Source organism: Pseudomonas entomophila (genome assembly GCF_018417595.1).
GTDB lineage: Bacteria > Pseudomonadota > Gammaproteobacteria > Pseudomonadales > Pseudomonadaceae > Aquipseudomonas > Aquipseudomonas entomophila_C.
Map to the genome: position 1 here is coordinate 2,981,623 of NZ_CP070982.1, position 56,641 is coordinate 3,038,263.

Sequence of the window (56,641 nt, forward strand, 5' to 3'; positions counted from 1 at the left end):
GCCGACAGCCTCTGCGGCATCGCCCTGCAATGAAAGTGCCCCTTACCTACCGTGCATTCCCATCCCGCAACGGATGAAGACTGGAGTATTCAGACAATGACGAAAGACCAATGGCTAGTCGTACGCAAGCAGATCCCCGACGGCGCGAAAGAGCCCTGGACCGTGATGCTGTGGGTCGCCGACCTGTTGTTGCTGGTGCTGGCGTGGAACTTCTGGCTGAGTGAATCCACCGCGTTGCAGGTACTGGGCCTGCTGGTCGCGGGCCTGGCCACTGTGCAGTTGTACCTGATCCTGCACGAAGCACTGCATGGCGCGACCTCGGACAATCGTCGGCTCAACGACATCATCGGCCATTTCAACGGCTGGTTGATCGCCCTGCCGTTCTTGGTCCGTCGGCGCTTCCACATGGCCCACCACACCTGGACCGCGCACCCGCTCAACGACCCGGAGAACCGCGGGATGATCGAGCGGTTCGCGGTCATGACCAAGAAACAGGAGCGCACCCTGGAGTTCATGTGGAAGCACTGGCTGCCAATGATCGCCGTCAACCATTTCCTGCTGAACTGGCGTGCGCCGTTCATTGCCCGGGCCCAGGGCGACGACTCGCCGCGCATCCTCAAGGAGATTCGTTTCGCCCGCCTGTACCTGGTGGGTTACGGGGTGGTGGCGGCTATTGCCTGGGCCTTTGGTCACCTGGCGGACTTGGCATTGTTTTACCTGATCATCTGGCTGTTCCTGGCCCTGATCGTGGAATTGGTCAACCTGCCCCACCATGCCGAGGCGCCGCTGCTGGCCAAAGATGGCGAGCGCCTGCAATTCTGGGAACAGGATCGCGTGTCGCACGATTGCAAGAGTGTGCCGGTGTGGTCGCGCTTCGTGATCCTCAACTTCAACCTGCATATCGTGCACCATGCCTTCCCCTCGGTACCTTGGTACCGGCTGCCCGAGGCACACCGGATGCTGCACGAGCAGGACGGCAGCCCGGCGGCGTCGCAGCTCAATGAGTGGGACTTTTCCAGGAAGAATCGTCGCAGGCCGCTGCTGAAACTGATGGGGCATTTTTTCGATCATCGCGCCTGATCGGCGCATCGCGGCTGAAGCCGCTCCTACACGGGTTGCAGCGCGTGTAGGAGCGGATTAATCCGCGATGCGGTGGCTTTTACGGGAAAAAACGGTTGGCCACGTAGGAAAGCTCCAGGTTCTCGCGCAGCGTTCGCCCCTCGTACTCGCGCCTGAACAACCCCAGGCGTTGCAACTCGGGAATCACCCACTCGACAAAATCATCCAGGCCGCCCGGCAGATGGGTGAAGAGCAGGTTGAACCCATCCGCGGCGCCCTCTTCGAACCAGCATGCCATCTCCTCGACGATCTGCCTGGGCGTCCCCACCAGCAAACGATGCCCACCCGCGCCGAGCTTGCGCAGCAACTGCCCCGCTGTGGGGCTTTCCCGGCGGATCAAGTCCACCACCAGTTGCTGGCGGCTCTTGTGACGCTCCGTCAATGGCACCGGATCTGGCAACACGACTGGGGCATCGGGCGGCAGTCGCGCCAGGTCGATACCGATATCCAGCAGGAACGACAGCGCCTTGAGCGCCGCTTCCGGGTCCACCAACGCCTGCAGTTGCTCGGCCTTCTCCTGCGCCTCGCTGACTGTGAGCCCCACCACCGGTGCGAGGCCGGGAAACACCTTGAGCGCTTGCGTGGGTCGACCGGCCAGGGCCAGGCGCTGGTGGATGTCCTCGTAGAAGGCCCTGCCCTCTGCCAATGTCTGCTGGGCGGTGAACACCAGTTCGGCACTGCGCGCCGCCAGCGCCCGGCCAGCCTCCGAAGAGCCCGCCTGGGCAATCACCGGCCAGCCTTGCAGAGGCCGAGGTGCATTCAGCGGGCCGCGTACGCGAAAGTACTCGCCCTGGTGGTCGAGCACACGCATGCGCGTGGGATCGAGGAAGGTGCCCGAGGCCTTGTCCAGCGGGAAGGCATCGTCCGCCCAACTGTCCCAGAGCCCGGTCACCACCTCGAAGAACTCCTCGGCGCGGGCATAGCGTTCGGCATGGGGCAGGTGCGTGGCGTAGTTGAAGTTCTCACCGCCGATCAGCGCCGTCACCAGGTTCCAGCCGGCACGGCCATTGGACAGGTGATCCAGCGAAGCGAACGTGCGGGCAATGTTGTAGGGCTCGTTGAAGCTGGTGTTGGCGGTGGCGATCAGGCCGATATGACGGGTCGTCACCGCCAGTGCCGGCAGCAGGGTCAGCGGGTCCCAGCGCAGGCTGTAGCCACTGCTGCGAAGCACACGCGGATCCAGCTCGCCGACCGCCACGTTGTCGTTGAGGAACAGGGCGTCGAAGCGCCCTCGTTCCAGGGTTTGCGCATACTGTCGATAGCGCTCGAAGTTGAGCGAGGCATCGGCGTCGGCCCGCGGGTGCCGCCAGCTACCGGCATGGGCGCCGGCGCCGGAGAGGAAGGCGCCCAGGCGTAAGCGGCCATCACGCCTCGCCATGGCTGGGCTCCTGATTGGCGGCAGCGGCAACGCGTGCGCGCAGCAACAGGGTCACCCCTGCCCAGGCCAGCAGCAGCCCGCCGGCGAGGAACACCATCACAGCCTGGTAACCCTGGAGGAATGCAGCCTGTACCCAGCCTCGCAGCACATCACCCCCCTGCCCCAGGTGCTCGGCCAGCAGTACCGCGCCCTGCTCCGGCGCCGCAGCCGCAAGCGCCAGCCAGTCGGTCTGCGCAGGCACACCACTGGCGCTGGACAGTGCTCGGGTCGCGATTTCGCGATACAGCCCGACGCCCACCGCCAGCCCCAGCCCACCGCCGACATTGTGCAAGGTCATCAGCGAGCCCATGGCCACCGAGCTCACCTGCTGCGGCACGGAGGAAATCCCCAGCACCGTCGAGGGGCCGAGTATGCAGGCCCAGCCCAACCCCATCACGGCGAAGGCGCCGAGCAGATACACCAGGGACGTGTGTTCGCCGAACGCCGCCTGCAGCGCCGCGGAAAGCACGAACAACAGCAATCCCGCCTGGACCAGCAACGCCGGCCCCTTGCGGTCCACCAGGCGGCCGACCACAGGCGAAAGCACCGCCACCCCCAGCGTCGTCGGCAATAGCAGCAGCCCGCTGGCCTGCACGCTTTCACCGCGGATCAACGCCAGGTACAGTGGCATCACGAAGAACGCCACGCAATAGAACAGCGCAAGACCGAAGCTGGCCGTCACCGCCGCGACGAAACGCCGGTTGGCGAACAGGCGCAAGTCCACGATCGGCGCCCTCACCCGCAACTCGACCACCCCGAATGCGCACAGCGCCACAAGCGCCAGGCCGAGCAGCACCAGGGTGTTTGTCGAGACCCAGCCCCAGGTCGCGCCCTGGACGATCACCAGTACCAGGCTCGGCAACCCCACCAAAAGCAGCACCGCGCCAAACCAGTCGAGCCGCGCCCCGTCCTGCTCGGCCCGCGACTCGTCCGCCGCCAGTGCGATGATCGCCAGGCTCAGCAGGACGAAGGGTACGTTCACCAGGAAGATCCATTGCCAACCCAGCGCACTGGTGATCACCCCGCCCAGCACCGGCCCCACTGCCAGCCCGATACCGTTCACCCCGAACAGCACGCCGAACGCCTTGCCCTGCTCCTCGCTGGCGAAGGTCGCCGCGACGATAGCCCCCGAAGCGGTGTAGAGCACCGCGCAGGCCAGCCCTTGTGCCACCCGCGCCGCGACCAGCGCATCGATGCTCGACGCCAGCCCCGCCGCCAGTGACGCCAGGCCGAACACCAGCAAGCCGATGTTCAGCACCCGCCTGCGGCCGTGCAGGTCAGCCAGGCGCCCCACCAGCACCATGGTGCTGGACAGCGCCAGGATGAAACCGTTGATCACCCACTGCAGGCTGCCCACCGACGCACCGAGCTCGGCCTGCACGGCCGGCAGCGCGGTGTTGACGATGGTGAAGTCCACGCACCCGAGAAAGCTGGCGATGCTTACACCAAGCAAGGCCCACCATTTGCGTTGCTGTTGCGCAAAAACGCCCATGGAAACTCCTGTCCGTCAAAACAAGTGAAGGCCGTCGTCCGTGTGGCGTGGGGCCGATGTCGAAAGTTGTGCTCAGATGGCGATGGCGCTGCCGGCCCAGGCCGGATGCACCGCGCCTGGCGTGGTGAAGGGAATCGGGATGCCGCGTTTCTTGAACTTCAGCGGCAGCCAGTGCACCCGGTCCGGGCTGTGCGGTTCGATCAACAGGCGCCGCGCCGTGGCCATGGCGTGGGTCATCTGCTGCGGGTAGATCACGTAGTCGTAGCCCTCCTGCGCCCACTGCGGGAGGATGATCGGCACTTCCTCGAGGATGTACTCGCGGCATTGCGCGGCGGCACGCTCCAGGTCGGCGTCGGGGTCACGCAATCGTAGCCGTTCGGTGAACACGCCAATGGTGGTTTCGATGGCGCCGCGCAAGTCCTCGCTTTCGCGGTACAGCTGGTTGACCTGTTGGCGCAGGTCGGCGTAACGGTCCGAAGCCAGCTCCTGGTTCCAACGGCTGATGCTCACCGGCGCCTCCAGCCCGGCCAGGTACTTGCGGTTGCGCGCCAGCCAGGCATCACCGTCGCGGATCGCCGCCGACAGTGCCTCGCCCGGTGACTTGCCATGTTTGTTGTGGCGCTGCAGGGTGTCGGCCACCACGACTTTCACCTGGCTGAAACCGGACTTGTTGATCAGGTGCACGGTGGAGCTGAGCTTCTGCTCCTCGTGGTACTCCTGGCCGACGCTGACGGCCAGCACGCAGCGTTTGCCGGTGAAGTCCAGTTCTTCGCCACCCTTGTTGAAATAGGCTTTGAGGTTGATCGCTTCCACATTGCTCATGTCGCTTAGCTCCAGTAGGCCAAAGGCTGGTCGTCGCCGAAATAACCGATGAATACGCCGAGGGTGACCCGGGTGCTGGTGGCCGAGGGGCGCACCGCGTGGATCAGCCGCGGGTTGAGGAAGATCAGGTCGCCGGGCTCTGGCTTGACCACCAGGTCCGGCGGCGGCAACAGGTGGCGCTCGATGCCGTAGGCACGCTCGCCGCGCAGGCGGTCGTACTCCGCTTCGTCGGGGTGCAGGTTCCAGATTTCCAGCTCGCCGCCGTCGTCCGGGATCTGCAGGTAGATGTTGGTGGACAGCTGGGTCAGCAAGCGCGGTTGATGGTCCTGGGGGGCGTTGCGCGCCAGGTCGTCGGTGTGGGGCGTGAGGTCGACATTGTTGCCCTGGAAGCGGGCGATGCCGACGAAGCACTTCTCGCCGTTCACATCCAGCAGCCGCGCACCCTTGGGCCAGACCTCGTCGAGCAGCAGGCGCAACTGGTCGATGGGCGATGCCAGCGGGCCGAAGGCGCCGCGGATCTTGCGGATGTTGGCGATGGCCTGGCCGTGGTACTCGGCGCGACTGGCCGCGTCCTTGATTTCGATGTAGGCCTTGCCCAGGCGCACGAACTCGGTCTGCTCACTGAAGGCGCCACGCAGTTCGTGGTGGCTCAGGCGCTCCAGCGCCAGGGCCACGGTGTCGGCCGAAGCGAAGCCTTTGATCTGGATGCCCAGGGTGCGGGCAGCAATGACATCTTGTAATTGAGCAGCGGTCAGATCCTCGACCGTGGTGATGGTCAGCATGAACACTCCCTCGCCTGTCCGTTGATGTTTTATCGAACTTTCCAATGGCATCCCTGCCGAAGTATCGGCGACTTCCAACCGTCGCCAGGCCATATTCAACAAGGCTCAAGCACTTGTGAAATATCATTTTTCTCTAACATAAAAACATTTTTCAAAATATTACCAGCCAACTTTTCGGACTATTAAATTGGTGCATGAAGATTATAAAAGTTACAACTTCACTGAGTGCAGGGCATCACTTTCACTGCCCGCCGTTCATTTCGTTGAACTGCCTGTCCACCCGTTGCTCGGCGCTGAATCCTGGGCTGATGACGCCTTCGTCCTGGTACAGCCGAGCGGTATCGGCCAGGTCCTGGACCAATCCGTCGTCCACGTCCACCCTGCGCGGTCGGGAATAGCGGTTGGAACGCAGGTGGACTTCCAGCGGCAAACCGCTCTGGCGAGCCTGGATGGCCGAGAACTGCTCGACATTGGCGTTGGCCCAGGCCCAGGCACGCCCGAGCCTTTGCAGGAAGTCGCGCAATTGCCTGGGCTTGTCGCGGATCGCCTCGGTATTGGCCACCAGCAACATGTTGCCGGCGAACAGCCCCTCGCCGCTGACCAACACCCGCGTACCGCCCTCCATCTGCGCCATGCTGGTGTACGGGTCCCAGGTCGCCCAGGCATCGGCGCCGCCGTTGGCCAGCAAGGTGCGTGACTCGCCGGGCTGCAGGAAGACGAAGGTGGTGTCACGGCCGCTGTGCCCCGTAGCACGTAGTGCCGCCAGGGCCAGGTAATGCCCGATGGACCCGCGCGTGGTGGTGATCCGGCTACCGACCAGCGCATTGGCATCGATCAGCGGCGAACCCTGCGGGACGATGATCGCCACCGCCGTGGGCGTGACCTGCAGGCGCACCACGCCGATGGCCTTGAGTTCGGCGCCGGCCGCAGTGGCGAACACGAATGGCGCGGTGCCCAGGGTGCCGATATCCACCGCGCCGGCCGCCAAGGCCTCGGCGGTGGGCGCGGCGGCGCCGAACGAGGCGAACTCGAGCGGGTATGGCACGTTGTCGAGCTCGCCGGCTGCCTGCAATAGCACTTGCAGCGAGTTCTTCTGGCTGGATACACGCAGTGTTTCTTCTGCGTGTGCCAAACCCAGCATCAGGCACAACAGCACACCACCGAGCCATGCCCCAGTGGACGCAACTGTCTTCTTGTGGCAGTTGGCCCGGCTGTGCCGGTGTTCGCCAGCTACGAGGTTGCGGTGAGGCCGCGCGGTCCCTGTAGGAGCGGGTTTACCCGCGAATTGCACACCGCGGTGGATGCCGGTGTTCGCGGGCAAACCCGCTCCCACAGGGGGCTTGCCAGACCTGCGGTAAAAAGCAGTAGCCACCTCTACCTGCATGCCCATCAGAACGCCACGCTCACGCGGCCATAGTAGTAACCGCCACCCAAGCCATAGGGCGAAAACATCCCGTACTCATAGGTGCCCGCCCACGGCACGATGCCGATCTTGTCCGGGTACTTGTCGAACAGGTTGTTGGCGCCGACCGCCACGGTGATGTTCTGCGTCAGGTCGTAGGCCACGTCGAGGTCGGTGATCCATTTGGCGCTGTAGGTGCGGTCGTTGGCCGGGATGTTCGAGCCTTCGGTGTACTCGCCGTAGCGGGTCAAGGTGAGGTTCACCGTCCAGTCGTCGACCTTGTAGTTGCTGTTGACGATCCACTTGTCCTTGGGCGTAGCCTTGGTCAGGTCGATCTGCTGCTGGCGGTCGAACAGCACATAGCCGGCCCCCAGGCCGGACAGGCTGGCCGGGGTGTCGGCGAGGTCGCGGATGGTGGTCTTGTTGTGGTTGTAGGCCAGGCTCCAGCGTACGGTGCCGTATTCGGCCAGCGGCTGGCGGTACTCGGCCACCAGGTCGACGCCTTTGGTGCGGGTATCGGCAGCGTTGGCGAAGTATTGTCCGGACAGGCTCGGCGACAACCCGTTGGCCACCAGGATGTTCGACACCGCGGGGCCGGTGAGCACGCCGGTTTGCAATATGCGGTCGTCGATGTCGATCAGGTAGAAGTCGGCGGTCAGGCGCAGGCGCTCGGTGGGCTCGGCGGTGAAGCCCAGGCTGTAGTTGCGCGAGGTTTCCGGCTCCAGGGTCTTGGCGCCGAGCGCGATGGCCTCGGGCGAGCCGGGGCGCATCTGCTTGGTGCGCGCGGTGCTGGTGGCGCCGCCGGCACCGAAGATCGTCACCGAACTGGTCGAGGAGAACACGTTCTGCGCCAGCGATGGGGCACGGAAGCCATTGCTCACCGCCGCCCGTACTGCATAGCCCGGGGCGAATTCGTAGCGGGTGGTGAACTTGCCGCTGAGGGTTTCGCCGACGTCCTGGTTGTAGCGCTCGTAGCGCAGGGCGAAGGCGCTGTACCACTGCGGCGTGATGTTCAGGCCGAAATCCACATACGCCGCGCCACTGTGGCGGATCATCTGCCCGGCATCCTCGGGCGTGGTGCCGTTGACCGAGAACAGCCCCGGGTCCGGGCGCCTGCCGGCCAGGGGGCCACTGGGGATCACGTAGTCGCCGTAGTTATAGGAATTGGGTTCGCCTTCGGTGAGTTCGTACTTCTCCCAGCGATATTCGACCCCAAACGAAGTCTCCAATGGTGCGCTCCAGCCAATGTCCAGGGCGCGGCTGAAGTCCAGGTTGGTGGTCCACTGGTCGAAGATCTCGTCGGTCAGGTGGAAGCGTCGCTGGCTCAGCAGCGGGTCGTTGGACAGGTTGAGGTTGTTGTCGGTGTACAGCTTGGCCTTGTCGCGGCCGTAGGTGGTGGACAGGTCCCAGTCCCAGTTGGCCGCCAAGCCCTTGAGGCCGGCGAGGAACTGGTAGTCGGTCTCCTCCACTTCGCGGGTGGCCTGGCCGCCCTTGGGGTACGGCGGATTGGGCAGCCAGTTGGTGGCGGTGATGTCGGTGGGGGCGCGATGGCCGAGCACCTTCTTGCCATCGCGGTAGCTGAGGGTGGAGAACGAATAGAGTTTCAGCTCGTCGCCCAGTGGCAGCTCCAGGTTGTAGGCGCCGCTGTAGGTACGGTCGCGGCCCAGGCCGTACTCCTCGCCCCAACCATGGCGTTCGGTCAGGCGCGGGTCCGGCTGGCCGTTGGCCAGGGTGGTGAAGTTGCCGCGCACAGCGCCAGCGCGGTCGTAGGGCTCCTGCAGCTTGGCGTCGAAGGATAGATTGAGAAAACCACCCTCGCCCAAGGCGAAACCGGCATTGGCGGCTTCGTGGCCGCTGGTGCCGTCGCCGCTGTAGTACTGGCCCACCGAGCTGTCGGAACTGATGCCCTCGGCGTCCTGCTTGAGAATGATGTTGATCACCCCGGCGATGGCGTCGGAGCCGTACTGGGCGGCGGCACCGTCGCGCAGCACCTCGATGCGTTCGATCGCCGCCGTGGGGATCAGGTCCAGGTCCACCGGTACTGCTGCGGTGCCCACCCGGGCGTTGTTGTTGATCATCGCCGTGTTGTGCCGGCGCTTGCCGTTGACCAGGATCAGCACTTGGTCACCGCCCAACCCGCGCATGCTGATGCCGCGCACCAGGAATGCGGTACCACCACCGTTGATGGTCGGCGCGTTGAACGAGGGCAGCAGGCGCGTGAGCATGTCCTTCAGGCCATTCTGGCCGCTGGTGCGCAACTGCTCGCCGGAGATGACGTCCACCGGCACCGGGCTGTCGGTGACGGTACGCTCCTGGCTGCCGCGCACACCGGTCACCAGCACGGTGGACAGCGCCGGGTCGGTGGCGGCGAGGGCTTCGCTGGACAGGGCCAGCGCCAGGGCGGCGCTCAGGGGCGAAAGCACGAAGTTCTTTGGCATGGGGGACTCCTGTGGAAATGGGCAATGGCTCAGCGGGCCTTGGCGGCGACCGCCTCGACCTCGATCAGCGCGCCGGGCAACACCAGCCCGGCGACCTGGACGGTGGTCCGGGTCGGCTTCAATGGCTGGCTGTCGCTACCAAAGAACTGCCGGAAGCCCCGTTGCAGGCCCTCGAAGTCCATCCGCCCCTGCAGGCGTGGGTCGCCCACCAGGTACACCCGCAGTTGCACCACATCGCCCAGGCCCAGGCCACGAGGGGCCAGGGCCGCCTCGACCTTGCGCAGTACCGCGATGGTCTGCGCCTCGGTGTCGCCACCCGCTCGTAGCTCATCCTTGGCCGCCTTGGGGTCGGCCGGGTCCGGCAGGATCCCGGAAACGAAGGTCAGCGCCGTGCCGGGTGGCAAGGTTGCCGCCTGGAGAATCGGCGAGTTGGGATAGGTCGAGGGAATGCGCTCGATCTCGGCCGCCTGGCCGACGCTGGCGAAAAGCACCCCCAACCCCAGAAGGGCATGTTTGAAAGGCATGGCGAAGCTCCGTGTTTGTTAGGCGCCAGCCTCGGAGGTCCGCTACCTGGCTATTTGGTTGTGTGTTGTTTCAGGCGGTCGCAGTGGCCTGCGCACGCTCGAAGAGGTTGCGCACCACCCGCCGCGCGGCGGCGGCGGCGGTCTCCTGCCAGATGCCCATGCCGCTGTGGGCCAGGCCATCGCTGGTCAGGTGCACGCGCCCCTGGGGCTGGTTGAGCAGGTCGTAGTCGCTGTCCGGCAGCGGCCGGCTGATCCACGGCCCCAGGCTGTAGGGAACCTGGTTCCAATCGACCACCAGCGGCTTGCGCAGGTCCTGGCCATGCCCCGGATGCAACAGTTCCACGGCCTGGCGCGACAAGGCGATCTGCTCGGCGACGGTCTTGCCGCCGAACTGCCGGGCAACCTCGCCATTGTTGTAGGCGGCCACCAGGATGCCTTCGGGCTGGTTGAAGCCGCCGCTGGGGTACCACAGCCCGGACGACGCCTGGTTGATGAATGACAGGCCGCCGTAGATCTGGTAGTCGGTCTCCCAGAACCGCCGCGACTGCCAGGCCACCTTGTTGGCGTAGCCGAACTGCACGGCGGCGATGGCCTGGCGCGCGGGGGCGCTGAAGTTGTTGTCGATCTTCGCCAGCAGCGGCAGTGGCAAGGCGATCACCGCATGGTCGCTGCTGAGGCGTCGTTGCTGGCCGTGCTGCTGGTAGCCGATCTCGACCCGGTCCTCGAAATTGCGGATCGAGCGCACCTCGGCGCCCAGCTGCAGCGCGCCTTGCAGATGACGCTGGAACGCCTGGGGAATGCGATCCATGCCGCCCACGGGTTGGAACATGGTCGGCGAGAACTCTGGATACTCGTCGATCATCAGTGCGGTGCCCAGTGCCGGGTTGAGCAAGGTGCGCAAAGGCAGCGGGTCGTTGCGCTGCGCCAGCTGGTCGCCAGCACCTGGCCAGACCTTGTAGCCGGAGCGTGCCGAACCGAGATACTCGAGTTTTTCCGAAAGATCGCCCCAGGTGCGCAGGAAACCCAGCAGGTTGCGCTGGTCGTCCAGGCTCAGTTCCTGGTCCAGGGCCTGGCGGTTGACGGCCTTGGCCAGCAGTTCGGCCAGGTGACCGCGGCTGTCGTTCACGGCCTGGCGGATCTGCATTGGTGGCTGGTCCAGGTCGGGGCGAACCAGCGCGTTGCGGCTGGTGTTGACCAGCACCTCCAACTCCACCCCAAGCTCTCGGCAGTAGCCGAGCATCAGTTGGTGATGGCTGGGCAGCCTGCCGGGGCCTGCGTTGAGGTAGAGGCCCTCGTCGAAATCGGCTATCTGCACACTACCGTCGCTGAAGGCCACGCGGTCCCCCCGGCGTATTGTCCAGTTGCGACCACCGACCCGCTCACGGGCTTCCAGCAGGTTGACCGTGAATCCCGCTTTGCGCAGCTCGTAGGCGGCGACCAGGCCGCCAATGCCGGCGCCCACCACGGTTACCGAGGCGCCCTGCCCTACGTTGGCCGGCTTCAAGGCCGCATAGGTTTCCTGGCTGGCCCGCGCCGGGCTCATTGCACCGAACAGGCCCATGGCTGCCGTGGCGGCCTGGATGCCACCGACAACGCCGATACGGGCAATGAGCTGTCGTCTGGTCAATGGCATCGCGGGCACTCTCCCTGGTCCACGGTTATTGCGTTCAGTTATGACTCGTGGCCACAAACATTGAAAACGCTCTATGTGGAGCCATCCTAAGAGAGTGGGATGGGATAAGAGAAATACATTTTGAGCATATGCAAATATTAAAATGTGTAATGTTTTTGGCTTTGCAAGCTGCATGGCGCGCATAATTATTTGGTAACACCTCCATCCCCGTAGGAGCGGCTTCAGCCGCGATCACCCGCAAAGCGGGTGCCAGGCACCGCGATCGCCGCATCGCGGCTGAAGCCGCTCCTACAGCGATCGTGCCGCCTGCGCCATCACCCGCAGCAGGTTGCCCCCCCAGATAGCGGCGAGGTCCTCCTCGCTGTAGCCAGCCGCCAGCAGCCGTGCACTGATTTCCGGCAACTGACTGACATCGCGCAAGCCCTCCACGCCGCCACCGCCATCCCAGTCCGCGCCGATACCGACATGGCGCGGGCCGACCACCTCCAGGATGTGCAGCAGGTGGCGCATGAAGTCGTCCAGGCTGGTGCTGGGCAGCGGGTGTAGGGCTTCGGCATCGCGAATCCGCCGGGCCAGGTCGGCCACCTGTTTGGGCGGCAGGCTGGCGGCCTGGCGGAACTCCCGATACAGCGGCGCCAGGGCCTTGTCCCGTTCCGGGTTTGGCGGACGGGGAACGAGATCACTGGCGAAGCTGTTGACCTGCACCAACCCGCCCTTGGCGGCCAATTGGCGCAGGCGCTCGTCATCGAGATTGCGCGGGTGCGGGCCGATGGCACGGGCGCCGGAGTGAGAGGCGATCACTGGGGCATGAGACAACGCCAGCACCTGGTCGAACACCGCATCGGAGGCATGGGATACATCGATGAGAATCCCCAGGCGGTTGGCCGCCTGCACCAGTTCACGGCCGGCCGGGCTCAGCCCATGCCATTGCGGCAGTGCGGTGGCCGAATCGGCGAAGTCGTTGTTCTGCGCATGCACCAGCCCGAGCATGCGCAAACCCAGGCGCTGATAGGTGGCCAGGCGACTGGGGTCGGCGGCCAATGGCTCGGCGTTCTCCATGCTGATCAGCACCACCCGGCGTCCGCTGGCGACGATATCGCGAACCTCCTCGGCGCGGGTGGCCAGGGCAAACGCGTCAGGCCGCGCCGCGACCATGTCGCGGATGCGGGTGATCACCGCCAGGCCATGCTCGCTGGCCTGGGTACGCCCCTCGGGCGTGCGCGGGCCCTGGGGGGTGAAGATGGCGAAGAAACCGCCGTCCAGCCCGCCTTCGAGCATGCGTGGCAGGTCGACCTGGGAAAGGTCCTCGGCGTAGCTGTGGCGCTGGCTGATGTCCCAGCCGGGGCGCGCCAGGTGCATCGGGGTGTCGAGGTGGCTGTCGAGGACCAGCAGGCGCTCGTGCAGATCGCGGACGGCGGGAGGGACTTCGGCATGAGAAAAGTCGCAGGCGAGCGTAAGCGTCAGCAAGGCACAGCGTATTGGGCGAAGCATGGGGCGAATCCTTGAGATACCGGGTCGCCTGGCAAGGGCTTCGCCCTTGTTCGCGGGTAAACCCGCTTCCACAGGATTCAAGCTGTTTGCCAAGAGATCGATGTGGTGAGCAACACAGGCCCGAAGACCTGCGCGGGCCCTTGTTCGTGGGTTTATCCCCAGCTGAAACTGCGATCCCACAGTGGTGCTACATCCAGCCGCTGGGGCAACACGCCTGCCGCGAAGAACGTATCGGCCACCTCCTGCTGCGAACGCACCGCGGCATCGTCCACCGCCTGCAACACCCTGGGCCCGCTCTGGGCCTTGTACTGGGCGATGAACACCTCGCGCGGGATGCCCAGGATCTTCTCGCAGCGCGCCGCCCAGGCCTCGGGGTTGTGCTGCACCCACTGCCAGCTGCGGTACTCGCGCTGCACATAGTCCTCGATGGCCGCGCGCTTGCCGGGGGCTTCGATCGCATGCTGGTTGGCGGCGATCACATAGTTGCCCGACAGGTAGCCCTGCCCGGTGCGCAGCACCCGCGCGCCGCTGCGCAATTCGGCCAGCTGGATGAAGTAGCCGAAGGTCACCCAGACATCCAGGTTGCCGTTCTGGAACGCGGCGAAGCCGTCCTGCGGGGTCAGTGCCAGGGGCTGGATATCGTCGAGGGTCAGGCCATGGTCCTTTAGCGCCCGCAACAGCATGTAATGGGAGGACGTGGAGCGGATATACCCCACCCGCTTGCCGGGTAACTCCGCCAGCGACTGCATCGTCGAGCCCTTGGGCACGACGAAGGCCTGGTTGTTGACATCGCCCGTCAGCACGGCGATCAGCTTGACCGGCGCCTGGTTGCGAATGCCGAAGATCGGCGGGATCTCGCTCATCGGCGCCAGGTCCAGGGTGCCGCTGATCAGCGCCTCGAAACCCAGGTTGCCGCCGTTGAACTCGGCGTATTTCACCGCATAGGGCGGGCGCGGGATGCCCGCATCCTCGAAGAAGGTTGGCGCGGCACCCTTGTAGGTGGCCACGGCCAGGGTCAGGCCCTGCCAGTCGCGGGCGAAGGCGCCCGGCACGCAGCAGGCGAGCCCGGCCAGGGCGCTGTAGTGCAGAAAGTGTCGGCGATGCATGGTGGCTCCTCAGTCGAGAAAGTCGGGTTCGTCGCGCAGCAGACGGTCCCAGTAGGGCTGGAAGCTGAACCAGCCGCCGAACTCGCTGCCCACCTGGCGTGCGGTGTGTTCAGCCACTGCCGAGGGGATCGGCCGTGGCCTGCCGGCGGCCTCGGCGAGCAGCTGGGCGTGGGCGGCGTTGTCCAGGGCGATGAAGCGCCACACCGCCGCCTCCACCGTGCGCCCCACGGTGAGCAACCCGTGGTTCTGCAGGATCAGCGCTACCTTGTCCGGGCCCAGTGTGGCGGCGATCCGCGCGCCTTCACTGGCCTCCAGCACCACCCCGCTGAAGTTGTCGAACAGCGCGTGCTTGCCATGGAAGGCACAGGCGTCCTGGGTCAGCGGGTCGAGCAGGCGCCCCAGGCTCGACCAGGCCTTGCCGTACAGCGAGTGCGCATGGGCGGCGGCGACCACGTCCGGCCGCGCCTCGTGCAAGGCGGCATGGATGGCGAAGGCGGCCAGGTTGAGTGCGCCCTGCCCTTCGACGATCTCCCCCTGCGGGCTCACCAGCAGCAGGTCGCTGACACGGATATGACCGAAGTACACCCCCACCGGGTTGACCCAGAAGTGATCCGGGTACTGCGGGTCGCGCACGGTGATGTGCCCGGCGCCGCCCATGTCGAAACCGTGGCGGGCGAACAGCCGGAACGAACCCGCCAGCCGCTGCTTGCGCAGCAGTCGTTCGGCCTCGATGGACGGTTGTTGCGGGGGATCCTGCCAGCGGAACACGGTGTGCCCGTCGCGGGGCAGCGAGTAGACGGTCGGCGGCAAGCCGGTCATGGCGTTTCTCCTTGAAGGGGCAACTGGTTTTCGAGCCGGCGTCCGTGCTGGAAGTGAGCGACGTTGCGGGCCAGCAGCGCGGCGAGGTTGTGGTACACCTGCGGTGTGTTGGCCGAGGTGTGCGGGCTTAGCCGTACCCGGGGGTGGCTGTAGAACGGGTGGCCGGCCGGCAGTGGCTCGGGGTCGGTGACATCGAGGCTGGCCAGGGCCAGCTGTCCGTCGTCGAGGGCCTGCAGCAGCGCCTGCTGGTCGATGAGGCTGCCTCGGGCGAGGTTGATCAGGTGCAGCCCCGGCTTGGCATGGGCCAACGTTCGTGCATTGATCACATGGCGCGTTGCATCGCTGGCCGGTGCCGCCAGCACCAGGTGGTCGGCGCTGGCCAACAAGGCCTGCACGTCAGCTGCACGCTGCACGCCCGGCACTTCCAAAGGCAGGGGCGAGCGCCGCAGGGCGACGACCTTGATATCCAGCGCCAGGGCCTTGCGTGCCAGGGCTTGCCCGATGCTGCCGAAGCCATACAGCCCCAACGTGCTCCCTGCCAGCGAGGCCAGCGGGCGCGGCTGCCATCGAGTCGGGGTATCGATCCACACGCTGGGCAGTTGCTTGGCGGCGGCAAAGATCGCGGCCAGGGCGAACTCGGCGAGGCTATCGGCGGTCACGCCCCGTGCGCTGGCCACCGGCAGGCTGTTCAGCAGCCAGTGCGGAAAATAGTCCACGCCGGAGCTGACCAATTGCACGAAATCAAGGCCGAACGGCCAACCCGGGGGCGGCCCACTGGCATCGCGCAGGTCGGCGTGGGGCGCGGCCAGCAGGACGTTTACCTCGCGGGGCAAATCCAGTGGCACGCCCCGGGGTAGCGGCACTACCTCCACGCCCGGCAAATATTCACACAACAGGGTGTTGAAACGGCTGTCGAGCTGGCTGGCGATCATGCCTGCCCTCCCCGACTGGGCAAGGCGAATGCCGCTCGCCCGGCCGCGCCGAGCACCGCATCGTTCTGCGGCGTGTGGATACGGCTGCACAACACATCACGGTAATGCCGCTCCAGCGGGTTGCCCCGGGCCAGCGCCGGGTTGCCGATGGCCTCCAGGCCCAGCTCCACCGCGCGGATGGCCTGGGTGGTGACCAGGTACTTGACCTGGGTCGCCTCGCTGGCGGCGATGCGCCCTTCGGCGGCGGCATCCAGCAGCACGCGGTTGGACAACAGCAAGGCATCGATCCGCCCCACCAGTTCCTGGAAACGCGGCAGGCTCGACAACGGCGCGCCGAGGTTGGCCGGCGTGCGCCCGGCCAGCCAGCCCACCAGCCAGTCGCGGGCGGCGCGGGCGACACCGTCATAGAGGCTCGACAGCAGCACGGCCAGCCACAGCACGCCGTTGTGATCCAGCTCCGACGGGCGAGGTTGATGGGCGGGGAGGATGTCCACCGCGTGCTCCTCTGGCACCAGCACGTCCTCGAAGATCACGTCATGGCTGCAAGTGGCGCGCATCCCCAGGTGATCCCAGGTTTCCTCGATGCGGATGCCGGGTGTGTCGCGGTGCACCAGCCAGGTGCCGACGCGTGGCGCGGCTTCGTCACTGCGCGCCCACACCGACAGCCAGGTCAGGCCGGGAATGCCGGTGGAGTAGATCTTGCGCCCGCTGATGCGCCAGCCCTCCGGCACCCGTCGGGCGACGGTGCCCGGCAGGCCGCCACGGGCGGGCGTGCCCAGTTCGGGCTCGACACGCAGGGCGTTGACCAGCGCGCCCTGCTCCACCGCTTCGCGGGCCAGGCGCAAGCGCAGGTGCTGCGGCCACGCCTGGTTCTGTTGTAGCCGGGTGTGCTGCAGGTACTGCATCACCAGCACCAATGCCGTGGACGGTTCGCCCCGGGCCACGGCGGCGATCACCCGCCGCGCCTGGGCCAGGCTGGCTTCGCCGCCCCCCAGGCGCCGGGGCACGGTCAGGGCCAACAATCCATGCTCGTGCAGCCGTCGGAAGTTGGCGTGGGGGAAGCTGCCCTGGCGATCGTGCTCGCCGGCGCTGGCGGCGAACTCGTCGCTCAGTTGTGCCAGCAAGTCGGTGAAGGCCGGCGAATCGAGATCCAGCGTATTGGGGGTACGGAAGGTATTCAGGTTCATCGTTGCGCTGTCCGTGCAAGGGTATGGGCATGGGGAACCACCGGTGGCTCGACGCCCAGCAGCGCGAGCAGGTGCTGACGCAGGTCCTGGAAGCCACGGCTGGCCACCTCGCGATGCCGCGGCAGGCGCACCGGGATCTGCTCGGCGATGCGCCCTGCCTCCAGCACCACCACCCGGTCGGCCAGCAGCAGTGCTTCGTCAACGTCGTGGGTGACCAGCAGCACCGAGGGTTGGTGGGTGCGCCACAGCTCGATGATCAGCTGGTGCATGCGAATGCGGGTCAACGCATCGAGGGCGGCGAACGGTTCGTCGAGCAGCAGCAACTGCGGCTCGCGTACCAGAGCCCGGGCCAGGGCCACGCGCTGGGCTTCACCACCGGACAAGGTGCCTGGCCACGCCGCAGTGCGATGGCTCAAGCCCACCTCACGCAACGCGGCCAAGGCGCGGGCCTGCGGATCACCGCCGCGCAAACCCAGGGCCACATTGCGCCAGGCGCGCTTCCAGGGCATCAGGCGTGGCTCCTGGAACACCGCGGCGCGCGCCTCGGGCACCTCCAGCACGCCAGCATCCACTGCATCCAGCCCGGCCAGGGCGCGCAACAAGGTGGTCTTGCCCGAGCCGCTGCGCCCGAGCAAGGCGACGAACTCACCGGCCGCCAGGTCCAGGTCCAGGCCATCGAGCACCGCCTGGCCGGCAAAACGACGCGTGAGCCCACGCACCCGCACCGGTGGGCGCAGGCGTTGCAGTGCGACATCCATGGTCAGTTCCTTATGAAAGTGGGCCGCCAGGCCAGCGCCAGACGTTCGAGAACGCGCACCAGGGCGTCGATGGTCAGGCCCAGCACGCTGTAAACCAGCAGGCAGATGACGATCACATCGGTGCGCATGAAATCCCGGGCGTCGTTGACCAGGTAGCCCAAGCCCGCGCTGGCGTTGATCTGCTCGACCACCACCAGCCCCAGCCAGCTGATACCGAAGGCGTAGCGCAGCCCGACGAAGAATGATGGCAGCGCGCCAGGCAGGATCACATGCCAGACCAACCCCAGCCGACCCAGACCGAACAGGCGCCCGGCTTCCACCAACTTTGGGTCGACACCGCGGATGCCGGAAAACAGGGTGAGGTAGACAGGAAAGGTGGTACCAAGGGCGATCAGGGCGATCTTCGGCGTCTCGCCTACCCCGAACCAGAGGATGAACAGCGGCACGATCGCCAGGAACGGCAAGGTACGCAGCATTTGCACCGGCGAGTCGATGGCGAGTTCACCGCGGCGCGACAACCCGGCCAGCAAGGCCAGCAGCGTACCGATGGAAACACCGATGGCCAAGCCGCTCAGTGCGCGCCTGAGCGATACCCACAGATGCCCGGCCAGCTCGCCGCTGGTGACCATCTGCCAGAGCGTGCCGCCGATGGCGCTGGGGGCGGCGATGATCCGTGGCGGCAACAGGCCGAACCGCGCCGCCAGTTCCCACAGCACGAGCAGTAACAGGGGGCTGAACAGACGCAGGCCGAGGTTCTGCCAGTCCTGCCAGCGCGGCAGTATCAGCATTGGGGTATGGCTTTGCCGGGACATTCCTTCTCCTCGCGTGGGGCCTTTCCATTGTCTTCGGGCCGCAGGCGGGAGTGTGGATCAGGCCCGCTGCTGCCTGGCTTGATCCACATGCTATCGATCTTAAAAACCGTCGTGAAATTCGATCTGCTTCTAACCTAATATGCGAATTGTTAATTCGAATGTATTTTCTATATGCATGATTTTTAATTTCTCAGGCGTTAGGCGATACGTATTTTGCGCCTGCATCGCGGATGAATCCGCTCCTACATTCCAGGCCATGGTGATTGGTGCTGCCGCCTGTAGGAGCGGATTCATCCGCGATGCGCCGCACGGGCGGCGCTCGGTCTCCCAGGCAACAACTTCCAGGAGGCGTACACCTCCCCATTCACCCCTGATTCGCCACCCGCTGCGCCACCGTCTCGCCAAACATCGCCACCGGCGCCTGCAGGTTGCCGAGAAAACGCGGATGAATCAGCCACAGGTCGATCACCGGCTTGAAATCACTCACCGGCACGACCTCCAGGCGCTCTCGATGCCGGCTGTTCTCCAGCAACGGCCGTGGCACCAGGCCAAAACCCAGGCCATTGGCAATCAACCCCAGCTGCAACTCGGTACCGAAGGTTTCCAGGTTGATCCGCAAGGACAGCCCCTCATCGTTCAGCGCCCGCTGCAGGCCGGCACGGAAACCGCAACCGTCCGGGTTGAGCACCCAGCCTCGCTGATAGCAATCGGCGAGCTTGCAACTGCGCTTGGCCACCTCGCCCCGGGCAGCCACCACCACCAGGTCCATGCGTGCCAGCGAGCGGCCGACAATGCCCTCGGGAAACACCTTGCCGGCCGGGAACAACGCGGCCACGGCGTCCAGCTCGCCGTTCTCCATCTTGCCCAGCAAGTGGCTACCCCAGCCAGTGGACACCTGGGTCTGTAGCTGCGGATACAACACCTTGAGCTGGCTAAGCGCGTCGAGCAGCACCACGTCGCCGATGGTCTGCGGCACACCCAGGCGCAGGGCGCCGCTGGGTGAGGAATCGCTCAGCACCAGCTCGCGCAACGCGTCCATCTCGCGCAGCACCGCCCGGCATTGCTCGTACACGCGCATGCCCATGGGGGTCGGTTTCAGGGGTTTGGTGTTGCGGTCCAGCAGGCTGACCCCGAGAGCCTCCTCGAAGTTCTGCACCCGGCGAGTGATGGCCGGCTGGGTCAGGCGCAGCGATTCGGCCGCCTGGCTGATGGACTGGCTGCGGATGACGGCCACGAATGCATCGATATCATCTATCTTCATTCTTAATTCGCATAATAAATATCTGGAAAAATACGCAACAAGAATAATACCTTTTCCCTCGCCACGGTAGCGCCTGGCGCTGCCCCTCTCACATGGATATCGAGGGAAGTCATGTCTCAAACGCTCAACCTAGGACGGCTACGTGATTTCATCGGCGAACTGGCCGAGTTGCTCGCCCAGCACCCGGACGAACCGCGCCTGCTCGAGCAGGGCGCCGGACTGCTGCGCACGCTGGTGAGTGTCGATGACTGGCTGCCGGACGAGTACGCCCGGCCCAGCCCTGAACGCTACCAGCAGTACCTGCTGCACGCCGACTCACGCCAGCAGTTCTCCATCGTCAGTTTTGTCTGGGGGCCAGGCCAGGAAACCCCGGTGCACGACCACCGCACCTGGGGGTTGATCGGCATGTTGCGCGGTGCCGAGACCAGCCAGGGCTATGCCCTGTCACCTGGCGCCCTGCGCGCCGAAGGGGCCGCTGAAAGGCTGGAGCCCGGCCAGGTGATCGCAGTGTCGCCACGCATCGGCGACCTGCATCAGGTACGCAACGCCTACAGCGACCGCACGTCCATCAGCATTCATGTCTACGGCGCCAATATCGGCGCGGTGCTGCGTGCGGTGTACAGCGCCGAAGGCACGCAGAAGCCGTTCATCTCCGGCTACAGCAACAGCCACCTGCCCAACCTCTGGGACCTGTCGAAAGAGAACCGTGTATGAGCCAAGTCAGTCATCGTTCCTATCACGCTATTCGCACCGCCCTCCTTGCCCGCCAGGAACTGGCCTTGCTTGATGTGCGCGAGGAGGATCCCTTCGCCCAGGCCCACCCACTGTTCGCCGCCAATGTGCCGCTGTCGCGGCTGGAGTTGGAGATTTTCGCCCGGGTGCCGCGGCGCGACACGCCTATTACTGTCTACGACGACGGCGAAGGGCTGGCTCCGATCGCCGCACAACGACTGCTCGCCCTCGGCTACACGGATGTGGCCTTGCTCGAAGGCGGTTTGGCGGGTTGGCGCGAGGCTGGCGGCGAACTGTTCAAGGATGTGAATGTGCCGAGCAAGGCTTTCGGCGAACTGGTCGAGGCCGAGCGGCACACACCGTCGCTGGCGGCCGAAGAGGTCAAGGCGCTGCTCGACGCCAACGCCGATGTGGTGGTGTTGGACGCCCGCCGCTTCGACGAATACCAGACCATGAGCATCCCCGGCGGCATCAGCGTACCCGGCGCCGAGCTGGTACTGCGCGTGGCAGAGCTGGCGCCCGAGCCGGCCACCCGGGTGATCGTCAACTGCGCCGGGCGCACCCGCAGCATCATCGGCACCCAATCGCTGGTCAATGCCGGTATTCCCAACCCGGTATCCGCCTTGCGCAACGGCACCATTGGCTGGACCTTGGCCGGACAGACGCTGGAGCAGGGCCAGGCACGCCGCTTCGGTGCGGTGTCCAACACCACCCGTGCCGCCGCTGCGGCGCGCGCGCGCGCCGTGGCCGACCGGGCCGGCGTGGCACGCATCGGCCTGGCGGGCCTGCGCCAATGGCAGGCCGAACCGTCGCGCAGCACTTACCTGTTCGATGTGCGCACGCCGGAGGAATTTGCCTTGGGCCACTTGCCCGGCGCCCGCTCCACGCCCGGAGGCCAGCTGGTCCAGGAGACCGACCACTTCGCCAGCGTGCGCGGCGCACGGCTGGTGCTGGTGGACGACGATGGCGCGCGCGCCAACATGAGCGCGTCGTGGTTGGCGCAGATGGGCTGGGAGGTGGCGGTGCTCGATGGGCTGTCCGTGTCGGACTTCAAGGAGGCTGGCGCCTGGGTCGCCCCCGTACCCATGCCGCCTCAGGTCGAAACCATCAGCCCCGCCACGCTCGCCAAGTGGCTCGAGGAGCCGGGTACGCAAGTACTGGACTTCACCACCAGCGCCAATCATGTCAGGCAGCATATCCCCGGTGCTGTGTGGGCATTGCGCAGCCAGCTGCAACAGGTGCTGGCGTCGTTGTCCGGGGTGCAGCGATATATCCTTACCTGCGGTTCGAGCCAGCTGGCGCGCTATGCCGTACCGGAAGTGGCAGCATTGAGCGGCAAGCCGGTGTTCGTGCTCGAAGGTGGCAATACAGCCTGGAGTGCTGCCGGTTTGCCCAGCGCGCAGGGTGACCAGCGCCTTGGCGCGCCGCGCATCGATCGTTATCGACGGCCCTATGAGGGAACGGACAACCCGCGAGAGGCCATGCAAGGGTACCTGGACTGGGAGTTCGGATTGGTGGCGCAGTTGGGGCGCGATGGGACCCACGGGTTCTTCGTGATCTGAAATGTTCGCCGGCACGCCGGCTGCTACGGGGAGATTTTTCAGTCTCGGCTAACCTGTAGCTGCATGCCGCTATCACAACGGCATGATCAAGGAGACCAGGATGAAAACCCCAGATCACTCACTGCATCACAGAACTCCGACGGTGGCGGTCCGCGACAACCGCGGCCTGGCCGTGCGCCAGGTCGTCTACCAGCGCCACCCGGATACCCCCGCTGACATCGATGAGCGCATCACCCGCCACCGGTTCGATGCCTTCGGCCATCCCGTCGAAAGCATCGACCCTCGCCTGCCCACTCCCAACTTCACCTATCAGTTGTCCATGGCCGGTGAAACACTGCGTACCGACAGTGTCGACGCTGGCCGCAGCATCGCACTGAACGATATCGGCGGGCGCCCGCTGATGCGCCTCGGCGCCAACAATGTCGCAAGCTATCACCACTACGAACCGGCGCCACTCGCGGGGCGGCCGTTGACAGTCACTGAAGGCCCACTCGCCGAAACACCTCGCATCGCCGAGCGCTTCGTCTGGGCCGGCACCGACCAGGCCAGCAAGAACCATAACCTGGCGGGCCTGCCTGTCCGTCATTACGATACCGCCGGCCGTCTTGGCACCGACAGCGTCGCTCTGACCGGCCTGCCGCTGGCATCGACACGCCAGTTGCTCGCCACCGACGACGAAGCCGATTGGCAAGGGGCGGACGAAACGGCATGGGAACGGCTGCTGGCACCGGAGGCCTACACCACTCAGGGCCGCTTCGACGCCAACGGCACCTTGCTCGAACAGACCGACGCCCGCGGGCACCAGCAGCGTCTGGCCTACGATATCGCCGGGCAACTGACCGGCAGTTGGCTCACCGTCAACGGTGGCACCGAGCAAGCCATTCTCGTGTCCATCGAGTACTCGGCCGCTGGCCAGAAACTGCGCGAAGAACATGGCAACGGCGTGGTCACCACGTTCACCTACGAACCCCGCACCCAGCGCCTCGTCCACATCCTGGCGGTGCGGCCAACCGATGCCAAGCGCCTGCAAGACCTGCGCTACGCCTACGACCCGGTGGGCAATGTGATCCACCTGCACAATGACGCGGAGGCGACACGCTTCTACCGCAACCAGAAAGTCGACCCCGAGCACCACTACACCTACGACACCCTGTACCAACTGGCCAGCGCCACTGGCCGCGAACTGCGCGACATTGCCAAGCAACACCAGAAAAATCGCCCGATCACCCTCCCGCCCATCTCCACCGACGGCACCCTCGTCAACTATGTGCGCCACTACCACTATGACCGTGGCGGCAACCTGACCCACCTCAAGCACAACCCACAAGACCCGCCCAACGGATATACGATCGAACTGACGGTCTCCGACCGCAGCAACCGCGCCGTGGCCAAGGAGGTGACGGAAGACCCGGCACAGGTCGATGCGTACTTCGACGCGGCGGGCAATCAATGCCAGTTGCAGGCGGCCCAGCTGCTGGAGTGGACCAGCCGGGGCGAGTTGGCGCGGGCCGTGCTGATCGCCCGTAACAGCCTGGCGGCCGATGAAGAGACCTACCGCTACGATGCCCGCAGCCAGCGAGTCGTCAAGCGTCGCACGGACCTGACCTCCGCAACCGTGCGCCACAGCCACGTGCTCTACCTGCCGGGGCTGGAACTACGCACCCAATACAGCGGCACGACCAAGGAATCGTCGCGGCACGAAATCATCGTCGGTGCCGCTGGCAGCGCCCAGGTGCGAGTGCTGCACTGGGAAACCGGCCTGCCCCCCGGCATGGGCAACGATTCGATCCGCTACAGCTATACCGACCTGATCGGCAGCGTCGGGCTGGAGCTGGACAAAGACGCAAACCTCATCAGCCAGGAGGAGTACTACCCCTACGGCGAGACGGCGGTGTGGCTGCCGCACAACACTGTGGAAGCGAAGTACAAGACCGTGCGCTATTCCGGCAAGGAGCGGGATGCGACGGGGCTGTATTACTACGGGTATCGCTATTACCAGCCTTGGTTGGGGCGCTGGCTGAGTGCGGACCCGGCAGGGACGGTGGACGGGCTGAACCTGTACCAGATGGTTAGAAGTAATCCAACATCATTAAAAGACCGGCATGGGCTTACTGGGGGCGAACTGAATAGAAATACAATGACATTGGAAGAGGCCCCCAGAAGAAGGAAGAGGGATACTCTAAAAACATCTATATCTCGCGTCTTTGACAAAGTAAAAGGCACAATCATCGAAAGGCCAGACAGAGAAAACATGATGAATTATTTCGACGCGGCAGTGGCGGCGCGTGGCGCAACAGCCGCCGCCGAGGAAGAGCTGGGGAGCTTCATAGATTCCAAGCGTCTACACATCGCGACGCGAGCGACCTTGATGGTACTCACTGAGTTGCTGGCTTCTGCCTACTCCAATCTGGCAACGCTGGCGACAGCGCCGGCCGGCGGCATAGTGTCCACTGTAGCTGGCACCGTCGCAAAAGAAGCTGTTAAAAGATCAGTCGGTGCTCCGTCCGCTCGCCCTGATACCAACATTGCGAAATACTTGACAGAGGCAGCACGCCCCGGATTTGAGAAGGCAAAAGATGAGATACGTAAACAATTGACCAATGAAAAAATAAAAGACAAGTTTACGGACAAGAGTGACAACGAGACGCTAAAGTATGCCACAGAACAAGTAGGGTACGCAGGTTATTTGCCGTCTATTCCTTTTAGCGGCCTACAAAAGAATGCGGCGGTGGTAGGCAGCGCAATATCCACTGAAAAAGACGCGCTTCTAGAAGAAGCTTTGGTCAATGTCAATAACGCAATAGAACTGGTGAGCCGTTACCAAGCCATGTTCAACGCAGCCTTCGAAAATATCTCAAGCCCCGTCAACTACGACCACAAAAGCGACGATTGGAAGATAGTGAGCGATGCCGAACACAAACATGGAGAAAGAGCAATTCCAACAACCAGATACGGATTCCCTTTCATGCTTACTCAATCGGCAGTCAACGCGGAATTTTCGATGCTATTCGCACAGTTGGACAAGATGAAAAATACAATCACTAGTCGAATGGCTCAACGTTCCCGTAACTGAAGCCGTGAATAAACGAAAACACCAACCTACCCACTGGCGTGCACGCGTCAGCAGTCGGTGAGACGAAAACAGGCAAGGCCGCACCGTGCTCTGCATCCCCAAGGGCAGCCGAGCCTGTTTTCAACTCGCTTGATCAGCATTTACCAGGCAGAGGCTCAGCTGAGCCCTCCAAATCGCCTGTGGAAACTCTCGCTCGCATCAGGCAATGGTCCATCCGCCGTTTCCAGCGCACTGGCGAGGTACTCCTCCGCCCTGCCCTGCACCAATCGATACAGGTTGCGGCACAGCTGCCGCGCCGCACGCCCTTCCCAGTCCCCTGGCAACAGTTCGTCCGGCAACTGCGGGTCGCGCAGCAACAGCCGTCGGTACTCGTGGATCAGCAGCGTACGGGCCAGGAAACAGTCCTGCGAGCTGGCGCCGTCGAGGTCCTTCATGGCCTGCCACAACGGGCGGAACAGGCGGATGAACTCGCTGTAGTGCTGACCTAGCTCCTCGATGTTCCAACTTTCCCGCACCTGGGCACGCAAGGCCTTTGATGCCAATACTTCCTGGGCATGGGTCTCGAAGACAATGCAATCGTCCTCGACCTCCAGTTCACGCAGCGTGGCGCTGAGGTCGGCACGGTCAGTACGCGGGCAACCCAACAGGTTCGCGCCCATGGCGCCGAAGCCCTGCCATTCCAGCTCTTCACGCACGGCCTTGCGCTTGCCAGCGTCGAGCTGCGACAGCAGCACCAGCGTCCAGGCGCCATTCCAGGCCGGCAAATTGGCGCTGTAGACCCGCTTGAAGGCTTTCTCGAAACGCCGTCGGCCAGTGCCGGTGAGGCTGTAGTAGCTGCGCCGGCCGACCTTCTCGGCGGTCAGCCAACCTTCCTTGGTGAGGCGGAAGATCGAGGTGCGGATCAGCCGCTCGTTGATGCCCATCGGCTCCAGCAGGCTGATCAAACTGCCCAGCCAGACTGTGCCGCCGTGGGGTTCGATGGCATCGCCGTAGAGGGTGATGATCAGCGAGCTGGCGCGGATCGGCGTCTGCTCCTGGAAACGGGTGATCAGGTGATTCAGGGGGGCAAGGCTGCTCATGGGGGGACGAGGCGCGGCTAAAGCCTCGACTATACCTGCCTGCCGCGACCGCGCAAGGCTCATGCACCGCCCTCGGCCTTGGGCCTGAAGCCCGAATCGCCCATGCGCGGGCGTTGATCTTCCACCTGGGTCAAGGGCGGGCACTCCACCAGCGCGGTCATGCAGCGCCGGGCCAGCGTGTGATATTCGGCGGTCCCACGTTGCTTCCAGGCCAGTTCCTGGTTGCTGAGCGAGCGCTTCACTTCGGCCGGCGCACCCATCACCAGGCTTTGCTCCGGGCACTGGAAACCGGCCTTGACGAAGGCGGTGGCGGCGACGATGCAGCGCGGGGCGATGTGGGCGCCGTCCATGACCACCGCGTTCATGCCGACCAGGGCGTCCTCGCCTACCCGGCAGCCGTGCAACACGGCGCCGTGGCCGATGTGGCCGTTGCGCTCGACCACGGTGTCGCCACCGGGGAAACCGTGCATCACGCAGGTGTCCTGCAGGTTGGCGCCCTGCTCGAGGACGATGCGCCCGAAGTCGCCGCGCAGCGACGCCAGGGGGCCGACATAGCAGTCCGGGCCGATGATCACGTCGCCGATCAGCACCGCGCTCGGGTGCACGTAGGCGCTGGGGTGGATCACGGGGGTCAGGCCGTCCAGGCGGTAGCAGGGCATTGGTCACCTCAATTAATGATTCAAAATAAATGAAATACTCAATCTATTGAGATCATATTGTCAATGAAGGCAATACATTTGCCTGTAGGCAACAGCCTTGCTGGCGAACGGCTATCCAGCGATTTATGGTGTTGATGCCGGTTCGCCAGCAAGGCTGACTTCTACAGATCGAATTGCATGCAATGATACCATATTAATTTTATCTGTTGATTTTATGTATCGTATTAGGCCTATACTCCCTCACCAAGGCATGGCCCGGCTTCCACCGCGCCATCGCATACAACACCAAGAAAAGCCGGCCACCCCCGTGCCGAGCGTGCAGCCTGAGGTATCACCATGCCGCGCAACCTCGTTGTGCAGGCACCAGCGGACGGCGTCCGCCTGGTCACCCTGCAACGCCCGCAAGCCCTCAACGCCCTGAACACCGAGCTATTGGCCGAACTCGCCAGCGAACTGGAGGCGGCCGAGCACGATCCGCAAATCCGCGCCGTGGTCATCACCGGCAGCCGCAAGGCCTTCGCCGCCGGCGCCGATATCAACGAGATGGCCGAGCGCGACCTGATCGGCATCCTCAACGATCCACGGGTGGCCTGCTGGCAACGCATCGCCGCCTTTTCCAAACCCCTGATCGCCGCCGTCAACGGCTTCGCCCTGGGCGGCGGCTGCGAGCTGGTGATGTGCGCCGATATCGTTGTCGCCGGCAGCGACGCGCGCTTCGGTCAGCCGGAAATCAATCTCGGCATTCTCCCCGGCGCCGGTGGCACCCAACGCCTGCTACGCGCCGTGGGCAAGCCTCTGGCCATGCAGATGGTCCTCACCGGCGAAGCCATCGATGCCCGCCACGCCTTGCAAGCCGGGCTGGTCAGCGAAATCACCCAGCCGGAGCTGACCGTCGAGCGCGCCCTGCAGGTGGCCATCGCCATCGCCGCCAAGGCGCCGCTGGCGGTGCGCCTGGCCAAGGAAGCGCTGCTCAAGGCCCAGGACATGGACCTTGCCAGCGGCCTGCGCTTCGAGCGCCACGCCTTCACCCTGCTGGCCGGCACCGCCGACCGCGACGAAGGCATTCGCGCCTTCCAGGAAAAACGCCCGGCCCGATTCCAAGGGCTGTAACTGACGGAGCACACCTGTCATGCCTTACCAGCACATCCTGTTTTCCATCGACGACGACGGTGTCGCCGCCCTTTCATTGAACCGGCCCGAACAGCTCAACAGCTTCAACACCGCCATGCACCTGGAAGTGCGCGAGGCGTTGAAGCAAGTGCGTCAGAGCGAACGCGCCCGCGTGCTGCTGCTGACCGCCGAAGGCCGTGGCTTCTGCGCCGGCCAGGACCTGTCTGACCGCAATGTGGCGCCGGGCGCGGACATGCCGGACCTGGGCCAGTCCATCGAGCAGTTCTACAACCCGCTGGTGCGCAGCCTGCGCGACCTGCCGCTGCCGGTGGTCTGCGCGGTCAACGGCGTGGCCGCCGGGGCCGGCGCCAACCTGCCGCTGGCTTGCGACCTGGTGTTGGCCGCGCGCTCGGCGAGCTTCATTCAGGCGTTCTGCAAGATCGGCCTGGTGCCCGATTCCGGCGGCACCTGGCTGCTGCCCCGCCTGGTCGGCATGACCCGGGCCAAGGCGCTAACCATGCTGGGTGAACGGCTGAGCGCGGAGCAGGCCGAGCAATGGGGGCTAATCCACCGCGTGGTGGACGATGGCGCGCTGCGTGACGAGGCGCTCAAGCTGGCCCGCCAACTGGCGACCCAGCCCACTTATGGCCTGGCCCTGGTCAAGCGCGCCCTGAACCAGAGCTTTGACAACCGTTTCGACGAGCAGCTGGAGCTGGAGCGCGACCTGCAGCGCCTGGCCGGACGCAGCGAGGATTATCGCGAAGGGGTCAGCGCCTTCATGAACAAGCGCACGCCCGTGTTCAAGGGGTGCTGACCATGACTGCTCTGGATTGCAATGCGCACGTCGCGGTAATCGGCGCCGGTGCCATGGGCGCCGGAATCGCCCAGGTGGCGGCACAGGCGGGGCACTCCGTCCACCTCTATGACAATCGCCCCGGCGCCGCCGCCGAAGCGGTGCGCGGTATTGATCGCCAGCTCGGCCGACTGGTGGAAAAAGGCAAGCTGGACGCGCAGGCTCGCGAAGCCATCGTGGCCCGCTTGAGGCCGGCGGAAACCCTAGATGCACTGGCCGACGCCCGCTTGGTGATCGAGGCTGTCGTCGAGAACCTGGCCGTCAAGCAGGGCCTGCTGCGACAACTCGAGGCGCTGTGTTGCGACGACTGCATCCTGGCGAGCAACACGTCCTCCCTGTCGATCACCAGCCTGGCTGCCGGCTTGCGCTTGCCACAGCGAGTGGTCGGCATGCACTTCTTCAACCCGGCGCCTTTGATGGCGCTGGTGGAGGTCGTGTCCGGGTTGGCCACATCCCCCGACGTGGCTGCCAGGGTCCACGCCACCGCGCAGGCCTGGGGCAAGGAGCCGGTCCATGCGCGCTCGACGCCGGGCTTCATCGTCAATCGCGTGGCCCGGCCGTTCTACGCCGAAAGCCTGCGCCTGCTGCAGGAAGGTGCGGCCGACTGCGCCACCCTAGACGCACTGCTGCGTGACGCAGGCGGCTTTCGCATGGGGGCCTTCGAGCTCACCGACCTGATCGGCCACGACGTCAACTACGCCGTGACCTGTTCGGTGTTCGAGGCCTTCTATGGAGATTTCCGTTTCCAGCCCTCACTGGTGCAGAAAGCACTGGTGGATGCCGGGCAGCTGGGTCGCAAGAGCGGCAAGGGCTTCTATGACTACAACAAGGGGGCCGAACGCCCACAAGCGAACGAGCTGCACAGCGACAGCGCAGTCGAGCACTGCGCCGTGGAAGGTGACCTGGGCATCCTGCGACCGCTGACCGAGCGCCTGCGCAATGTCGGTATCCGCGTGACCGAACGTGCCGGCACCGGCCTGCTGAGGGTTGGCGACGCGACCCTGGCCCTGTCCGACGGTCGCCTGGCCAGCCAGCGCGCCCGTGAGGATGGCTTGCGCAACCTGGTGCTGCTGGACCTGGCGCTCGACTATCAGCAGGCCGCGCGCATCGCCATCAGCCATAGCGCCGATTGCACCCCTGAAGCCCTCGATCAGGCCGTGGCCCTGCTGCGTCATGTCGGGCTCAAGGCCAGCGCCGTCGCCGACCTGCCGGGCCTGGTGGTGCTGCGCACCGTGGCGATGCTCGCCAACGAAGCCGCCGACGCCGTGCTGCAAGGCGTCGCGTCGCCCGCCGACATCGACCTGGCCATGCGCGCCGGGGTCAACTACCCGCGCGGCCCGCTGGCCTGGGCCGATGCCCTGGGTGTCGGCTACACCCTGCGCGTGCTGGAAAACCTGCAACGCAGCTACGGGGAGGAACGCTACCGCCCTTCCCTGTTGCTGCGCCGTATTTATACCGAAGGAGGACGCCTGCATGCCTGACCACTCCCCCGCGACCTTGGCCCGCGCCTGCGCTGAGTCGATGTTCGGCCGCGACGCGGCCAGCCAGGGGCTGGGCATCGAATTGCTCGAGGCCGGCCCCGGCAGCGCCCGCCTGGGCATGAGCGTGCGCGCCGACATGATCCAGGGCCACGGCACCTGCCACGGCGGCTACCTGTTCGCCCTGGCCGACTCGGCCTTCGCTTTCGCCTGCAACAGCTACGATGAAGCAGCCGTGGCCCTGGGTTGCAGCATCGACTACGTGGCGCCGGCGCGGTTGGGCGACCAGCTGACTGCAACCGCCAGCGAGCAGAGCCGCAAGGGCCGCACCGGCAACTACGACGTGCGCATCGAGAACCAGCAGGGCGAACTGATCGCCCTGTTCCACGGCAAATCCTACAAAGTGCGCGGCAGCGTGCTGACACCGGAGACGTCCCATGACTGAAGCCACCCTGCCCCACGCCCTGATCATCGACGCCGTGCGCACGCCCATCGGCCGCTATGGCGGCGCCCTGTCGAGCGTGCGCGCCGACGACCTGGCCGCCCTGCCGATCAAGGCGCTGATGGCGCGCCACCCTGAACTGGACTGGAACGCCATCGACGATGTGATCCTCGGTTGCGCCAACCAGGCCGGCGAAGACAACCGCAACGTCGCGCGCATGGCCAGCCTGCTGGCCGGGCTGCCGGTCTGCGTACCAGGCACCACGATCAACCGCCTCTGTGGCTCGGGCCTGGATGCCATCGGCAATGCTGCTCGTGCCCTGCGCTGCGGCGAGGCCGGGCTGATGCTGGCCGGTGGCGTCGAGTCGATGTCCAGGGCGCCGTTCGTGATGGGCAAGTCGGAGCAGGCCTTTGGCCGCAGCGCCGAACTGTTCGACACCACCATCGGCTGGCGCTTCGTCAACCCGCTGATGCAAGCCCAGTACGGCATCGACTCGATGCCCGAAACCGCCGAGAACGTCGCCGAGCAGTTCGGCATCTCCCGCGAGGACCAGGACGCCTTCGCCCTGCGCAGCCAGCTCAAGGCCGCCGCCGCCCAGGCCAGCGGGCGCCTGGCACGGGAGATCGTGCCGGTCGAGATTACCCAGCGCAAAGGCCCGCCCCAATGCATCGAACACGATGAGCACCCGCGTGGCGACACCACGCTGGAGCAACTGGCCCGCCTGGGCACGCCGTTCCGGGCTGACGGCAGCGTCACCGCTGGCAACGCCTCCGGGGTAAACGACGGCGCTTGCGCCCTGCTGCTGGCCAGTCCGGAGGCCGCGCGCCGCCATGGGTTGAAAGCCCGAGGCCGGGTGCTGGGGCTGGCCACGGCCGGCGTCGAACCGCGCATCATGGGTATCGGCCCGGTGCCGGCCACCCGCAAGGTGCTGGCTCTGACCGGGCTGTCGCTCGCCGACATGGACGTGATCGAGCTCAACGAAGCCTTCGCCGCCCAAGGCCTGGCCGTGCTGCGCGAGCTGGGCCTGGCTGACGACGACCGACGGGTCAACCCCAACGGCGGTGCCATCGCCCTGGGCCACCCGCTGGGCATGAGCGGCGCCAGGCTGGTCACCACAGCCCTGCACCAGCTGGAGGCGACAGCAGGCCGCTACGCCCTGTGCACCATGTGCATCGGCGTCGGCCAGGGCATCGCTCTGGTGATCGAGCGCCTCTGATCCACCCGGCAAGACTCAAGACGACACGGGCAGTATGCTGCCTGCCATGACACTCAGGGCCACGGCCCACGACAAGAACAACTCGAGTGAAACCATGAACCTCTACCACGATGCCGAACGCGCCTTGCTCGACCCGATGGAAACCGCCAGTGTCGACGCGCTGCGCCAGCACCAGCTGGAGCGCCTGCGCTGGAGCCTGAACCACGCCTACGCCAACGTGCCGTTGTACCGCCAGCGTTTCGACGCCTGCGGCGCCCACCCCGACGACCTGAAGTCGCTGGATGACCTGGCCAAGTTCCCCTTCACCGGCAAGAACGACCTGCGCGACAACTACCCCTACGGCATGTTCGCCGTGCCCCAGGACCAGGTGGTGCGCCTGCATGCCTCCAGTGGCACCACCGGCAAGCCGACGGTGGTCGGCTACACCCAGAACGACATCGACACCTGGGCCAACGTGGTTGCCCGCTCGATCCGCGCCGCGGGCGGGCGCAAGGGCGACAAGGTGCATGTCTCCTACGGCTACGGTCTGTTCACCGGTGGCCTTGGTGCCCACTATGGCGCCGAGCGCCTGGGCTGCACGGTGATCCCCATGTCCGGCGGCCAGACCGAGAAGCAGGTGCAACTGATCCGCGACTTCCAGCCCGACATCATCATGGTCACGCCGTCGTACATGCTCAACCTGGCCGACGAAATCGAGCGCCAGGGCATCGCCCCGGACGACCTCAAGCTGCGCCTGGGCATCTTCGGCGCCGAACCCTGGACCGACGAGCTGCGCCGCGCCATCGAGCAGCGCCTGGGAATCAACGCGCTCGATATCTACGGGCTCTCGGAAATCATGGGGCCAGGCGTGGCCATGGAGTGCATCGAGACCAAGGATGGCCCGACCATCTGGGAGGATCACTTCTACCCCGAGATCATCGACCCGGTCAGTGGCCAGGTGCTGCCGGACGGGCAACTGGGCGAGCTGGTGTTCACCTCGCTGAGCAAGGAGGCACTGCCCATGGTGCGCTACCGCACCCGCGACCTCACCCGCTTGCTGCCTGGCACGGCGCGGCCGATGCGGCGCATCGGCAAGATCACCGGGCGCAGCGACGACATGCTGATCATTCGCGGGGTCAACGTGTTCCCGACGCAGATCGAGGAACAGGTGCTAAAAATAAAACAGCTTTCAGAGCTTTATGAGATTCATCTGTATCGCAATGGAAACCTCGACAGCGTGGAGGTGCATGTGGAGCTGCGCAGCGACAGCCAGTACCTCGACGAGGGCCAGCGCAAACAGGTGGTGGGCGAACTGGCGCGGCAGATCAAGACCTATATCGGTATCAGCACACAGATTCATTTGCAGCCGTGCGGCACGCTGAAGCGCTCGGAGGGCAAGGCCTGCCACGTGTATGACAAGCGGCTGGCCAGCTGACAGGCAACGTTATGCGAAAGCCCAGGCATCGTCCTGGGCTTTTTGTTGCCTGCCTTGGCACAAGGCTTGAGGCCAGTGGGGTTTCTGTAGGAGCGGATTCATCCGCGATGCGCCGCGCGGGCGGCGCTCGGTCTGGAACACACCCCGACTCCCCCGTCGAGCACCTCGAAAGCGATACGCAAATCTTATCTGATACATCAAATACTGTTTGATGTTGTGTTTTGTATCGCTTATAAATAGTCCACGCCCCACGCAGCCCACAACCGGGAGCCCGACCATGTACGCACAGCTCGTAGAAACCGGCGTCAAGCGCCTCAAATCGCTGGAAGAGATGTCGCCCGAAGAGCGCGCCTTCCAGGAAAAGATCGACGCCGAGATCAAGATCGAAGCCAAGAACTGGATGCCCGACGCCTACCGCCAGACCCTCATCCGCCAGATCTCCCAGCATGCCCATTCGGAAATCGTCGGCATGCTGCCCGAAGGCAACTGGGTCACCCGCGCCCCCTCGCTCAAACGCAAGCTGCAACTGATGGCCAAGATCCAGGACGAGGCCGGCCATGGCCTGTACCTGTACAGCGCCATGGAAACCCTCGGCGCCGACCGCGACGAAGAAGTCGCCAAGCTGCACAGTGGCAAGGCCAAGTACTCGAGCATCTTCAACTACCCCACCCTCAGCTGGGCCGACATGGGCGCGGTGGGCTGGCTGGTGGACGGCGCGGCGATCGTCAACCAAGTGGTGCTGCAGCGCACCTCCTACGGCCCCTACGCCCGCGCCATGATCCGCATCTGCAAGGAAGAGAGCTTCCACCAGCGCCAGGGCTACGAGCTGCTGCTGACCTTGATGCGCCACGGCACCCAGGCCCAGAAGGACATGGTCCAGGACGCCATCAACCGCCTGTGGTGGCCGGCATTGATGATGTTCGGCCCCAGCGACGAACACTCGCCCAACAGTGCCCAGTCCATGGCCTGGAAGATCAAGCGCCAGACCAACGACGAGCTGCGCCAGCGCTTCATCGACCAGACCGTGCCGCAACTGGAACTGCTCGGCTGCACCGCGCCGGACCCTGCGCTGAAGTGGAACGAAGCCCGCGGCCACTACGACTTCGGCGAGATCCAGTGGGACGAGTTCTACGAAGTCATCAAGGGTAATGGCCCCTGCAACCAGGAGCGCGTCGCCACCCGGCGCAAGGCCATCGAGGATGGCGCCTGGGTGCGCGAGGCCGCCGTCGCCTATGCACGCAAGCAACAGAACAAGAACGCCGCCTGAAGCGGCGAATGATGCGGAGAACCCCCATGTCTGTCTGGACCCTCTTTGAAGTCTTCGTGCGCAGCAAGCACGGCCTCAACCACAAGCACGTGGGCAGCGTACACGCCGCCGACGCCGCCATGGCCATCGAGAACGCCCGCGAGCTGTACACCCGCCGCAGCGAGGGCGTGAGCCTGTGGGTGGTGCCCTCGGCGCTGATCACAGCCTCCTCGCCCGACGAGAAAGAACCACTGTTCGCCCCGGCGGACGACAAGGTCTACCGCCACGCCAGCTTCTACGAGCTGCCGGCCGAAGTCGGACACATGTGAGGCGCGCCATGCACAAGCAAGCTTTGATTCAATACCTGCTGCTGCTCGGTGACAGCGCCCTGGTCCAGGGCCAGCGCCTGTGCGAGTGGTGCGGCAAGGCACCGGCGCTGGAGGAAGAGCTGGCGCTGATGAACGTCGGCCTCGACCTGGTCGGCCAGGCGCGCAACTGGCTGGAGTATGCCGCCGAGCTGAGCGCTGACGGCGCCGATGCCGACGCGCTCGCGTTCCGCCGTGACGAGCGCGCCTACCGCAACCTGCTGCTGGTCGAGCAACCCAACGGCGACTACGCCGTGACCCTGCTCAAGCACTTCCTCTACGACGCCTGGCACCAGGCCGTGCTCGACGGTTTGAGCACATCGACCGATGAGCGTGTCGCTGGTATCGCCGCCAAGGCCCTGAAGGAAGTGACCTACCACCTGCGCCGCTCCGGCGAATGGGTGCAGCGCCTGGGTGGCGGCACCGAGGAAAGCCGCCGTCGCATGCTCGACGCCATTGCGACGCTGTGGCGCTTCACCGTCGAGCTGACGGCCGCCAGCGACAGCGAAGTGCAACTGGCCCAGGCCGGCATCGCCGCCGACCCGGCGCAGGTCGCCCGCCGCTGGCAGGCCACGGTCGAGGCGATCTTCGCCTCGGTAGAGCTACCGCTGCCAAAGGCCGCCAGCCACTTCTACCTGGATGGGCGCCAGGGCCTGCACACCGAACACCTGGGCCTGCTGCTGGCCGAGATGCAGTTTCTGCCGCGAGCCTACCCCGATGCGACCTGGTGAGCTGATCGCGGGCGAGCGCGGCGCCCGGCCCCTGCGCGACGGCGACTTGGCCCGGGCCTGGGCAGTGCTGGCCGAAGTGATGGACCCGGAGGTGCCGGTGGTGAGCGTGGTCGACTTAGGGATCGTCCGCGACCTCGACTGGCGCGCCGGCCACCTGCACCTGGTGGTCACCCCGACCTACTCCGGCTGCCCGGCCACCGAGGTGATCGAGGGCGATATCCGCCAGGCTTTGGAACAGGCCGGTTTCGCCGAGCCCGCCCTGGAGCGCCGGCTGACTCCAGCCTGGAGCACCGACTGGATCAGCGACCAGGGCCGCGAGCGCCTGCGCGCCTACGGCATCGCACCGCCTGCCGGCAGCGCCAGCCTGCGCGGCGCATCGCCCACCGTGTGCTGCCCGCAATGCGGTAGCAGCCACACCGAGCTGCTCAGCCAGTTCGGCTCGACCGCCTGCAAGGCCTTGTACCGCTGCCGTGCGTGCCTGGAGCCGTTCGACTATTTCAAATGCCTTTGAGCCGTGGAGAACGCCATGAGCCAGTTTCACAGCCTGACCGTCCGGCAAGTGCGCCAGGAAACCCGCGACGCGGTGTCCATCGCCTTCGACGTGCCCGCGCACCTGCGCGATGCGTTTCGCTTCACCCAGGGCCAGTACCTGGTCATGCGCACCCGCCTGGATGACCAGGAAGTGCGCCGCTCCTACTCGATCTGCAGCGCAGTGCAGGACGACGAGCTGCGCGTGGCAGTCAAGCGCGTGCCAGGCGGGCGCTTCTCGGCCTTCGCCAACGATGCGCTCAAGGCCGGGCAGCAACTCGAGGTGATGCCGCCGTCAGGCAGCTTCTTCGTGCCGCTGGACCCGGCACGCCAGGGCAACTACCTCGGCGTGGCCGCCGGCAGCGGCATCACCCCGATCCTGTCGCTGATCGCCACCACCCTGGCCAGCGAGCCTCACAGCCGCTTCACCCTGCTGTACGGCAACCGCGCGAGCAACAGCGCGCTGTTTCGCGACCGCCTCGAAGACTTGAAGAACCAGTACCTGGACCGCCTCAACCTGATCTTCGTGTTCAGCCGCGAGCAGCAGGATGTCGACCTGTACAACGGCCGTATCGACGCCGACAAGTGCGGCCAGCTGTTCTCCCGCTGGCTCGACGTGAAGTCGCTCGACGCAGCGTTCATCTGCGGCCCGCAAGCGATGACCGAAACCGTGCGCGACAGCTTGCAAGCCAACGGCCTGGAGAAGGCGCGCATCCATTTCGAGCTGTTCGCCGCCGCCGGTGGCGAGGCACGTCGCGAAGACCGCGAGGCGGCGCGCCAGGTGGATTCGGCGGTCAGCCACGTCACCGTGATCAGCGATGGCCGCGCCCTGGCCTTCGACCTGCCGCGCAATACCCGCAGCGTGCTCGACGCCGGCAACGCCATCGGTGCCGAGCTGCCCTGGTCGTGCAAGGCCGGGGTGTGCTCGACCTGCAAGTGCAAGGTGATCGAGGGCGAGGTGGAGATGGACAGCAACCATGCCCTGGAGGACTACGAAGTGGCGGCCGGGTATGTGCTGTCGTGCCAGACCTACCCGCTGAGCGACAAGGTGGTGCTCGATTTCGATCAACTGTGAATGCATCTCTGTAGGAGCGGCCTTGAGCCGCGAAAGGGCTGCGCAGCAGCCCCGGCAATCGCTGAAGTGTTGCAGATCCCGGGACCGCTTTGCGGCCCTTTCGCGGCTCAAGGCCGCTCCTGCAGGGACGGTGCAAACAGCAACACCCGCGTGACCTGAAAAACAATTACAACAGCCAGAGAGAACGCTCCCATGACACCCGAACACCTCGAATCCATCAGCAACCACCCCGCCTTCCAGCAACTGATCAGGCGCAAGCGCCGCCTCAACGGCTCGCTGACCCTGACCATGCTTGTCGCCTACTACGGCTTCGTCCTGCTGGTGGCCTTCGCCCCTGGCGTGCTCGGCCAGTCCCTCAACGGCGGCGTGACCAGTGTCGGCATGCTGGTCGGGGTGCTGATGGTGCTGCTGTCCTTCGCCCTCACCGGCCTCTACATGCACCGCGCTAACCGCGTCATCGACCCCCTGAACGACGTGGTCAAGCAGGAGTGCGCGCGATGAACTGGACGGCCATCTCGATGTTCCTGGTGTTCGTTGGCTTCACCCTGCTGGTGACCCGCTGGGCCGCCTTGCGCACCCGCTCGGCCAGCGACTTCTACACCGCCGGCGGCGGCTTGACCGGTATGCAGAACGGCCTGGCGATCGCCGGCGACATGATCAGCGCCGCGTCGTTCCTGGGCATCTCGGCGATGATGTTCATGAACGGCTACGACGGCCTGCTCTACGCCCTGGGCGTGCTGGCCGGCTGGCCGATCATCCTGTTCCTGATCGCCGAGCGCCTGCGCAACCTGGGCAAGTACACCTTCGCCGACGTGGTCTCCTACCGCCTGGCCCAGGCTCCGGTGCGCCTCACCTCGGCGTTCGGCACCCTGGCCGTGGCGCTGATGTACCTGGTGGCGCAAATGGTCGGTGCCGGCAAGCTGATCGAACTGCTGTTCGGTATCAGCTACCTGTACGCAGTAATGCTGGTGGGTGTGCTGATGGTGCTGTACGTCACCTTCGGCGGCATGCTCGCCACCACCTGGGTGCAGATCATCAAGGCGGTGATGCTGCTGTCGGGCACCACCTTCATGGCCTTCATGGTGCTCAGGCATTTCGGTTTCAGCACCGAGGCGATGTTCGCCAGCGCCGTGGCCGTGCACGCCAAGGGCCAGGCGATCATGGCGCCAGGGGCGCTGCTATCGAACCCGGTGGACGCCATCTCGCTCGGCTTGGGGATGATGTTCGGCACTGCGGGCCTGCCGCATATCCTCATGCGTTTCTTCACCGTCAGCGATGCCAAGGAAGCGCGCAAGAGCGTGTTCTACGCCACCGGTTTCATCGGTTACTTCTACCTGTTGCTGATCGTCATCGGCTTCGGCGCCATCGTCATGGTCGGCACCGAGCCCAGCTACCGCGATGCCACCGGCGCAATCATCGGCGGCGGCAACATGGTCGCGGTGCACCTGGCCCAGGCGGTGGGTGGCAACCTGTTCCTCGGCTTCATCTCGGCGGTGGCCTTCGCCACCATCCTCGCCGTGGTGGCGGGCCTGGCGCTGTCCGGCGCCTCGGCGGTGTCCCACGACCTGTACGCCTGCGTGGTGCGCAAGGGCCAGGCCAGCGAGCAGGAGGAGATGCGCGTGTCGCGCCTGGCCACCCTGGGGATCGGCTTGTTCGCGGTGCTGCTGGGGCTGCTGTTCGAGGCGCAGAACATCGCCTTTCTCTCTGGCCTGGTGCTGGCGGTGGCCGCCTCGGTCAACTTCCCGGTGCTGCTGCTCTCGATGTTCTGGAAAGGCCTGACCACCCGCGGCGCGGTGTGCGGCAGCCTGGCCGGGCTGGTCTCGGCCATCGCGCTGGTAGTGCTGGGGCCGGCGGTGTGGGTCAACGTGCTGCACAACGAGCGGGCGCTGTTCCCCTACAGCAACCCGGCGCTGTTCTCCATGTCGCTGGCCTTCCTCGCAGCCTGGGCCTTCTCGGTCACCGACGGCTCGGAGCGGGCGCGCGAAGAACGAGGGCGCTACCTGGCCCAGTTCATCCGCTCGATGACCGGTATCGGCGCCGCCGGCGCCAGCAAGCACTGACTTCAAGAACAATAACAATGTCGGGTACAACAACAATGAACCGCACGCATCTCAAGTCAGCCGCCTGGCTGGCCACCCTCGCCCTGCCCTTGCCGGCCATGGCGGACTTCATCGCTGACAGCCACGCACGCCTCGAACTGCGCAACCACTACATCAACCGCGATTTCCGCCAGAGCAAAGCGCCTCAGAGCAAGGCCGAGGAATGGGGCCAGGGCTTCACCGCCCGCTTCGAATCGGGTTTCACCGAGGGGCCGGTCGGTGTCGGGGTAGACGCCATGGGTCAACTCGGTATCAAGCTCGACTCCAGCCGCGACCGGCGCAACACCGGCCTGCTACCTTACGGACCGCGCAGCCTGGAGCCGGTGGACGATTACAGCGAACTGGGCCTGACCGGCAAGCTGCGGGTATCGAAGAGCACCCTGCGCCTGGGCACGTTACAGCCGATCCTGCCGGTGGTGGTGTACAACGACACCCGCCTGCTCGCCTCAACCTTCCAGGGCGGCCTGCTGACCAGCCAGGAGTTGGACGGCCTGACCTTCAACGGCGGTCGCCTGACCAAGGCCAACCTGCGCGACTCCTCCGGGCGCGACGACATCGGCTACGGCGCCGCCAGCAGCGACCACTTCGACTTCGGCGGCGGCAGCTACGCCATCACCCCGCAGGCCAGCGTAAGCTACTACTACGCCAAGCTCGAAGACATCTACCGCCAGCAATATGTCGGTTTGCTGCACACCCAGCCCCTGGCCGAAGGCGTCAGCCTGCGCAGCGACCTGCGCTACTTCGACAGCCGCAGCGATGGCGCCGAGCGTGCCGGGCGCATCGACAACCGCAACTTCAACGCCCTGTTCACCCTCGGTGTGAAGGCCCACAAGTTCTCCGCCACCTGGCAGCAGATGTCCGGCGACAGCGCCTTCCCGTTCCTCAACGGCGGCGACCCGTACACCGTCAACCTGGTCACCTACAACACCTTCACCCGCGCCGGGCTCGATTCCTGGCAACTGCGCTACGACTACGACTTCGTCGCCCTGGGCATCCCCGGCCTGAGCTTCATGACCCGCTACACCGATGGCCGTCACGCCGAAACCGCCACGGTCAGCAACGGCCGCGAGCGCGAGCGCGACACCGACATCACCTACGTCATCCAGAGCGGCCCGTTCAAGGACGTCAGCCTGCGCTGGCGCAACGTCACCTTCCGTTCCGGCAACGGCCTGACCAATGCCGTGGACGAGAACCGTCTGATCATCGGCTACACCCTGGCGCTCTGGTAACCGCGCCCCTTCACAGGAGAACAGCATGTCCGCCGCCCCTACCCTGCAAAGTTTCATCGCCGGCCGCTGGCTCGGCCAGCACGGCGCCCAGGCCCTGCGCAGCGCCCTTGACGGCCATGTCCTGGCCTACAGCCACGAAGAACGCCCGGACTTCGCCGAGGCCGTTGACTTCGCCCGGGCCCAAGGCCTACGGCAATTGCTGGCGATGGACTTCCAGCAACGCGCCGCCAGGCTCAAGGCCCTGGCGCTGTACCTGGCCGAGCGCAAGGAACAGCTCTACGCCCTGTCCCACCACAGCGGCGCCACCCGCGCCGACAGCTGGATCGATATCGAGGGCGGCAATGCCACGTTGTTCGCCTATGCGAGCATGGGCCGGCGCGAACTGCCGTCCGGCAACCTGGTGCATGAAGGCCCGGCGATCCCGCTGGGCAAGAACGGGCACTTCGCCGGCAGCCACATCCTGGTGCCGCGCGCCGGTGTGGCCGTGCATATCAACGCCTTCAACTTCCCGATCTGGGGCATGCTGGAGAAGTTCGCCCCGACTTTCCTTGCCGGCATGCCGTGCATCGTCAAGCCTGCCACCTCGACCAGCTACCTCACCGAAGCCGTGGTGCGCCTGATGAATGAATCGGGCCTGCTGCCGGCTGGCAGCTTGCAACTGGTGATCGGCAGCGCCGGCGACCTGCTCGACCGCCTGCAAGGCCAGGACGTGGTGACCTTCACCGGCTCCGCCGACACGGCCGCGAAATTGCGCGTCACCCCGAACCTGGTGCGCCACTCGGTACCATTCACCGCCGAGGCCGACTCGCTCAACTGCGCCATCCTCGGCCCGGACGTCAGCCCCGACAGCGAGGAGTTCGAGCTGTACATCAAGGAGGTGGCGCGGGAGATGACCACCAAGGCCGGGCAGAAATGCACGGCGATCCGCCGCGCCATTGTCCCGGCCAGGCACATCGATGCGGTGGCCACACGCCTGCGCGAACGCCTGCGCAAGGTGGTGGTCGGCGACCCGTCGGTGGAAGGCGTGCGCATGGGCGCGTTGGCGTCCCACGACCAGCAGCGCGATGTCGCCGAGCGGGTGCGAATGCTGCTGGAAAGTTGCGATCAACTGCTGGGCGCCAGTGACGGTTTCAACCCGGTCGGCGATGGCGTGGCCGAAGGCGCCTTCTTCGCCCCGACCCTGCTGCTGGCCCGCGACCCGCACGCCGAGGGTGGCGCCCACGACATCGAGGCGTTCGGCCCGGTGAGCACGTTGATGGCCTATGACGACCTCGACGAGGCGCTGGCCCTGGCCGCCCGGGGCAAGGGCAGCCTGGTGGCGTCGCTGGTCACCGCCGACCGCGCCGTGGCGGCCAAGGCCATCCCGGTGGCGGCGGCCTGGCATGGGCGGCTGCTGGTGCTCGACAGCGAGGCGGCCAAGGAGTCCACCGGGCATGGCTCGCCGTTACCACAACTCAAGCACGGCGGGCCCGGCCGCGCAGGCGGCGGCGAGGAGCTGGGCGGTTTGCGCGCGGTCAAGCATTACCTGCAGCGCGCTGCAGTCCAGGGCTCGCCGAGCATGCTGATGGCGGTAACCGGCGAATACGTGCGTGGCGCCGAAGTGATAGAGACCGAAGTGCACCCGTTCCGCCGTTACTTCGACGACCTGCGCATTGGCGAGTCGCTACTCACCCACCGGCGCACTGTGACCGAAGCCGACCTGGTCAACTTCGGTTGCCTGTCGGGTGATCATTTCTATATGCACTTCGACGAGATCGCGGCGAAGCAGTCGCAGTTCGGCAAGCGCATTGCCCACGGCTACTTCGTGTTGTCGGCGGCGGCCGGGTTGTTCGTCTCTCCGGGCGAAGGGCCGGTGCTGGCCAACTACGGGCTCGACACCCTGCGCTTCATTACGCCGGTCGGGATCGGCGACACGATTCAGGCACGGCTGACCTGCAAGCGCCGCATCGACCAGGGCAAGACCAGCCCGCAGGGGCAGCCGCAAGGGGTGGTGGCGTGGGATGTGGAGGTGACCAACCAGCTGGGTGAGCTGGTGGCCAGCTATGACATTCTGACGTTGGTGCTCAAGCGGCCCGAGTAAGGATTTCTCGTTTGGCACAGTCCCTGTAGGCACGTACCGCGAAAGGGCTGCGCAGCGGCCCCAGGATTTCAGCCTTCAGCAAAGATCGCAGGGGGCCGCTTTGCGGCCCGTTCGCGGCACAAGGCCGCCCCTACAGAGGAGTGCGCGCCGCCAGTCGCGCCAGCTGCCGGTCCTGCTCGGCACAGCGTTCACGTTCCGCCTCCAGTTGCCGGCGTATCTCCTCGCTCGCTCCCTGGGCCTGGCCAAGGATGGCGCGCAAGCCTTGCACCTGGGCATCGCGTTGCTCCAGTTGTTCACCCATCATCTTGCGCTCCGACTGCGCCTGGCGTTGCTCGGCCTGCAATCGCTCATTGTCGCGGTGCAGCCGAGTCAATTCTTCCTGGCGCGCGCTCATGCCCAATTGAACGGTCTGCAACTGCCCCTGCAACTGGCGAACCTGAGTCTCATGGCGGCGCTGGTCCTGTTCGCGTTGCTCTCGGTTGCTGGCACGCAAATGCTCGATGTCTTCATGGGCCTGGCGGTGCTTCTCTTCCAATGAGCGGACTTGTTGTTCCTTGTCCGTCAGGCGCACCTGCAGTTCACTCAAGGCCTGCCGGGCCAGCTGCAGTTGCGACTGCAGCGCCCGGCGCTGGTTGTCCACCTCGGCCTGGGCGGCATCGATGCGTGCCTGCCCCTCCTCTTGCAATTGTGTCGCCAGTTGTTCCACCAACTTGGCCAACGGTTCGCTGAGGCTGGCCATGCCGTTGAAGCTTACGGGTTCCAGCTCTTTCAGATAACGATGAATCGTGGTTTTCGAGCCGGTATTGCCCAATTCGATACGTACTGCATCGATACTCGGATGCACGCCCCGGGCAATCAACAATTGCCGCGCACGCTGCACTGCTGCCTTGTCGATTCCGGTCCTGGCCATGTTCGCTCCCGAAGTTTCGTACCGTGGTACGTACCATGTAATTACGCGAATTCTGCACCTGTAACGACGGGATTTCAAGGCGCCGCAGGCGTGCCCCTCACCTCGCCGCGTTGCAGGCTACCCACGGTGTTGCCCATGGCATCCCGTGCGTCCAGGTCTGCGCCGCGCGCCTGCAGGGCCTGCAGCACTTCGGTGCGCTGGAACAGCGCGGCGTACATCGCCGCCGTCTGCCCGGAGGCGTTGTGCTGGTCTGGGCTGCAGGGGGCGTCGATCAGGCGCCGGGCGATACGCACCTCGCCCTTGAAGATCGCTCCCATCAGGGCCGTGTTGCCGCGCAGATCCTGCACGCAAGGGTCGGCACCGGCCGCCAGCAGTTGCTCGACGGTTTCGCCCTGGCCGTGATAGGCCGCCAGGATCAGGCCGGTGTAGCCCTTCGCATCACGCACGTTCAGGTCGAACCCGGCCTCGATGAATGTCCGCAGCATGGCCTGATCGCCGCGTCGCGACGCATCGAAAAAGTAGTCGCGCAAGCGCTGCTCGACGGCCAAGCCCTGCGCATCAGCCTGAGCAGTCATCGTCGTCAGCCCGACCAGAGCCGCAAGAAACCATGCCCGCATGGTGGTCTCCTCCAATGGAACAGAACATAACTGATTGATTTGGCGCGGCCTTTGTAGGAGCGGCTTCAGTCGCGATCATCCGCGAAGCGGGTATCAGACACCGCGTCGCCTGCATCGCGGGTGAAGCCGCTCCTACGTCATCAGTCCTGCAGCTTCGCCGCCAACTGCTGGACCCGTTTCAGGTCGGCTTTGGCCACCTTGGCCAGGCCCGTGCCGTAATCGCTGTCGGCCTTGTAGAAGAACGACAGCATGATGTAGCGGCTCTCCTCGTCCGCAGTCGCCAGTGCCGCGCCCAGGCTGTTGATCAGGTCGGCCTGGTCCTTCTTGCCGTACGAACGGAACAGTTCGCCGGTCTGCTTGAAGTTCTGCTCGCGCTGGATCTTCGCCTGCTGGGTACTGCCGCTGAGCGGGGTCGCGACGTAGCGGGCGCTGGCCTGCTCATCCCGCGGCTGGCGGCGGCTCGGTTGATAGTTCACGCCACTGTCGGTGCGGCCGGCGTTCATCGCGCCATCCTGGTTGATGCTGTTCACCTCGGCGCGCGGACGGTTGACCGGCAGGCTCAGGCCATTGGCGCCGATCCGGTACATCTGGGTGTCGGCGTAGGCGAACAGACGGCCTTGCAGCAGGCGGTCCTCGGACGGCTCGATGCCCGGCACCAGGTTCGACGGCGCCATGGCGACCTGTTCGGTCTCCTGGAAGAAGTTGTCGACGTTGCGGTCGAGCACCATCTGGCCGATCTTGCGCTCGGGCACGCCGGGCCAGATCTTGGTGGCGTCCAGCGGGTCGAAGTCAAACTTTGCCAGTTCTTCAGGCTTGAGCACCTGGATATACAGGTCCCATTTCGGGAAGTTGCCCTTGCCGATCGCGCTGACCAGGTCGTGGGTCATGTGGCTGTAGTCGCGGCCCTGAACTTGCTCGACCTGTTTCGGGTCGAGGTTCTTCTGCCCTTGCAGGCTCTTCCAGTGGAATTTCACGTAGTGCGTCTCGCCCTTGGCGTTGACCAGCTTGTAGGCGTGCACGCTGTTGCCGTCCATCTCGCGGTAGCTGGCCGGGGTGCCTTCGTTGGAATACAGCAGGGTCAGGGTGCGGGTGGCTTCGGGTACATGAGAGAAGAAGTCGAAGCGGCGCGAATCGTCGTCGAGGTTGCTGCGCGGATCGGGCTTGAAGGCGTGGACCATGTCCGGGAACTTGATCGCGTCACGGATGAAGAAGGTCGGGAAGTTGTTGCCGACCAGGTCCCAGTTGCCATCGGCGGTGTAGAACTTGGTGGCGAAGCCGCGCGGGTCGCGCAGGGTTTCGGGGGAGTGGTTGCCATGCACCACCGAGGAGAAGCGCACGAACACCGGGGTCTTTTCGCCGGGGCGGAATACCTTGGCCATGCTCAGGTCGCTGATGTCGGCGCTGGCGGTGAACTGGCCGTGGGCACCGGTGCCGCGGGCATGCACCACGCGCTCGGGGATGCGCTCGCGGTCGAAGCGCTGCAGCTTTTGCAGCAGTTGCACATCCTGCAACAGCACCGAACCGTTGGGGCCGGCGGTCTGCGAGTTCTGGTTGTCGCCCACCGGGGCGCCATTGTCGCGGGTCAGGGTGGCGGCCTGCACGGACATCGACAGCAGGCTGGTGGCGAGGCTGGCCGCTACCAGCAGGCGGCCGGGCTGGAACAGCTTGAGGGAAGGGATCATGAATCTACTCCTAATGGCTCTATCAGGCGTCTTTGGTGCGCCTGACAGAGGGTAAGGAAGTGGGTCGTGATCGCTAAATTGATACTCCGTATCAGTTCGATTGGTAACTTTTATGGCTATGGATATTCGTTTCGGATATATCAGAGTATTCGGCGGGAGGGGCAGCGCCTATCAGATCGAGCGCCGCTGGCGCGGCGCATCGCGGATAAATCCGCCCCTACAGAGGAAGTTGCGTCGCATGTAGGAGCGGATTCATCCGCGATGCGGCGCGCCAGCGGCGCCCTACCCTCGAAGCAACGCCTCCACACGTTGCGCCGTGGCCTTGGCCGACTGCGGGTTCTGCCCGGTGACCAGGCGCCCGTCCACCACCACTTTGGAGGTGAACGGCAACAACGCCTTCTCGTAGCGTGCGCCGCGCTCGCGCATCAACGCCTCGGCGTTGTAAGGCACCTTGCCCGCGACGCCCGCCAGCACTTCCTCTATCCAGGCATAGCCAGTCAGGCGCCGCCCCTTCACCAGCAGGCTGCCATCGGACAATCGCGTATTGAGCAAGCCACAGAAGCCATGGCACACCGAGGCAACGACGCCACCCTGTTCGTAGATCTCGCGGGTCAGGCGCTGCAGGCCCGGGTCGTCCGGAAAATCCCACATCACGGCATGGCCACCGGTGAAATAGATGGCATCGAAGTCTGCCGCCACCAGGTCTTCAGGCCTGGCGGTGTTGTCCAGCAGCGCCAGGCTGACCGGGTCGTTCAACCAGGCCTTGCCGGTGCCATCGAGCAATGGCCATTTCAGCGAGCGCGGTTCCAGGGGCGACTTGCCGCCCTTGGGACTGACCAGGCGTTGTTCGTAGCCCTTGGCCGCGAATACCTGCCAGGCATGGGTGAGCTCCCCCAGCCACAGCCCGGTCGGTTCGTTCGGGTCGGTGTAATGGGCGACGTTGGTGACGACATGCACGATGCGCTTGGTCATGGAGCCATTCCTGCGGGTGATCGGTACCCCTGACGTTAGCCTTCAAGTCAACTTCAAGGTCAAGCGCAAGGCGACACGCCGAAACGGCGCTTGACATTAAAGTTGCGTTGAACGTTAGGGTGATCCCGCATTCAACCCTGGAGAGCTCGAACTGTGAAACTTGCAACTGTTGCGGCAATGACCGGAATGCTCTTGGCGCCCTGCGCGGGCAGCGCCCTGGCGGACACAGCCGACACCACGGTGATCGACATCGCCGGCCACCCGGTGCCCGTGCTCAAGGGCGGGCTGTACGACCGCTACCGCTCCAACCCGCCCCTGTCGGTGATCCAGGCGCAGGCACCGGAGCTGGACCTGAGCTGGTTCAAGACCTTGCCCAAGACCAAGGTCGATATCGGCTTCACGTCCTACTCGCCGAACTTCTACTACCGCAACAGCCGGGTCACCGCGGTGTACACCGCCGACCTCGAGCGCCTGCGCGCCCTGATGCCGGCCAAGGTGCTGGAGCAGGTGCAGCCGCTGCAGGTGTGGCCTGGGCGCGGCCTGGTGGCGTTCACCGCCTACACCTACGACTACTGCGACAACGACAGCTACAACGAGGTCGCCCTGTCGATCATCACCAACCAGCCGGGCAAGGCGAACCTCGGCCCCATCACCTTGATCGGGCAGTCGATGTCGAAGGACTTCTGGGGCTATGTGCTGAAGCTGCCGGTGAACACCGAGCTGGCCCGGGTGCGTGGCGTGGTCGGCTACAACCTGCCGAAATGGCTGACGGGCATCGACCGCCATGAAGATGCTGGCACGGTGACCTACGACATCGTCGACAACCAGACCGGCAAGGTGGATGTGGTGTTCAAGGCGAACAAGCTCGACGAGGTGTCCGACGACGTCGGCATGGTCACCAACAGCTTCACCAACCTCGACCACGCCGGCCAGTTGACCTACGGCTACGCCACGTCCCGGCAGACCCGCCATGCCAGCAGCACGAACGCGGATTCGGTACAGATGCAGTTGGGCGATGGCAGCCTGGCGAGCTACATCCGCTCGCTGGGCCTGGGCAAGATGGTCAAGTACGAGTACGTGCCGGCATTCCAGAGCGCGCTCTACGCGCCCAAGCCACTGGCATTGCTGGGCAAGGGCAACTGAGGCGCCGGCTCAGTTGCCGCCGCCAGCCTTGCTCGCGGCGAGGTCCTCGCGCAGGCGGTCCAGCACCCGCTGGGTGTTGTCCACGCACTGCATGCCTTCGGGCTTGCTCTCGATGCCGTCGATCACCAGCAGCAACTGCGCCTTGTTGCGTGCCAGGCGCTGCTGCAACAGGTCGATCTCCTCGACCTTGCGCTTGAGCCCGTCGAGCAGTTCGCCATGCTGCCAGCCGCTGGCGTTCACCGGCAGCAACTGGCGGATTTCTTCCAGGGAAAAGCCCGCCGCCTGGGCGCTGGTGATCATTTCCAGCACCCACACCGCATCGTCGGTGTAGTCACGGTAGCCATTGGCCTTGCGCCCGACCGTGCGGATCAGCCCGCTGGCCTCGTAGAAACGGATTCGCGAAGGCGCAAGACCGGTAATTTTTGCAAGCTCTCCTATTCTCATCTGGCACCTCGAAAACGCGTTGACCTTAAAGCGCACTTTAATCCTACAGTGGCGGCGTGGCCAAGTGGCCCCGCACCACATGTGCAATCCTCAGACCTCGAACAGGAGAAGCGAAATGGGATACGTCACGACCAAAGAAGGTGTCGAGATCTTCTACAAAGACTGGGGCCCCCGCGATGCCCAGGTCATCTTCTTCCACCATGGCTGGCCGTTGAGCGCCGACGACTGGGATGCGCAGATGCTGTTCTTCCTGGCCCACGGGTATCGGGTCGTCGCCCATGACCGCCGTGGGCACGGGCGCTCCAGCCAGGTGTGGAACGGCCACGACATGGACCACTACGCCGATGACGTGGCCGCGGTGGTGCAACACCTGGGCGTTCAGGGCGCCATCCACGTGGGGCACTCGACCGGTGGCGGCGAGGTCATCCACTACATTGCCCGGCACACCGAAGACCCGGTCAGGAAAGCCGCCATCATCAGCGCCGTCCCGCCGATCATGGTGAAAACCGCCAGCAACCCAGGCGGGCTCGACAAGTCGGTGTTCGATGGCCTGCAGGCCCAGCTCAAGGCCAACCGGGCGCAGTTCTACCACGATATCCCGGCCGGCCCGTTCTACGGTTACAACCGCCCCGGCGCCAAGGCGGACCAGGGCGTGGTGCTCAACTGGTGGCGCCAGGGCATGATGGGCTGCGCCATTGCCCACTATGACGGCATCGTCGCCTTCTCCCAGACCGACTTCACCGAAAGCCTGAAGAAAGTGACGATCCCGGTGCTGGTGATGCACGGTGACGATGACCAGATCGTGCCTTACGAGAACTCGGGGCCGCTGTCCGCCAAGTTGCTGCCCAACGGGACGCTGAAGACCTACGCCGGCTTCCCCCATGGGATGCCCACCACCAACGCCGACGTGATCAACGCCGACCTGCTGGCGTTCATCCGCAGCTGAAAGGCTTGGGGCGGGCGCTGCTCGCCCCTACTCGCCAAACTGCTCGAGGAAATCCACCGCCGGCACGAAGAACAAGCCACCAGTGACCGCACGGCTGAAATCGAGCAGGCGATCGTAGTTGCCCGGTGGCTTACCGACGAACATGTTCTCCAGCATCTGCTCGATCGGCGCGGGCGAGCGGGCATAGCCGATGAAATAAGTACCGAACTCACCGGCACCCGGGCGGCCAAATGGCATGTTGTCGCGCAGTATCTTGATCTCCTTGCCGTCTTCTTCGAGTGTGGTCAGCGAGCTGTGTGAACAACTGGGCTTCACATCATCGTCCAATTCGATATCGGACAATTTGGTGCGGCCGATAATGAGTTCCTGCTCGGTGGTGGACAACTTCTCCCAGCCCGCCATGTCATGCAGGTACTTCTGCACCAGTACATAACTGCCGCCGGTAAATTCAGGGTCTTCATTACCGACCAGGGTGAACTTCTCCACTTCCCGCGGGCCCGGGTTCTCGGTGCCATCGACGAAGCCGATGATGCTGCGCATGTCGAAATAACGGAAACCCTGGACCTCATCGACCACCGTCACCGCTGAACCCAGGCGCTTGATCAGTTGCGACGCCAGTTCGAAACACAAGTCCATGTGTTCGGCACGAATGTGCAGCAGCAGATCGCCCGGTGTGGCGACGGCAACGCGCTCGCCCTCGCCAAACTCCCGAAAACCGTGCAAGCCAGCGGGTTTCGGTAGCCCGAACAGCCCTTCCCATACCCTGTCGGCGAAACCGATGACGCAGGAAAGATTGCCTGACGGCACGCGCTTGCCCACGGAACGCACCAGGGCAGCGATATCGCCACACAGCCCTCGCACGCGGTCACGGCTGTCATCACCGGAGTTGAGCGTTGCCACCAGGAAGATCGCGCTACGGGTGATCGGGCTATCGACCGCCTGGGGCTCTGTTGCGTTGTCGTCCATATAATGCGCACCTTCTTATACAGGCTCATGTGAAGTCATGTTATTGCCAGCAAGACAACTAGCGGAATAACATCACGGCCTGTGTGGTATAGCACAGTTTATCCTCGAACAATGCCCTCATAGATGACATCTATCGGTCGATCCAGCCTATCGATTTGACTGCGTCAATTTGCCCCAGATAATGAGCGACGCTTTGCTGAAGTTACCGCCAAGTCCGCCTGCCCGTACCTGAGCTGTTCCTACCCCTATAAATATGACCCACGGCCTGCCCATCGACCGTGCCTGTGTCCCTGCGTCCGAGTTGTTGAAATGTCTGTCAATGCCCCCTCCCAGATCACCGAACTGGTCATCGAAGCCGGTGCCAAGAAGGCCCACCTCCCTACCCGCGCGACCTTGATCCTCGGGTTCCTGGCGGGTGCGTTCATCTCCCTCGGGTTCCTGCTGGCGATCCATGTCAGCACGATGATCCCGGGGCCCTGGGCGTCGTTCGGCACCCTGCTGGGCGCTGCGGTGTTCCCCATCGGCCTGATCCTGGTGATCCTGGCAGGCGGTGAACTGTTGACCGGCAACATGATGAGCCTGCCGCTGGCGATGTTCGCCGGGCGCATCCGCCCCGGCGCGGTCGCCCGCAACTGGCTGCTGGTGACCTTGGCCAACCTGCTGGGCGCGCTGTTCGTGGCCTATTGCTTCGGGCACCTGCTGGGGCTGGCCGAAGGGCCCTACCTGAGCAAGACCCTCGCGGCGGCGACCAGCAAGGTCAGCGCCGATTTCCTGCATGCCTTCATTTCCGGTATCGGCTGCAACTGGCTGGTGTGCCTGGCGGTGTGGTTGTCGTACGCCAGCCGCGAGGTCAGCGGCAAGATCCTCGGGATCTGGTTCCCGATCATGGCCTTCGTCGCCATCGGCTTCCAGCACGTGGTGGCGAACATGTTCCTGATTCCGGCGGCGATCTTCGCCGGCTACCTGAGCTGGGGCCAGCTGGTGCAGAACCTGGCAGCGGTGTTCCTCGGCAATGCGGTGGGCGGCGCGATCTTCGTGGGCCTGGCCTATTACGTTTCCTACGCCGTCCCGGCCCAGGAGCAAGCGCTCGAACGCTAACCCCGTAGGAGCCGGCCCTGCTCGGCCAACCAGCGCTTGAGCATCCAGCGCTGCTGTTCAGAATAGGTAGCCAGGTAGTCGTCCACGCGTTGCCCAGCCTTGACGGCCCGTACCACCGGCGCCAACTCGATGCCCTGCAGGTGCCAGATACCCAGCGGCTGGTCCGCCGTGACCACCACCTGCGCCTCTTCCACCAGCGCGTCACGCAACACCGGCCGGGACTCGACCCGCACGCTGTCCCAGTTCGCCGGCACATGGATCGGCTGTGCGTCCGGCCACGCACTGCGCCGTGCCCAGAATGGCGCAGCGGCCCGTGATCGCTCCTGGGCATGGAAGTCCCGACCGATCCGGGCAAAACGCATGAACAATTGCTCGATACGAGACTGGTGGAAACGCCGTGCCAACTCGGCGCGCGCCGGGTGCTGGAGCAAGGTGTTGATCACCCCGGGCGCCTGCAAGGCCGACGACAGCGACTGGAAGATCCCGTTGCCCGACAGCGGGTCGACCGCCATCGCCGCATCGCCAACCCGCAACCAATCCTTGCCACAGCAGTCGCCCGCCAGGATCGCCGTGCTGCTGCGCGCATGAACGCTGGCCGGCGCCAGGGCCTGCTCGTCGAACAGCTGGGCAACCAGCGCCGAACGCCGCCGACGCTCGGCGCAGTAGTCAGCCAGCGCCGCCTTGCCCGGCAGCCCGGCCGTCGCCGCGTCCAGGGTGACCTGCCAGTAGCAGCGACCATCGGCCAGGCGCGCCATCCACGCCCAGCCATCGTCCAGGCTCTCCACCGCCGACGCGGGCAAGCCGGGCGCGGATTGCCAGGCATTGAGCAGGCTCACCGTCTCCGGGCCGCGCACCCGCCCGTCGGCCAGCGGCGCCTGGCGGCCACGGGCCTCGACCAGGAAATCGGCGTGCAACATCTGGCCGTCATCCAGGCGTACCTGGTGAACTGCATCAACGAGCACTTCGCGAACCCGGCCCTCGATCAGCGTGACGCCCGCACGGTGCAAATCATCACGCAGGGCCTGGTCGAACCGCTGGCGGTCGAGCAGGAACTCCTGGTTCAGCCGCAGTTGCTCGCCATTCCAATGCACCTGCCGTTCGGCCGGGGTGGTGGCCTGCGCCAGGGCGGCGCCCAGGCCTGCATGGCGCAAGCCCTCCAGGACCCGTTGCGAAACGCCTTCGAGCGCGGCGAAGCGGCGCCAGTCGGACACCACCGTCACCGGGTAGCCCAAGCGCCGCAGGCCCAAGGCCGTCGCCGCGCCGGCAGGCCCCGCACCGAGCACGAGGATGGGTTGTTCACTCATCCGCCAGGCCCTTGCGCTCAGGACCACTGAACGCCGCATGGGCTTTCAGCCATTGGAACAGCGCGACGCGATCCAGCCCTGGCCTGTCGTGCAGCAACGCCGCGATGCGCCCGGACAACGCGGCACAGGCCTGGCTCGCACCCGCGCCATCCGCCATACCGACAAAGGCGCCGAAGTCGGCCTGGGCGGTGCCCAGCCACGACCATTGGCCAGGTGCGCAACGCGCATCGCCGGTAACCCGTACCACCCCAGGGTAGCTGGCCGGATACACCGCCGCACCCCGTGCCGGGCTCGAGGCACAGAGCAGCACGCCGGCCGCCTGGGCGGCGGCACAGGCCTGGCGCAGCACCGGACGGTCCTGGTGCAGCCCCAGGCTCAGGTTGATCACGCTCGCGCCCTCCTCCACCAGCCACAGCAGCGCCGCAGCCACCTGCAGGGCGCTGGTGCTCCATTGTTGGGTAAACACCTGCGCCATCATCAAAGGGACTGCGCCGGCCTCGGCGCGAATGCGCTCGATCACGGCGCTGCCATGGCCGAGCGCGTCCGGTTGGGCCTCGCCTTCCTGAAGCAGGCCGCCCTCCAGCCAGAACCGTCGCGCAGCGCACAACGACTGCCCCGCCAGGCAACCGCTGTCGACCACGCCAATACGCAACTCACGGGGCATTGTCGATGGGCTCCTTGGCAAGCAGCCGGCCGTCGCGCAGTTCCAGGTGCAGGTCGGCATCGGCCAGGGTCGAGGCACGGTGGCTGATGAGGATTCGCGTGCGGCCGACGAAAAGCTGATCGATGGCAGCGATGACTTCGCGTTCGGTGGCTTCGTCCACCGCCGAGGTGGCCTCGTCGAGCACCAGGATCGCCGGCTGCTGCAACAGTGCTCGGGCGATGGCGATACGCTGCTTCTGCCCTCCGGAAAGTTGCTGGCCGCGCTCGCCGAGCAGCCCGTCCAGGCCCAGCGGCAGGCTTTCCAGCAAGCTGTCCAGACGGGTCAGGCGCACCACTTCCTGCAGTTGTGCGCGGGTGGCCTGCGGGGTGCTGTAGGCCAGGTTGTGGGCCAGGGTGCCACGGAACAGCACGATATCCTGGCTGACCACGACGATGCGCCGGCGCAGCGCTTGCAGGTCGAGCTCGCGCAGGTCGACGCCGTCAAGCAGGATGCGCCCCTCCTGGGGGTCGTAGAACCGTTGCAACAGGTCGATCAGGGTTGACTTGCCGACGCCCGAGGCGCCGCTGATGGCGATTTTGCGGCCACCCGGCAGCCGCACGTCGACACCCTGGAGCACGCCGCCCTGGCGCTGGTCGTGGGCGAACCGCACACGCTCCAGGCGCAGCTCGCCGGGGCCATCGGGGATAGGCCGCGGCGCGTCGGTTTCCCGCACCGCCAGTGGCTCTCGCTTGAGCTCCATGACCCGCCCCAGGCTGACGGCCATGCGCTGCACCGCGACATACAATCCCAGCAGGCTCTGCACTGGCCCCACGGCCATGCCCAGGTAAGTGGAGAACGCAATCAGGGCACCCAGCTGCCAGGTGCCCTGGATCACCCACCAACCACCGACCAGAAAGGCGCAGGCACGGCACCAGGACGTCAGCGTGCCGGGTACCGCCTGGGTGACGAACTCGGTGAGCTGCACCTTGAGCAGCTGGCTCATGTAGCCCTGCCCCAGGCCCTCCAGGCGCTCGGCCTCGCGCGGTTGCTGGCCGGACGCCTGGATGAACTTCATCGCCGGCAGGGTCTCGACCAGGAATGACGAGACATCCGCCGAGCGCTCGCGCAGGCTGCGCACTTGCCGTTCGACCTTGCGCCGCATCCAGCGCAGCCACAACACTTCCAGCGGGATCAGCAACGCCAGCAGCAGCGACAGTTGCCAGGACAGCATCAGCATCAGGGCCACCGCGCCCACCAGCCCGATCACCGCCGACACCGCCGAGAACAGCGAGTCCACGGCAAAGCGCTGGATCTCGGCGACATCGCCGTCCAGCCGCGAGAGGATGTCGCCGGTGCGACGCTGGCCATAGAAGGTCGGCGACAGTTGTTGCAGGTGCCGGTACAGGTCGTCGCGCAGGGCGAACAGGATGCGCCCGGACAGCCGGGTGTGCAGGTAGCGGTTGATACCTGACAGCAGCGTGCCGAGCAGGCCGGCGGCGATCATGATCGCCGCCATGTGCCAGAGCGTCTGGTAGTCGCGAGCCAGCAGCCCTTCGTCGATCAGGGTCTTGACCAGCCAGGGCTGCACCAGCACCAGCAACGAGGCTGCGAAGGATAGCGCCAACAGCACGCCGATGGCCCGCCCCTGCGGGCGCACGAAACCGTACAGCCAGGCCAGCGCCTGGCGCATCAGCGCGGGGTCGCTCGACTCGATCAGCCGTGAGAACAATCCTCCCATCGCTCAACCCCGCAATTGCTTGAGCTTGCGATACAGGGTCGCGCGGCTGATCCCCAGCGCCTGGGCGGCGGCCGTGACATTGCCCTGGTGCCGGGCCAGGGCGCTGCGGATCTGCTCCAGCTCACTGTCACGCAGGCTGCCGGACGGCGCCGCGCCGCTGGCCAGTTCGTCGAGCAGGCTGTCGGTCAAGTGGTCGAGGGTCAGCACCGGCTCGTTGTCTTCGCGCATGGCCAACGCAGTGCGCACGACCATTTCCAGCTGGCGGATATTGCCCGGCCAGTCGAAGCCTTCGAGCAATGCGGCCAGGGCGGTGTCCAGGCTCACGCCGCGGGCGCCGGACTTGTCCAGCAGGCCCTGGATGATCGCCGCCAGGTCGTCGCGCTCGCGCAGGGCCGGCAGGCGCAGGGAGACGCCGTTGACGCGGTAGTAGAGGTCTTCGCGGAACTGTTGTTCGTTGACCAGGCGCTTGAGGTCGCGGTGGGTGGCGCAGATCAGCGCCACATCGATTTCCTGTTCGTCACCCGCCCCCAGCGGCGCCACCCGGCGCTCCTGCAGCACACGCAGCAGTCGGGCCTGCAAGGCCAGTGGCATGTCGCCGATCTCGTCGAGGAACAAGGTGCCGCCATGGGCCTGCATCAACCGCCCGACCATGCCGCCGCGGCGTGAACCTGTGAAAGCGCCCTCGCGGTAGCCGAACAGCTCGGACTCGATCAGGCCTTCGGGAATCGCCGCGCAGTTGACCGCGACAAAGGGTTTGTCGGCCCTCGGGCCGGCCTGGTGCAGGGCGCGGGCCGCGACCTCCTTGCCGGTACCGGTCTCACCCAGCAGCAGCACCGGCAGGCCATTGGCCAGCCCCTGGCGGGCCATGCGCAGGGCCCGGGCCAGGCGTGCGTCGCCACCGGCCAGGGCTTCCAGCGCCTGGGTTTTCGGTGGCGCGTGCGGCTTGCCGTGCACTGGCGTGCCGTTGACCTGGCCATGGCGAGGCATCTGCAGGGCACGGAAGAAGAACTCGCCCTTGGCGGTCTGCACGCTGCTCGTCCCGCCCTGCCAGAGGCGGGCGATGAAGGCTGGCGAGCGCTCGCCCAGCAGGTCGCTGCAGCGGCGCCCGAGCAGCGCCGCGCGCGCCACCTGCAACAGCTGGCAGGCATTGTCGTTGGCGGCCAGGACTTCGCCATCCAGGCTCAAGGCCAGCAGCCCCTGCCAGGCACTGGC

At 65.4% G+C, this 56,641-nt stretch carries 50 protein-coding genes and 1 pseudogene (2 of these 51 running past the window's edge); 23 read left to right on the forward strand and 28 right to left on the reverse strand.

The genetic code is table 11. The features are described from left to right. Together JYG34_RS13235 and JYG34_RS13240 are read left to right on the forward strand one after the other, a co-directional pair. Positions 1–33, forward strand: the final stretch of a protein-coding gene (locus JYG34_RS13235) for a GNAT family N-acetyltransferase (RefSeq protein WP_213656866.1). The gene continues 1,026 nt to the left of window position 1, outside the view; 33 of the gene's 1,059 nt are visible here — the last part of the coding sequence; the start codon falls outside the window, past its left edge; it ends in the stop codon at positions 31–33. A 63-nt stretch (positions 34–96) separates the two neighbouring features. Next, on the forward strand, positions 97–1,080 hold the full coding sequence (locus JYG34_RS13240) for a fatty acid desaturase family protein (protein ID WP_213656867.1): 984 nt from the start codon (positions 97–99) through the stop codon (positions 1,078–1,080). A 79-nt stretch (positions 1,081–1,159) separates the two neighbouring features. On the opposite strand, the gene JYG34_RS13245 is transcribed toward JYG34_RS13240, so the two are convergent. From JYG34_RS13245 to JYG34_RS13320, 16 genes are all read right to left on the reverse strand, one after another. Next, a complete protein-coding gene (locus tag JYG34_RS13245) occupies positions 1,160–2,497 on the reverse strand; it encodes an LLM class flavin-dependent oxidoreductase (RefSeq protein ID WP_213656868.1) in 1,338 nt (445 codons plus the stop codon). Beyond that, positions 2,484–4,028 carry a DHA2 family efflux MFS transporter permease subunit gene (locus tag JYG34_RS13250; RefSeq protein ID WP_249746162.1) on the reverse strand — a complete coding sequence of 515 codons (1,545 nt, stop codon included), beginning with the start codon at positions 4,026–4,028 and terminating at the stop codon, positions 2,484–2,486. The genes JYG34_RS13245 and JYG34_RS13250 overlap by 14 nt, the downstream gene beginning before the upstream one ends. A 72-nt stretch (positions 4,029–4,100) precedes the next feature. Further along, positions 4,101–4,850, reverse strand: coding sequence for a tRNA-dependent cyclodipeptide synthase (locus JYG34_RS13255; RefSeq protein WP_213656869.1), 750 nt, complete (start codon positions 4,848–4,850; stop codon positions 4,101–4,103). 5 nt (positions 4,851–4,855) lie between these two features. Continuing rightward, complete coding sequence (locus JYG34_RS13260) at positions 4,856–5,632, reverse strand: 2OG-Fe(II) oxygenase (protein WP_213656870.1); 777 nt, start codon at positions 5,630–5,632, stop codon at positions 4,856–4,858. A gap of 241 nt (positions 5,633–5,873) precedes the next feature. Then, positions 5,874–6,773: an aliphatic sulfonate ABC transporter substrate-binding protein gene (locus tag JYG34_RS13265; protein ID WP_213656871.1), complete on the reverse strand. Its 900-nt coding sequence runs from the start codon at positions 6,771–6,773 to the stop codon at positions 5,874–5,876. Between the two features lie 248 nt (positions 6,774–7,021). Beyond that, complete coding sequence (locus tag JYG34_RS13270; RefSeq protein ID WP_213656872.1) at positions 7,022–9,472, reverse strand: TonB-dependent receptor plug domain-containing protein; 2,451 nt, start codon at positions 9,470–9,472, stop codon at positions 7,022–7,024. A 29-nt stretch (positions 9,473–9,501) separates the two neighbouring features. Further along, positions 9,502–9,996: a RidA family protein gene (locus JYG34_RS13275; protein WP_213656873.1), complete on the reverse strand. Its 495-nt coding sequence runs from the start codon at positions 9,994–9,996 to the stop codon at positions 9,502–9,504. Between the two features lie 70 nt (positions 9,997–10,066). Further along, positions 10,067–11,629, reverse strand: coding sequence for a flavin monoamine oxidase family protein (locus JYG34_RS13280; RefSeq protein ID WP_213656874.1), 1,563 nt, complete (start codon positions 11,627–11,629; stop codon positions 10,067–10,069). 288 nt (positions 11,630–11,917) lie between these two features. Next, entirely contained in the window at positions 11,918–13,120 is a 1,203-nt protein-coding gene (locus tag JYG34_RS13285; protein WP_213656875.1) for a dipeptidase, read from the reverse strand. A gap of 152 nt (positions 13,121–13,272) precedes the next feature. Then, positions 13,273–14,226: an ABC transporter substrate-binding protein gene (locus JYG34_RS13290; protein WP_213656876.1), complete on the reverse strand. Its 954-nt coding sequence runs from the start codon at positions 14,224–14,226 to the stop codon at positions 13,273–13,275. Positions 14,227–14,235: 9 nt separating this feature from the next. After that, on the reverse strand, positions 14,236–15,045 hold the full coding sequence (locus JYG34_RS13295) for a class II aldolase/adducin family protein (protein WP_213656877.1): 810 nt from the start codon (positions 15,043–15,045) through the stop codon (positions 14,236–14,238). Then, positions 15,042–15,977: an NAD(P)-dependent oxidoreductase gene (locus JYG34_RS13300; RefSeq protein WP_213656878.1), complete on the reverse strand. Its 936-nt coding sequence runs from the start codon at positions 15,975–15,977 to the stop codon at positions 15,042–15,044. The genes JYG34_RS13295 and JYG34_RS13300 overlap by 4 nt, the downstream gene beginning before the upstream one ends. Next, positions 15,974–17,164, reverse strand: coding sequence for an acyl-CoA dehydrogenase family protein (locus tag JYG34_RS13305; RefSeq protein ID WP_213656879.1), 1,191 nt, complete (start codon positions 17,162–17,164; stop codon positions 15,974–15,976). Before JYG34_RS13305 ends, JYG34_RS13300 begins: the two co-directional genes overlap by 4 nt. Beyond that, a complete protein-coding gene (locus JYG34_RS13310; protein WP_434011116.1) occupies positions 17,161–17,922 on the reverse strand; it encodes an ABC transporter ATP-binding protein in 762 nt (253 codons plus the stop codon). Before JYG34_RS13310 ends, JYG34_RS13305 begins: the two co-directional genes overlap by 4 nt. A gap of 2 nt (positions 17,923–17,924) precedes the next feature. After that, positions 17,925–18,710, reverse strand: coding sequence for an ABC transporter permease (locus tag JYG34_RS13315; protein ID WP_249746288.1), 786 nt, complete (start codon positions 18,708–18,710; stop codon positions 17,925–17,927). Between the two features lie 388 nt (positions 18,711–19,098). Then, complete coding sequence (locus JYG34_RS13320) at positions 19,099–19,995, reverse strand: LysR family transcriptional regulator (RefSeq protein WP_213656881.1); 897 nt, start codon at positions 19,993–19,995, stop codon at positions 19,099–19,101. A 111-nt stretch (positions 19,996–20,106) separates the two neighbouring features. Between JYG34_RS13320 and JYG34_RS13325 the strand changes: the two genes are divergently transcribed. The 3 genes from JYG34_RS13325 (at position 20,107) to JYG34_RS13335 (ending at position 25,362) form a co-directional block, all read left to right on the forward strand. Then, entirely contained in the window at positions 20,107–20,709 is a 603-nt protein-coding gene (locus JYG34_RS13325) for a cysteine dioxygenase (protein WP_213656882.1), read from the forward strand. After that, positions 20,706–22,289: a rhodanese-related sulfurtransferase gene (locus JYG34_RS13330; protein WP_213656883.1), complete on the forward strand. Its 1,584-nt coding sequence runs from the start codon at positions 20,706–20,708 to the stop codon at positions 22,287–22,289. The genes JYG34_RS13325 and JYG34_RS13330 overlap by 4 nt, the downstream gene beginning before the upstream one ends. A 100-nt stretch (positions 22,290–22,389) precedes the next feature. Continuing rightward, positions 22,390–25,362 carry an RHS repeat domain-containing protein gene (locus JYG34_RS13335; protein WP_213656884.1) on the forward strand — a complete coding sequence of 991 codons (2,973 nt, stop codon included), beginning with the start codon at positions 22,390–22,392 and terminating at the stop codon, positions 25,360–25,362. Between the two features lie 155 nt (positions 25,363–25,517). Here JYG34_RS13335 and paaX read toward each other — a convergent pair whose 3' ends face one another. Next, entirely contained in the window at positions 25,518–26,441 is a 924-nt protein-coding gene (gene paaX, locus JYG34_RS13340) for a phenylacetic acid degradation operon negative regulatory protein PaaX (protein ID WP_213656885.1), read from the reverse strand. A gap of 59 nt (positions 26,442–26,500) precedes the next feature. Then, positions 26,501–27,100 (reverse strand): phenylacetic acid degradation protein PaaY, encoded by a 600-nt coding sequence (gene paaY, locus JYG34_RS13345; RefSeq protein ID WP_213656886.1) that lies wholly within the window; start codon positions 27,098–27,100, stop codon positions 26,501–26,503. Positions 27,101–27,436: 336 nt separating this feature from the next. Between paaY and paaF the strand changes: the two genes are divergently transcribed. The 15 genes and pseudogenes from paaF (at position 27,437) to paaZ (ending at position 42,966) form a co-directional block, all read left to right on the forward strand. Next, entirely contained in the window at positions 27,437–28,210 is a 774-nt protein-coding gene (paaF, locus tag JYG34_RS13350) for a 2,3-dehydroadipyl-CoA hydratase PaaF (RefSeq protein ID WP_213656887.1), read from the forward strand. A gap of 19 nt (positions 28,211–28,229) precedes the next feature. Beyond that, positions 28,230–29,024: a 2-(1,2-epoxy-1,2-dihydrophenyl)acetyl-CoA isomerase PaaG gene (gene paaG, locus JYG34_RS13355; RefSeq protein WP_213656888.1), complete on the forward strand. Its 795-nt coding sequence runs from the start codon at positions 28,230–28,232 to the stop codon at positions 29,022–29,024. 2 nt (positions 29,025–29,026) lie between these two features. Next, entirely contained in the window at positions 29,027–30,544 is a 1,518-nt protein-coding gene (gene paaH, locus JYG34_RS13360) for a 3-hydroxyacyl-CoA dehydrogenase PaaH (RefSeq protein WP_213656889.1), read from the forward strand. Further along, on the forward strand, positions 30,537–30,986 hold the full coding sequence (gene paaI / locus JYG34_RS13365; RefSeq protein WP_213656890.1) for a hydroxyphenylacetyl-CoA thioesterase PaaI: 450 nt from the start codon (positions 30,537–30,539) through the stop codon (positions 30,984–30,986). The genes paaH and paaI overlap by 8 nt, the downstream gene beginning before the upstream one ends. Further along, entirely contained in the window at positions 30,979–32,199 is a 1,221-nt protein-coding gene (pcaF, locus tag JYG34_RS13370; RefSeq protein ID WP_283811762.1) for a 3-oxoadipyl-CoA thiolase, read from the forward strand. Before paaI ends, pcaF begins: the two co-directional genes overlap by 8 nt. A gap of 94 nt (positions 32,200–32,293) precedes the next feature. Beyond that, positions 32,294–33,613 carry a phenylacetate--CoA ligase PaaK gene (gene paaK, locus JYG34_RS13375; protein ID WP_213656891.1) on the forward strand — a complete coding sequence of 440 codons (1,320 nt, stop codon included), beginning with the start codon at positions 32,294–32,296 and terminating at the stop codon, positions 33,611–33,613. A gap of 277 nt (positions 33,614–33,890) precedes the next feature. Further along, a complete protein-coding gene (gene paaA / locus JYG34_RS13380) occupies positions 33,891–34,880 on the forward strand; it encodes a 1,2-phenylacetyl-CoA epoxidase subunit PaaA (RefSeq protein WP_213656892.1) in 990 nt (329 codons plus the stop codon). 26 nt (positions 34,881–34,906) lie between these two features. Continuing rightward, a complete protein-coding gene (paaB, locus tag JYG34_RS13385; RefSeq protein WP_213656893.1) occupies positions 34,907–35,188 on the forward strand; it encodes a 1,2-phenylacetyl-CoA epoxidase subunit PaaB in 282 nt (93 codons plus the stop codon). A gap of 8 nt (positions 35,189–35,196) precedes the next feature. Continuing rightward, positions 35,197–35,955 (forward strand): 1,2-phenylacetyl-CoA epoxidase subunit PaaC, encoded by a 759-nt coding sequence (gene paaC / locus JYG34_RS13390; protein WP_213656894.1) that lies wholly within the window; start codon positions 35,197–35,199, stop codon positions 35,953–35,955. After that, positions 35,942–36,466: a 1,2-phenylacetyl-CoA epoxidase subunit PaaD gene (paaD, locus tag JYG34_RS13395; protein WP_213656895.1), complete on the forward strand. Its 525-nt coding sequence runs from the start codon at positions 35,942–35,944 to the stop codon at positions 36,464–36,466. The genes paaC and paaD overlap by 14 nt, the downstream gene beginning before the upstream one ends. A gap of 15 nt (positions 36,467–36,481) precedes the next feature. Then, the gene (gene paaE / locus JYG34_RS13400) at positions 36,482–37,558 is read left to right on the forward strand and encodes a 1,2-phenylacetyl-CoA epoxidase subunit PaaE (RefSeq protein WP_213656896.1); all 1,077 of its coding nucleotides are present in this window, start codon (positions 36,482–36,484) and stop codon (positions 37,556–37,558) included. Positions 37,559–37,750: 192 nt separating this feature from the next. Next, positions 37,751–38,059 (forward strand): DUF485 domain-containing protein, encoded by a 309-nt coding sequence (locus JYG34_RS13405; RefSeq protein WP_213656897.1) that lies wholly within the window; start codon positions 37,751–37,753, stop codon positions 38,057–38,059. Next, positions 38,050–39,618 (forward strand): annotated as a pseudogene (locus tag JYG34_RS13410) (cation acetate symporter); the annotation flags it as partial. The gene JYG34_RS13405 and the pseudogene JYG34_RS13410, both read left to right, overlap by 10 nt. Before the next feature lie 35 nt (positions 39,619–39,653). Further along, positions 39,654–40,886, forward strand: coding sequence for an OprD family porin (locus JYG34_RS13415; RefSeq protein ID WP_213656898.1), 1,233 nt, complete (start codon positions 39,654–39,656; stop codon positions 40,884–40,886). Between the two features lie 25 nt (positions 40,887–40,911). Beyond that, positions 40,912–42,966 (forward strand): phenylacetic acid degradation bifunctional protein PaaZ, encoded by a 2,055-nt coding sequence (gene paaZ, locus JYG34_RS13420; protein ID WP_213656899.1) that lies wholly within the window; start codon positions 40,912–40,914, stop codon positions 42,964–42,966. A gap of 130 nt (positions 42,967–43,096) precedes the next feature. Here the strand turns inward: paaZ and JYG34_RS13425 are convergent, their stop codons facing one another. The 4 genes from JYG34_RS13425 to JYG34_RS13440 form a co-directional block, all read right to left on the reverse strand. Next, positions 43,097–43,876 carry a DNA-binding protein gene (locus JYG34_RS13425; RefSeq protein ID WP_213656900.1) on the reverse strand — a complete coding sequence of 260 codons (780 nt, stop codon included), beginning with the start codon at positions 43,874–43,876 and terminating at the stop codon, positions 43,097–43,099. Positions 43,877–43,950: 74 nt separating this feature from the next. Next, complete coding sequence (locus tag JYG34_RS13430; protein WP_213656901.1) at positions 43,951–44,493, reverse strand: ankyrin repeat domain-containing protein; 543 nt, start codon at positions 44,491–44,493, stop codon at positions 43,951–43,953. A gap of 140 nt (positions 44,494–44,633) precedes the next feature. Continuing rightward, the gene (gene katB / locus JYG34_RS13435; RefSeq protein WP_213656902.1) at positions 44,634–46,175 is read right to left on the reverse strand and encodes a catalase KatB; all 1,542 of its coding nucleotides are present in this window, start codon (positions 46,173–46,175) and stop codon (positions 44,634–44,636) included. 282 nt (positions 46,176–46,457) lie between these two features. Further along, complete coding sequence (locus JYG34_RS13440; RefSeq protein WP_213656903.1) at positions 46,458–47,147, reverse strand: type 1 glutamine amidotransferase domain-containing protein; 690 nt, start codon at positions 47,145–47,147, stop codon at positions 46,458–46,460. 177 nt (positions 47,148–47,324) lie between these two features. Between JYG34_RS13440 and JYG34_RS13445 the strand changes: the two genes are divergently transcribed. After that, positions 47,325–48,290, forward strand: a complete 966-nt coding sequence (locus JYG34_RS13445) for an acetoacetate decarboxylase (ADC) (protein WP_213656904.1) — start codon at positions 47,325–47,327, stop codon at positions 48,288–48,290. A gap of 9 nt (positions 48,291–48,299) precedes the next feature. Here the strand turns inward: JYG34_RS13445 and JYG34_RS13450 are convergent, their stop codons facing one another. After that, complete coding sequence (locus JYG34_RS13450; protein ID WP_213656905.1) at positions 48,300–48,734, reverse strand: MerR family transcriptional regulator; 435 nt, start codon at positions 48,732–48,734, stop codon at positions 48,300–48,302. Between the two features lie 115 nt (positions 48,735–48,849). On the opposite strand from JYG34_RS13450, the gene JYG34_RS13455 reads away from it, so the two are divergent. After that, positions 48,850–49,680, forward strand: coding sequence for an alpha/beta fold hydrolase (locus tag JYG34_RS13455; protein WP_213656906.1), 831 nt, complete (start codon positions 48,850–48,852; stop codon positions 49,678–49,680). Between the two features lie 27 nt (positions 49,681–49,707). Here JYG34_RS13455 and JYG34_RS13460 read toward each other — a convergent pair whose 3' ends face one another. After that, positions 49,708–50,646: a Dyp-type peroxidase gene (locus tag JYG34_RS13460; RefSeq protein ID WP_213656907.1), complete on the reverse strand. Its 939-nt coding sequence runs from the start codon at positions 50,644–50,646 to the stop codon at positions 49,708–49,710. Between the two features lie 309 nt (positions 50,647–50,955). On the opposite strand from JYG34_RS13460, the gene JYG34_RS13465 reads away from it, so the two are divergent. Then, on the forward strand, positions 50,956–51,744 hold the full coding sequence (locus tag JYG34_RS13465) for a formate/nitrite transporter family protein (RefSeq protein ID WP_213656908.1): 789 nt from the start codon (positions 50,956–50,958) through the stop codon (positions 51,742–51,744). Here the strand turns inward: JYG34_RS13465 and qhpG are convergent. The 4 genes in view from qhpG to JYG34_RS13485 are tightly spaced (at most 3 nt apart) and all read right to left on the reverse strand, a layout consistent with a single transcriptional unit that may run on beyond the window. Then, positions 51,741–53,048, reverse strand: a complete 1,308-nt coding sequence (gene qhpG, locus JYG34_RS13470; protein WP_213656909.1) for a flavin-dependent monooxygenase QhpG — start codon at positions 53,046–53,048, stop codon at positions 51,741–51,743. The two genes, JYG34_RS13465 and qhpG, sit on opposite strands and share 4 nt — an antisense overlap. Further along, entirely contained in the window at positions 53,041–53,712 is a 672-nt protein-coding gene (qhpE, locus tag JYG34_RS13475) for a subtilisin-like serine protease QhpE (protein WP_213656910.1), read from the reverse strand. Before qhpE ends, qhpG begins: the two co-directional genes overlap by 8 nt. Then, positions 53,702–55,429, reverse strand: a complete 1,728-nt coding sequence (locus tag JYG34_RS13480; protein ID WP_213656911.1) for an ABC transporter ATP-binding protein — start codon at positions 55,427–55,429, stop codon at positions 53,702–53,704. The genes qhpE and JYG34_RS13480 overlap by 11 nt, the downstream gene beginning before the upstream one ends. A gap of 3 nt (positions 55,430–55,432) precedes the next feature. Then, positions 55,433–56,641: the 3' portion of a sigma-54-dependent Fis family transcriptional regulator gene (locus tag JYG34_RS13485; RefSeq protein ID WP_213656912.1), read on the reverse strand. The gene runs 705 nt beyond the window's last position; only the last 1,209 of its 1,914 coding nucleotides appear in the window; its start codon lies beyond the right edge, outside the window; the stop codon is at positions 55,433–55,435.

What these genes read in the sequence shown, in the direction of transcription:
- JYG34_RS13240 (WP_213656867.1), top strand. Translation starts at nt 97, where the DNA reads ATGACGAAAGACCAATGGCTAGTCGTACGCAAGCAGATCCCCGACGGC.
- JYG34_RS13245 (WP_213656868.1), bottom strand. Translation starts at nt 2,497, where the DNA reads ATGGCGAGGCGTGATGGCCGCTTACGCCTGGGCGCCTTCCTCTCCGGC.
- JYG34_RS13250 (WP_249746162.1), bottom strand. Translation starts at nt 4,028, where the DNA reads ATGGGCGTTTTTGCGCAACAGCAACGCAAATGGTGGGCCTTGCTTGGT.
- JYG34_RS13255 (WP_213656869.1), bottom strand. Translation starts at nt 4,850, where the DNA reads ATGAGCAATGTGGAAGCGATCAACCTCAAAGCCTATTTCAACAAGGGT.
- JYG34_RS13260 (WP_213656870.1), bottom strand. Translation starts at nt 5,632, where the DNA reads ATGCTGACCATCACCACGGTCGAGGATCTGACCGCTGCTCAATTACAA.
- JYG34_RS13265 (WP_213656871.1), bottom strand. Translation starts at nt 6,773, where the DNA reads ATGCTGGGTTTGGCACACGCAGAAGAAACACTGCGTGTATCCAGCCAG.
- JYG34_RS13270 (WP_213656872.1), bottom strand. Translation starts at nt 9,472, where the DNA reads ATGCCAAAGAACTTCGTGCTTTCGCCCCTGAGCGCCGCCCTGGCGCTG.
- JYG34_RS13275 (WP_213656873.1), bottom strand. Translation starts at nt 9,996, where the DNA reads ATGCCTTTCAAACATGCCCTTCTGGGGTTGGGGGTGCTTTTCGCCAGC.
- JYG34_RS13280 (WP_213656874.1), bottom strand. Translation starts at nt 11,629, where the DNA reads ATGCCATTGACCAGACGACAGCTCATTGCCCGTATCGGCGTTGTCGGT.
- JYG34_RS13285 (WP_213656875.1), bottom strand. Translation starts at nt 13,120, where the DNA reads ATGCTTCGCCCAATACGCTGTGCCTTGCTGACGCTTACGCTCGCCTGC.
- JYG34_RS13290 (WP_213656876.1), bottom strand. Translation starts at nt 14,226, where the DNA reads ATGCATCGCCGACACTTTCTGCACTACAGCGCCCTGGCCGGGCTCGCC.
- JYG34_RS13295 (WP_213656877.1), bottom strand. Translation starts at nt 15,045, where the DNA reads ATGACCGGCTTGCCGCCGACCGTCTACTCGCTGCCCCGCGACGGGCAC.
- JYG34_RS13300 (WP_213656878.1), bottom strand. Translation starts at nt 15,977, where the DNA reads ATGATCGCCAGCCAGCTCGACAGCCGTTTCAACACCCTGTTGTGTGAA.
- JYG34_RS13305 (WP_213656879.1), bottom strand. Translation starts at nt 17,164, where the DNA reads ATGAACCTGAATACCTTCCGTACCCCCAATACGCTGGATCTCGATTCG.
- JYG34_RS13310 (WP_434011116.1), bottom strand. Translation starts at nt 17,922, where the DNA reads ATGGATGTCGCACTGCAACGCCTGCGCCCACCGGTGCGGGTGCGTGGG.
- JYG34_RS13315 (WP_249746288.1), bottom strand. Translation starts at nt 18,710, where the DNA reads ATGCTGATACTGCCGCGCTGGCAGGACTGGCAGAACCTCGGCCTGCGT.
- JYG34_RS13320 (WP_213656881.1), bottom strand. Translation starts at nt 19,995, where the DNA reads ATGAAGATAGATGATATCGATGCATTCGTGGCCGTCATCCGCAGCCAG.
- JYG34_RS13325 (WP_213656882.1), top strand. Translation starts at nt 20,107, where the DNA reads ATGTCTCAAACGCTCAACCTAGGACGGCTACGTGATTTCATCGGCGAA.
- JYG34_RS13330 (WP_213656883.1), top strand. Translation starts at nt 20,706, where the DNA reads ATGAGCCAAGTCAGTCATCGTTCCTATCACGCTATTCGCACCGCCCTC.
- JYG34_RS13335 (WP_213656884.1), top strand. Translation starts at nt 22,390, where the DNA reads ATGAAAACCCCAGATCACTCACTGCATCACAGAACTCCGACGGTGGCG.
- paaX (WP_213656885.1), bottom strand. Translation starts at nt 26,441, where the DNA reads ATGAGCAGCCTTGCCCCCCTGAATCACCTGATCACCCGTTTCCAGGAG.
- paaY (WP_213656886.1), bottom strand. Translation starts at nt 27,100, where the DNA reads ATGCCCTGCTACCGCCTGGACGGCCTGACCCCCGTGATCCACCCCAGC.
- paaF (WP_213656887.1), top strand. Translation starts at nt 27,437, where the DNA reads ATGCCGCGCAACCTCGTTGTGCAGGCACCAGCGGACGGCGTCCGCCTG.
- paaG (WP_213656888.1), top strand. Translation starts at nt 28,230, where the DNA reads ATGCCTTACCAGCACATCCTGTTTTCCATCGACGACGACGGTGTCGCC.
- paaH (WP_213656889.1), top strand. Translation starts at nt 29,027, where the DNA reads ATGACTGCTCTGGATTGCAATGCGCACGTCGCGGTAATCGGCGCCGGT.
- paaI (WP_213656890.1), top strand. Translation starts at nt 30,537, where the DNA reads ATGCCTGACCACTCCCCCGCGACCTTGGCCCGCGCCTGCGCTGAGTCG.
- pcaF (WP_283811762.1), top strand. Translation starts at nt 30,979, where the DNA reads ATGACTGAAGCCACCCTGCCCCACGCCCTGATCATCGACGCCGTGCGC.
- paaK (WP_213656891.1), top strand. Translation starts at nt 32,294, where the DNA reads ATGAACCTCTACCACGATGCCGAACGCGCCTTGCTCGACCCGATGGAA.
- paaA (WP_213656892.1), top strand. Translation starts at nt 33,891, where the DNA reads ATGTACGCACAGCTCGTAGAAACCGGCGTCAAGCGCCTCAAATCGCTG.
- paaB (WP_213656893.1), top strand. Translation starts at nt 34,907, where the DNA reads ATGTCTGTCTGGACCCTCTTTGAAGTCTTCGTGCGCAGCAAGCACGGC.
- paaC (WP_213656894.1), top strand. Translation starts at nt 35,197, where the DNA reads ATGCACAAGCAAGCTTTGATTCAATACCTGCTGCTGCTCGGTGACAGC.
- paaD (WP_213656895.1), top strand. Translation starts at nt 35,942, where the DNA reads ATGCGACCTGGTGAGCTGATCGCGGGCGAGCGCGGCGCCCGGCCCCTG.
- paaE (WP_213656896.1), top strand. Translation starts at nt 36,482, where the DNA reads ATGAGCCAGTTTCACAGCCTGACCGTCCGGCAAGTGCGCCAGGAAACC.
- JYG34_RS13405 (WP_213656897.1), top strand. Translation starts at nt 37,751, where the DNA reads ATGACACCCGAACACCTCGAATCCATCAGCAACCACCCCGCCTTCCAG.
- JYG34_RS13415 (WP_213656898.1), top strand. Translation starts at nt 39,654, where the DNA reads ATGAACCGCACGCATCTCAAGTCAGCCGCCTGGCTGGCCACCCTCGCC.
- paaZ (WP_213656899.1), top strand. Translation starts at nt 40,912, where the DNA reads ATGTCCGCCGCCCCTACCCTGCAAAGTTTCATCGCCGGCCGCTGGCTC.
- JYG34_RS13425 (WP_213656900.1), bottom strand. Translation starts at nt 43,876, where the DNA reads ATGGCCAGGACCGGAATCGACAAGGCAGCAGTGCAGCGTGCGCGGCAA.
- JYG34_RS13430 (WP_213656901.1), bottom strand. Translation starts at nt 44,493, where the DNA reads ATGCGGGCATGGTTTCTTGCGGCTCTGGTCGGGCTGACGACGATGACT.
- katB (WP_213656902.1), bottom strand. Translation starts at nt 46,175, where the DNA reads ATGATCCCTTCCCTCAAGCTGTTCCAGCCCGGCCGCCTGCTGGTAGCG.
- JYG34_RS13440 (WP_213656903.1), bottom strand. Translation starts at nt 47,147, where the DNA reads ATGACCAAGCGCATCGTGCATGTCGTCACCAACGTCGCCCATTACACC.
- JYG34_RS13445 (WP_213656904.1), top strand. Translation starts at nt 47,325, where the DNA reads ATGACCGGAATGCTCTTGGCGCCCTGCGCGGGCAGCGCCCTGGCGGAC.
- JYG34_RS13450 (WP_213656905.1), bottom strand. Translation starts at nt 48,734, where the DNA reads ATGAGAATAGGAGAGCTTGCAAAAATTACCGGTCTTGCGCCTTCGCGA.
- JYG34_RS13455 (WP_213656906.1), top strand. Translation starts at nt 48,850, where the DNA reads ATGGGATACGTCACGACCAAAGAAGGTGTCGAGATCTTCTACAAAGAC.
- JYG34_RS13460 (WP_213656907.1), bottom strand. Translation starts at nt 50,646, where the DNA reads ATGGACGACAACGCAACAGAGCCCCAGGCGGTCGATAGCCCGATCACC.
- JYG34_RS13465 (WP_213656908.1), top strand. Translation starts at nt 50,956, where the DNA reads ATGTCTGTCAATGCCCCCTCCCAGATCACCGAACTGGTCATCGAAGCC.
- qhpG (WP_213656909.1), bottom strand. Translation starts at nt 53,048, where the DNA reads ATGAGTGAACAACCCATCCTCGTGCTCGGTGCGGGGCCTGCCGGCGCG.
- qhpE (WP_213656910.1), bottom strand. Translation starts at nt 53,712, where the DNA reads ATGCCCCGTGAGTTGCGTATTGGCGTGGTCGACAGCGGTTGCCTGGCG.
- JYG34_RS13480 (WP_213656911.1), bottom strand. Translation starts at nt 55,429, where the DNA reads ATGGGAGGATTGTTCTCACGGCTGATCGAGTCGAGCGACCCCGCGCTG.